Annotated in this window: 54 protein-coding genes, 3 tRNA genes and 1 pseudogene (1 of these 58 cut by a window edge); 21 read left to right on the top strand and 37 right to left on the bottom strand. The window is 55.7% G+C overall.

Features of this window, described 5'->3' with window-relative positions; genetic code table 11:
- Positions 1-223 precede the first annotated feature (223 nt).
- From ACNQ0W_RS12055 to ACNQ0W_RS12070, 4 genes are all read left to right on the top strand, one after another.
- Positions 224-1,075 (top strand): winged helix-turn-helix domain-containing protein, encoded by an 852-nt coding sequence (locus ACNQ0W_RS12055; protein ID WP_062932473.1) that lies wholly within the window; start codon positions 224-226, stop codon positions 1,073-1,075.
- Positions 1,068-1,556, top strand: a complete 489-nt coding sequence (locus ACNQ0W_RS12060; RefSeq protein WP_062939334.1) for a hypothetical protein — start codon at positions 1,068-1,070, stop codon at positions 1,554-1,556. Before ACNQ0W_RS12055 ends, ACNQ0W_RS12060 begins: the two co-directional genes overlap by 8 nt.
- A 314-nt stretch (positions 1,557-1,870) precedes the next feature.
- Positions 1,871-2,695 carry an AraC family transcriptional regulator gene (locus ACNQ0W_RS12065; RefSeq protein WP_017694662.1) on the top strand — a complete coding sequence of 275 codons (825 nt, stop codon included), beginning with the start codon at positions 1,871-1,873 and terminating at the stop codon, positions 2,693-2,695.
- Positions 2,696-2,770: 75 nt separating this feature from the next.
- Complete coding sequence (locus ACNQ0W_RS12070) at positions 2,771-3,736, top strand: DMT family transporter (RefSeq protein WP_017383939.1); 966 nt, start codon at positions 2,771-2,773, stop codon at positions 3,734-3,736.
- A gap of 87 nt (positions 3,737-3,823) precedes the next feature.
- Here ACNQ0W_RS12070 and ACNQ0W_RS12075 read toward each other — a convergent pair whose 3' ends face one another.
- Complete coding sequence (locus ACNQ0W_RS12075; protein WP_062932475.1) at positions 3,824-5,473, bottom strand: methyl-accepting chemotaxis protein; 1,650 nt, start codon at positions 5,471-5,473, stop codon at positions 3,824-3,826.
- Between the two features lie 245 nt (positions 5,474-5,718).
- Between ACNQ0W_RS12075 and ytfE the strand changes: the two genes are divergently transcribed.
- A complete protein-coding gene (gene ytfE / locus ACNQ0W_RS12080) occupies positions 5,719-6,381 on the top strand; it encodes an iron-sulfur cluster repair protein YtfE (RefSeq protein WP_017383941.1) in 663 nt (220 codons plus the stop codon).
- Positions 6,382-6,467: 86 nt separating this feature from the next.
- On the opposite strand, the gene cycA is transcribed toward ytfE, so the two are convergent.
- Both cycA and fklB read right to left on the bottom strand, forming a co-directional pair.
- On the bottom strand, positions 6,468-7,877 hold the full coding sequence (cycA, locus tag ACNQ0W_RS12085) for a D-serine/D-alanine/glycine transporter (protein ID WP_062932476.1): 1,410 nt from the start codon (positions 7,875-7,877) through the stop codon (positions 6,468-6,470).
- A gap of 314 nt (positions 7,878-8,191) precedes the next feature.
- Positions 8,192-8,812, bottom strand: coding sequence for an FKBP-type peptidyl-prolyl cis-trans isomerase (gene fklB / locus ACNQ0W_RS12090; RefSeq protein WP_008502892.1), 621 nt, complete (start codon positions 8,810-8,812; stop codon positions 8,192-8,194).
- A 231-nt stretch (positions 8,813-9,043) separates the two neighbouring features.
- On the opposite strand from fklB, the gene ACNQ0W_RS12095 reads away from it, so the two are divergent.
- Positions 9,044-9,682, top strand: a complete 639-nt coding sequence (locus ACNQ0W_RS12095) for an OapA family protein (RefSeq protein ID WP_015572481.1) — start codon at positions 9,044-9,046, stop codon at positions 9,680-9,682.
- Between the two features lie 46 nt (positions 9,683-9,728).
- Here the strand turns inward: ACNQ0W_RS12095 and ACNQ0W_RS12100 are convergent, their stop codons facing one another.
- From ACNQ0W_RS12100 to rpsF, 5 genes are all read right to left on the bottom strand, one after another.
- A complete protein-coding gene (locus ACNQ0W_RS12100) occupies positions 9,729-10,658 on the bottom strand; it encodes a DMT family transporter (RefSeq protein ID WP_047052612.1) in 930 nt (309 codons plus the stop codon).
- 152 nt (positions 10,659-10,810) lie between these two features.
- Positions 10,811-11,260: a 50S ribosomal protein L9 gene (gene rplI, locus ACNQ0W_RS12105; RefSeq protein WP_003856039.1), complete on the bottom strand. Its 450-nt coding sequence runs from the start codon at positions 11,258-11,260 to the stop codon at positions 10,811-10,813.
- Positions 11,261-11,301: 41 nt separating this feature from the next.
- Positions 11,302-11,529: a 30S ribosomal protein S18 gene (rpsR, locus tag ACNQ0W_RS12110; protein ID WP_000135199.1), complete on the bottom strand. Its 228-nt coding sequence runs from the start codon at positions 11,527-11,529 to the stop codon at positions 11,302-11,304.
- A gap of 4 nt (positions 11,530-11,533) precedes the next feature.
- Entirely contained in the window at positions 11,534-11,848 is a 315-nt protein-coding gene (priB, locus tag ACNQ0W_RS12115) for a primosomal replication protein N (RefSeq protein WP_003856035.1), read from the bottom strand.
- Between the two features lie 6 nt (positions 11,849-11,854).
- Positions 11,855-12,250, bottom strand: coding sequence for a 30S ribosomal protein S6 (gene rpsF, locus ACNQ0W_RS12120; RefSeq protein ID WP_003856034.1), 396 nt, complete (start codon positions 12,248-12,250; stop codon positions 11,855-11,857).
- Positions 12,251-12,590: 340 nt separating this feature from the next.
- Between rpsF and yjfY the strand changes: the two genes are divergently transcribed.
- Positions 12,591-12,866, top strand: coding sequence for a DUF1471 family protein YjfY (gene yjfY / locus ACNQ0W_RS12125; RefSeq protein ID WP_062932477.1), 276 nt, complete (start codon positions 12,591-12,593; stop codon positions 12,864-12,866).
- Between the two features lie 135 nt (positions 12,867-13,001).
- On the opposite strand, the gene ACNQ0W_RS12130 is transcribed toward yjfY, so the two are convergent.
- The 6 genes from ACNQ0W_RS12130 to ulaA are packed head-to-tail and all read right to left on the bottom strand — an operon-like array spanning position 13,002 to position 17,409.
- Positions 13,002-13,688, bottom strand: coding sequence for an L-ribulose-5-phosphate 4-epimerase (locus tag ACNQ0W_RS12130; protein ID WP_047052614.1), 687 nt, complete (start codon positions 13,686-13,688; stop codon positions 13,002-13,004).
- Positions 13,681-14,541 carry an L-ribulose-5-phosphate 3-epimerase gene (locus ACNQ0W_RS12135; RefSeq protein ID WP_047052615.1) on the bottom strand — a complete coding sequence of 287 codons (861 nt, stop codon included), beginning with the start codon at positions 14,539-14,541 and terminating at the stop codon, positions 13,681-13,683. The genes ACNQ0W_RS12130 and ACNQ0W_RS12135 overlap by 8 nt, the downstream gene beginning before the upstream one ends.
- Before the next feature lie 9 nt (positions 14,542-14,550).
- Positions 14,551-15,201 carry a 3-keto-L-gulonate-6-phosphate decarboxylase UlaD gene (ulaD, locus tag ACNQ0W_RS12140; protein WP_003856025.1) on the bottom strand — a complete coding sequence of 217 codons (651 nt, stop codon included), beginning with the start codon at positions 15,199-15,201 and terminating at the stop codon, positions 14,551-14,553.
- Between the two features lie 12 nt (positions 15,202-15,213).
- Positions 15,214-15,681, bottom strand: a complete 468-nt coding sequence (gene ulaC / locus ACNQ0W_RS12145; RefSeq protein ID WP_003856024.1) for a PTS ascorbate transporter subunit IIA — start codon at positions 15,679-15,681, stop codon at positions 15,214-15,216.
- A gap of 9 nt (positions 15,682-15,690) precedes the next feature.
- Positions 15,691-15,996, bottom strand: coding sequence for a PTS ascorbate transporter subunit IIB (ulaB, locus tag ACNQ0W_RS12150; RefSeq protein WP_003856022.1), 306 nt, complete (start codon positions 15,994-15,996; stop codon positions 15,691-15,693).
- A 12-nt stretch (positions 15,997-16,008) separates the two neighbouring features.
- Positions 16,009-17,409 (bottom strand): PTS ascorbate transporter subunit IIC, encoded by a 1,401-nt coding sequence (gene ulaA, locus ACNQ0W_RS12155; RefSeq protein ID WP_417933200.1) that lies wholly within the window; start codon positions 17,407-17,409, stop codon positions 16,009-16,011.
- A 359-nt stretch (positions 17,410-17,768) separates the two neighbouring features.
- Between ulaA and ulaG the strand changes: the two genes are divergently transcribed.
- Positions 17,769-18,833, top strand: coding sequence for an L-ascorbate 6-phosphate lactonase (ulaG, locus tag ACNQ0W_RS12160; RefSeq protein ID WP_006810379.1), 1,065 nt, complete (start codon positions 17,769-17,771; stop codon positions 18,831-18,833).
- Positions 18,834-18,943: 110 nt separating this feature from the next.
- Positions 18,944-19,699 carry an HTH-type transcriptional regulator UlaR gene (ulaR, locus tag ACNQ0W_RS12165; RefSeq protein ID WP_003856014.1) on the top strand — a complete coding sequence of 252 codons (756 nt, stop codon included), beginning with the start codon at positions 18,944-18,946 and terminating at the stop codon, positions 19,697-19,699.
- Here the strand turns inward: ulaR and yjfP are convergent.
- Positions 19,696-20,418, bottom strand: a complete 723-nt coding sequence (gene yjfP, locus ACNQ0W_RS12170; protein WP_062932479.1) for an esterase — start codon at positions 20,416-20,418, stop codon at positions 19,696-19,698. The two genes, ulaR and yjfP, sit on opposite strands and share 4 nt — an antisense overlap.
- A gap of 137 nt (positions 20,419-20,555) precedes the next feature.
- Here yjfP and bsmA point away from each other — a divergent pair, with 137 nt between their 5' ends.
- The 3 genes and pseudogenes from bsmA to ACNQ0W_RS12185 all read left to right on the top strand — a co-directional run.
- A complete protein-coding gene (gene bsmA / locus ACNQ0W_RS12175) occupies positions 20,556-20,885 on the top strand; it encodes a biofilm peroxide resistance protein BsmA (protein WP_003856011.1) in 330 nt (109 codons plus the stop codon).
- Between the two features lie 148 nt (positions 20,886-21,033).
- Positions 21,034-21,309, top strand: coding sequence for a DUF1471 family protease activator YjfN (yjfN, locus tag ACNQ0W_RS12180; protein ID WP_003856009.1), 276 nt, complete (start codon positions 21,034-21,036; stop codon positions 21,307-21,309).
- Positions 21,310-21,479: 170 nt separating this feature from the next.
- Positions 21,480-23,126: pseudogene (locus ACNQ0W_RS12185) on the top strand (methyl-accepting chemotaxis protein); the annotation flags it as partial.
- A gap of 53 nt (positions 23,127-23,179) precedes the next feature.
- Here the strand turns inward: ACNQ0W_RS12185 and ACNQ0W_RS12190 are convergent.
- On the bottom strand, positions 23,180-25,030 hold the full coding sequence (locus ACNQ0W_RS12190) for an isovaleryl-CoA dehydrogenase (protein WP_417933201.1): 1,851 nt from the start codon (positions 25,028-25,030) through the stop codon (positions 23,180-23,182).
- A gap of 195 nt (positions 25,031-25,225) precedes the next feature.
- On the opposite strand from ACNQ0W_RS12190, the gene ACNQ0W_RS12195 reads away from it, so the two are divergent.
- The gene (locus tag ACNQ0W_RS12195) at positions 25,226-26,500 is read left to right on the top strand and encodes an MFS transporter (protein ID WP_116329938.1); all 1,275 of its coding nucleotides are present in this window, start codon (positions 25,226-25,228) and stop codon (positions 26,498-26,500) included.
- Between the two features lie 91 nt (positions 26,501-26,591).
- Here ACNQ0W_RS12195 and rlmB read toward each other — a convergent pair whose 3' ends face one another.
- The 14 genes from rlmB to nnr form a co-directional block, all read right to left on the bottom strand.
- Positions 26,592-27,323, bottom strand: a complete 732-nt coding sequence (gene rlmB / locus ACNQ0W_RS12200) for a 23S rRNA (guanosine(2251)-2'-O)-methyltransferase RlmB (RefSeq protein ID WP_015572470.1) — start codon at positions 27,321-27,323, stop codon at positions 26,592-26,594.
- Between the two features lie 64 nt (positions 27,324-27,387).
- Positions 27,388-29,829: a ribonuclease R gene (gene rnr / locus ACNQ0W_RS12205; protein ID WP_032104769.1), complete on the bottom strand. Its 2,442-nt coding sequence runs from the start codon at positions 29,827-29,829 to the stop codon at positions 27,388-27,390.
- 38 nt (positions 29,830-29,867) lie between these two features.
- Positions 29,868-30,293 carry a nitric oxide-sensing transcriptional repressor NsrR gene (gene nsrR / locus ACNQ0W_RS12210; protein WP_003855998.1) on the bottom strand — a complete coding sequence of 142 codons (426 nt, stop codon included), beginning with the start codon at positions 30,291-30,293 and terminating at the stop codon, positions 29,868-29,870.
- A gap of 192 nt (positions 30,294-30,485) precedes the next feature.
- A complete protein-coding gene (locus ACNQ0W_RS12215) occupies positions 30,486-31,784 on the bottom strand; it encodes an adenylosuccinate synthase (protein WP_003855997.1) in 1,299 nt (432 codons plus the stop codon).
- Between the two features lie 103 nt (positions 31,785-31,887).
- A complete protein-coding gene (locus ACNQ0W_RS12220; protein ID WP_003855996.1) occupies positions 31,888-32,085 on the bottom strand; it encodes a DUF2065 domain-containing protein in 198 nt (65 codons plus the stop codon).
- A 71-nt stretch (positions 32,086-32,156) separates the two neighbouring features.
- On the bottom strand, positions 32,157-33,161 hold the full coding sequence (gene hflC, locus ACNQ0W_RS12225; RefSeq protein ID WP_003855994.1) for a protease modulator HflC: 1,005 nt from the start codon (positions 33,159-33,161) through the stop codon (positions 32,157-32,159).
- Positions 33,162-33,163: 2 nt separating this feature from the next.
- On the bottom strand, positions 33,164-34,423 hold the full coding sequence (gene hflK / locus ACNQ0W_RS12230; protein WP_047052628.1) for an FtsH protease activity modulator HflK: 1,260 nt from the start codon (positions 34,421-34,423) through the stop codon (positions 33,164-33,166).
- A 56-nt stretch (positions 34,424-34,479) separates the two neighbouring features.
- Entirely contained in the window at positions 34,480-35,760 is a 1,281-nt protein-coding gene (gene hflX, locus ACNQ0W_RS12235) for a ribosome rescue GTPase HflX (protein WP_003855991.1), read from the bottom strand.
- Between the two features lie 74 nt (positions 35,761-35,834).
- Positions 35,835-36,146, bottom strand: coding sequence for an RNA chaperone Hfq (hfq, locus tag ACNQ0W_RS12240; RefSeq protein ID WP_003855990.1), 312 nt, complete (start codon positions 36,144-36,146; stop codon positions 35,835-35,837).
- An 85-nt stretch (positions 36,147-36,231) separates the two neighbouring features.
- Positions 36,232-37,182 carry a tRNA (adenosine(37)-N6)-dimethylallyltransferase MiaA gene (gene miaA / locus ACNQ0W_RS12245; protein ID WP_048247919.1) on the bottom strand — a complete coding sequence of 317 codons (951 nt, stop codon included), beginning with the start codon at positions 37,180-37,182 and terminating at the stop codon, positions 36,232-36,234.
- On the bottom strand, positions 37,175-39,019 hold the full coding sequence (gene mutL / locus ACNQ0W_RS12250; RefSeq protein WP_047052629.1) for a DNA mismatch repair endonuclease MutL: 1,845 nt from the start codon (positions 39,017-39,019) through the stop codon (positions 37,175-37,177). Before mutL ends, miaA begins: the two co-directional genes overlap by 8 nt.
- A gap of 9 nt (positions 39,020-39,028) precedes the next feature.
- The gene (gene amiB / locus ACNQ0W_RS12255; protein WP_062932483.1) at positions 39,029-40,369 is read right to left on the bottom strand and encodes an N-acetylmuramoyl-L-alanine amidase AmiB; all 1,341 of its coding nucleotides are present in this window, start codon (positions 40,367-40,369) and stop codon (positions 39,029-39,031) included.
- A 16-nt stretch (positions 40,370-40,385) separates the two neighbouring features.
- A complete protein-coding gene (gene tsaE, locus ACNQ0W_RS12260; protein WP_003855970.1) occupies positions 40,386-40,847 on the bottom strand; it encodes a tRNA (adenosine(37)-N6)-threonylcarbamoyltransferase complex ATPase subunit type 1 TsaE in 462 nt (153 codons plus the stop codon).
- Positions 40,840-42,363, bottom strand: a complete 1,524-nt coding sequence (gene nnr, locus ACNQ0W_RS12265) for a bifunctional ADP-dependent NAD(P)H-hydrate dehydratase/NAD(P)H-hydrate epimerase (RefSeq protein WP_062932484.1) — start codon at positions 42,361-42,363, stop codon at positions 40,840-40,842. Before nnr ends, tsaE begins: the two co-directional genes overlap by 8 nt.
- Here nnr and queG point away from each other — a divergent pair.
- Entirely contained in the window at positions 42,362-43,501 is a 1,140-nt protein-coding gene (gene queG, locus ACNQ0W_RS12270; RefSeq protein WP_116329939.1) for a tRNA epoxyqueuosine(34) reductase QueG, read from the top strand. The genes nnr and queG overlap by 2 nt on opposite strands.
- Positions 43,502-43,771: 270 nt before the next feature.
- Here the strand turns inward: queG and ACNQ0W_RS12275 are convergent.
- The 4 genes from ACNQ0W_RS12275 to orn all read right to left on the bottom strand — a co-directional run bounded on the left by ACNQ0W_RS12275 (position 43,772) and on the right by orn (position 44,831).
- Positions 43,772-43,847 (bottom strand) — tRNA-Gly (locus ACNQ0W_RS12275).
- Between the two features lie 45 nt (positions 43,848-43,892).
- Positions 43,893-43,968 (bottom strand) — tRNA-Gly (locus tag ACNQ0W_RS12280).
- A gap of 45 nt (positions 43,969-44,013) precedes the next feature.
- Positions 44,014-44,089, bottom strand: a tRNA-Gly gene (locus tag ACNQ0W_RS12285).
- Between the two features lie 196 nt (positions 44,090-44,285).
- Entirely contained in the window at positions 44,286-44,831 is a 546-nt protein-coding gene (gene orn, locus ACNQ0W_RS12290) for an oligoribonuclease (protein ID WP_015572462.1), read from the bottom strand.
- Between the two features lie 107 nt (positions 44,832-44,938).
- Here orn and rsgA point away from each other — a divergent pair, with 107 nt between their 5' ends.
- From rsgA to mscM, 3 genes are all read left to right on the top strand, one after another.
- Positions 44,939-45,991 carry a small ribosomal subunit biogenesis GTPase RsgA gene (gene rsgA, locus ACNQ0W_RS12295; RefSeq protein WP_003855964.1) on the top strand — a complete coding sequence of 351 codons (1,053 nt, stop codon included), beginning with the start codon at positions 44,939-44,941 and terminating at the stop codon, positions 45,989-45,991.
- Positions 45,992-46,088: 97 nt separating this feature from the next.
- Positions 46,089-47,057 carry an archaetidylserine decarboxylase gene (asd, locus tag ACNQ0W_RS12300; RefSeq protein ID WP_026080660.1) on the top strand — a complete coding sequence of 323 codons (969 nt, stop codon included), beginning with the start codon at positions 46,089-46,091 and terminating at the stop codon, positions 47,055-47,057.
- Between the two features lie 19 nt (positions 47,058-47,076).
- On the top strand, positions 47,077-50,400 hold the full coding sequence (mscM, locus tag ACNQ0W_RS12305; protein ID WP_017383961.1) for a miniconductance mechanosensitive channel MscM: 3,324 nt from the start codon (positions 47,077-47,079) through the stop codon (positions 50,398-50,400).
- Between the two features lie 36 nt (positions 50,401-50,436).
- Here mscM and yjeM read toward each other — a convergent pair whose 3' ends face one another.
- On the bottom strand, positions 50,437-51,936 hold the full coding sequence (gene yjeM, locus ACNQ0W_RS12310) for a glutamate/gamma-aminobutyrate family transporter YjeM (RefSeq protein WP_015572460.1): 1,500 nt from the start codon (positions 51,934-51,936) through the stop codon (positions 50,437-50,439).
- 177 nt (positions 51,937-52,113) lie between these two features.
- Positions 52,114-53,091: an elongation factor P--(R)-beta-lysine ligase gene (gene epmA / locus ACNQ0W_RS12315; protein WP_045328873.1), complete on the bottom strand. Its 978-nt coding sequence runs from the start codon at positions 53,089-53,091 to the stop codon at positions 52,114-52,116.
- A 310-nt stretch (positions 53,092-53,401) separates the two neighbouring features.
- On the opposite strand from epmA, the gene frdA reads away from it, so the two are divergent.
- Genes frdA through frdD form a run of 4 tightly spaced genes read left to right on the top strand, consistent with a single transcriptional unit; the run spans position 53,402 to position 56,695 of the window.
- Entirely contained in the window at positions 53,402-55,192 is a 1,791-nt protein-coding gene (gene frdA / locus ACNQ0W_RS12320; protein WP_045348183.1) for a fumarate reductase (quinol) flavoprotein subunit, read from the top strand.
- A complete protein-coding gene (gene frdB, locus ACNQ0W_RS12325; protein ID WP_006810403.1) occupies positions 55,185-55,919 on the top strand; it encodes a fumarate reductase iron-sulfur protein in 735 nt (244 codons plus the stop codon). Before frdA ends, frdB begins: the two co-directional genes overlap by 8 nt.
- Before the next feature lie 10 nt (positions 55,920-55,929).
- Positions 55,930-56,325 carry a fumarate reductase subunit FrdC gene (gene frdC, locus ACNQ0W_RS12330; RefSeq protein WP_032646967.1) on the top strand — a complete coding sequence of 132 codons (396 nt, stop codon included), beginning with the start codon at positions 55,930-55,932 and terminating at the stop codon, positions 56,323-56,325.
- A 10-nt stretch (positions 56,326-56,335) separates the two neighbouring features.
- Positions 56,336-56,695, top strand: coding sequence for a fumarate reductase subunit FrdD (frdD, locus tag ACNQ0W_RS12335; protein WP_000609653.1), 360 nt, complete (start codon positions 56,336-56,338; stop codon positions 56,693-56,695).
- Positions 56,696-56,724: 29 nt separating this feature from the next.
- Here the strand turns inward: frdD and ampR are convergent, their stop codons facing one another.
- Positions 56,725-56,977, bottom strand: the 3' end of a protein-coding gene (gene ampR / locus ACNQ0W_RS12340; protein WP_062932486.1) for a LysR family transcriptional regulator AmpR. The gene runs 623 nt beyond the window's last position; the window shows 253 of its 876 coding nt (coding positions 624-876); its start codon lies off the right edge, out of view; its stop codon occupies positions 56,725-56,727.

The raw sequence follows: 56,977 nt of genomic DNA on the forward strand, positions 1-56,977 counted from the left end.
GCTTCATCCTTTAGATAGTATTACAAACCGTCAGGATGTATGTAAATCGGGCATAACAGAACGTTCAATCTATATTTGAATATGCAAATTATTATAAATACCATCCCAACCTTATATTCACGTGACAGATATGTTCAATATGATAAACTCTGCGCCAAAAACAACTTCACGCTTTCATAAGGTAAAAGTGCCACAGGTAAGACCTGAGGGTTAAGGACGGGGTATGCTCTATATTTTTAATGAGAATATTGTTTATGATGACGTTCAGTGTTCTTTAACTAACTGTATGAGTTATGACTCCATTCTTCTCCCTGCAACAGCTTCCCGGTTGCTGTCGCTGTTTATCAGATATCAGGGATCAACATTAACCCGTGATGAAATTCTTAATTGCGTTTGGGATGAATACGGGTATAAAGCGTCAAACAATACTCTTACACAATATGTATCTCTGATCAGAAAGAATTTTCAGTTGCTTGGTGAAACAGCAGATATCATCATTACTATTCCACGGATCGGATTTGTGATGAGCAACGATGTTGAAGTGAAAATGACAGAGGCGGGTTATGAAAAGCAAAACCTGTTGCCTGGGGATATAAATTCTTTTAGTGAAAATTTACTTCCTGAGAAGGTAGAACAGCTAATAGCTCTTTCTGAAACCATTGCCGAAACTGAAGAGATCAGTACAAATGGTGTTACAAGCAATAGTAAAAGGCCAATAGGACTTCATGTGATTAATGCACTGTCATTAGTCATTTTGTGTCTTATTTGTTATTTTATTCAGCTAAACACCAATAAGATGAAAGTTGCAAGGGACTACCAGGTCGGAACGATTGATAGCTGCCCTGTATATATGTTTTACAAAAGCTCAGAAGAACTGCTTCCCGTGCGGCTGACCTTAACTGAAAAGATGGCCAGGGAAACACTCCCTTGTCTTACCGGGAGTTTCTATATTACCCAGCAGGAAGATAGTCTGATTTTTGGTGAGGCAGGACGATTATTCATCAGCAGGTGTAGTTACCAGGCTGACAGCAAGCTAAAGATATCCAGTTGCAAGAGCGTATTTAATCATGAATAAAAAATATAAAGCATTTACCATTGCTTTGTTTGGCCTGTTAACCATCTTCCTTGTCACAATTATGAGCATGACTAAAAGTGGCAATGTCAACTGTACTGGCACCCTGCAAATGAATTCACCGGGCGATCATGAGTATCTCTTCAATGGAACCATCAGTGTGGTAATACGGGCGGGTAGTGAAAGTATTATCAGTATCTTTGGTACCTCAGTATCAGCAAGACAACCCACGCCTATCAATACACATCTGGTTAATCGGGAAATAACATTCAGGCTCCTGAGTAGAAACAAAAGCGATTTTTACCTGGGTGATTTGAAAACTATTGCTCATCCGGGGGATAGCATGACTGAGACAGAGGCCTCCGGGCTGCTTTTCGATATGTTTGATCTGGAAAACAACAGGCTCACCGTCCGAAGATATCTCAATACCTTTGTTTTTGGTGATGTTCCTCTTCCTTTATTTATATGTGTGAAAAAACGCTAAAGATTATAAACCTGCACCCGGTACACTCGGGGCAGTATTCCGGTGTCGCTCCGGTAAGACAGGCTGAGGATTCATTTCCCGCTGTTTTCTCCATATAGATCAAGCGGCGAGAACTGACCTGCTTACCCTGAATAGCGTCCCTTGCAATCTTCACCTGATGAATGCTCCTACTGTCCGCTTTCACCTCCACGCCGTACACACCGCTGGCGGAAAGCGTCAAAGCCATCCTGTAGTTGTTAAAAATTGGTTATTTTTTGTGGCATCCCCTCGGGTCATCTCTGATAATGAAGCGATGACCCACAAGGAGGCTCACCGTGCAAGGCGTACCGGAACAGTTCACTGATGAGAGAGACAGCGCGCGCTTTCGCCATCTGGCGCAGCTGCCGGGCCTGGAGCTTTATCACGCCCATATCTCTGACTACGCCTTTGAGCCTCACACTCATGAAGCCTTCGGTATCGGCACCATCGAAACCGGTGCCGAACGCTTCCGCTATCGCGGTACCCAGCATCTTGCCGCGGAAAAATCCGTCGTGACCATGAACCCGGACGAGATCCACACCGGGGAATCCGCCACCGAAGGCGGCTGGCGCTACCGGATGGTCTACATCGAACCCGACCTGCTGGAAGAGGTCACCGGCCTGCGTCACTGGTGGTTTAATGACGTCACGCGCCACGACCCTTTGCGCTCGCAGCAGATTGGCCGGTTAATTTATGGCCTGTGGCACACCAACGATCCGCTGGCGCAGAAGGGGCTGCTACTGGATTTGATTCAGACTTTTCAGCCGCTGGCCCACCATGCGCCGGTGGTGCAGGAGGCCGCGCACCGCTTCGAACGCGTTCGCGACTATCTGCACGACAACTATATGCGCTCGCTGACCCTGGACGAGCTGGCTAACGTTGTCTCGCTCAGCCCGTACCATTTTCAGCGCCAGTTCAAAGCCCATTTCCACGTTACGCCCCACCAGATGCTGATGGCCATCCGGCTGTGGCGCGCAAAAGCCTTCCTCACCCACGGCATGCCTGCCGCCGAGGTGGCCGCCGCGACCGGGCTGACCGATCAGTCGCACCTGACCCGCGCCTTCACCCGTCGCTACGGCATCACGCCCGTGCGCTACCAGAAGCAGGTTATGCCGCGCTAATGCGCAACCTCATACAATACGCGCGCGTTTTGCCCTTCTACACTGAGCGCAAAGTGAATCAAGATGGATGGAAAAATGATTAGCGGCGTGTTGTATGCCCTGCTTGCGGGTTTGATGTGGGGGCTGATTTTTGTCGGCCCGCTGATTGTGCCGGAGTACCCGGCAATATTGCAGTCGACCGGACGTTACCTGGCGCTGGGTCTGATTGCCGTGCCGCTGGCGTGGCTGGGGCGTGCGCGTCTGCGTCAGCTGGGCCGCCAGGACTGGCTCACCGCGCTGGCGCTGACCATGATGGGTAATCTGATCTACTACGTCTGTCTGGCGAGCGCCATTCAGCGCACTGGTGCGCCGGTGTCGACCATGATTATCGGCACGCTGCCGGTGGTCATCCCGGTTTTCGCGAACCTGCTTTACAGCCAGCGTGACGGCAAACTGGCGTGGTCAAAAATGGCGCCGGCGCTGGTCTGCATTGCCGTGGGGCTGGTGTGCGTGAATATTGCCGAGCTTCGCCACGGCCTCGAAAACTTCAGCTTATGGCGTTACGGTTCCGGGATCTTTCTGGCGTTTATTTCGGTTGTCTGTTGGGCCTGGTATGCCCTGCGCAACGCACGCTGGCTGCGGGAAAACCCGGATAAACATCCGATGATGTGGGCGACGGCGCAGGCGCTGGTCACCCTCCCTGTCTCGTTGCTGGGCTATGTGGGCGCGTGTGTCTGGCTGGGTAGCCAGCAACCGGCATTTACCCTGCCCTTCGGACCGCGCCCGTGGGTATTCGTCGGGCTAATGGTCGCCATTGCCGTGCTCTGTTCGTGGGTGGGCGCGCTGTGCTGGAACATTGCCAGCCAGAAGCTGCCGACGGTGATACTGGGGCCGCTGATTGTCTTTGAGACGCTGGCAGGGCTGCTCTATACCTTCCTGATGCGTCAGAGCGTGCCGCCGCTGCTAACGGCCTGCGGGATCGCGCTGCTGGTCGTTGGCGTGGTGATTGCGGTGAGAGCGAAGCCGGAAAAACCGATGGTCGTTCCGGCGTCGGAGGGGTGATTTCTGCCGGGTGGCGCTGACGCTTACCCGGCCTACAAAATAACGCCTCGTAGGCCCGGTAAGGCGTAGCCGCCACCGGGCAAGCCTTTAGAACGTTTCCCAGTTCGCTTCAGACGCCGTTGCTACGGGCTGCGCTTTAGGTGCATAGGTCTTTACCGGCGCGGCTTTCACCGCCTGGTTGCGGGTGATCTTAAACACCGCCACCGCGTCGTTCAGGCGTGCTGCCTGATCTTCCAGCGCCGCTGCCGCTGCCGCAGACTCTTCCACCAGCGAGGCGTTCTGCTGGGTGACGCGATCCATCTCCGCCACCGCCTGACCCACCTGGTCGATACCGCGGCTCTGTTCGTCGGAGGCCGACGCAATCTCACCCATGATGTCCGTCACGCGCGTAACCGCATTGACGATCTCCGCCATCGTCGCCCCCGCCTCATTCACCAGCTGAGAGCCCGCGTTAACGCGTTCGCCGGAATCATCGATCAGCGCTTTGATCTCTTTCGCCGCCTGCGCGCTGCGCTGGGCAAGGGTACGCACCTCGCCCGCGACAACCGCGAAGCCACGTCCCTGCTCGCCCGCACGCGCCGCTTCTACCGCCGCGTTCAGCGCCAGAATATTGGTCTGGAAAGCAATGCCGTCGATCACGTTAGTAATTTGCGCGATTTTGCTGGAACTGGTGGCGATTTCATCCATGGTGCGCACAACGCCCTCGACCACGTTACCGCCCTTCTTCGCGGTGGAAGAGGCGTCCAGCGCCAGACGCGACGCCTGACGCGCGTTATCGGCGTTTTGCTTCACGGTGGCGGTTAACTGTTCCATGCTGGCTGCCGTCTCTTCCAGAGAAGCGGCCTGTTGCTCGGTACGAGAGGAGAGATCGTTGCTGCCTGCCGAGATTTCACCCGCGCCGGTGTAGATGGTATCTGCGCCTTCACGCACCACGCCCACCGTGTTGGCCAGCGCAGTCTGCATCTCCTGAACGTTGCGCGCCAGGATCGCCATTTCATTTTTACCCTCAGCCTGAATCGGCTGGGTTAAATCCCCTGCGGCAATGGCGCGGATATGGTTGATCACCTCTTCCAGCGGCAGCAGCAGCACGCGGCGCATCGCAATCCAGCTGGAAATAATCACCGCGATAACCAGCAGCATCACCGCAGAAAGGATCCACAGAATGCGTTTGTAGTCGCTTTCATTGTCCTGGATACCTTTGGCGGTCAGCGCGGCCTGCGCCTCACGCCACTCGCGATAAACCTTTTGCATCGCGGTCTGCTTCTGTTCGGCATTTTGTTTGAACATATCTTCCAGATTGCCCTGCCCCAGCAGAACGTTCATTTGCGTCAGCGTGGCGGAGTAGACGCGGTACTGCTCTTCCAGACGATCGGCCAGGTGCTCGTCCATACCCGGCGTTTCCGGCAGCGCATAGTATTTATCGTAATGGGTCTGGGCATCGGCCAGCAGGTTTTTCGCGGTATTGACCAGCTCGTTCAGCTGCCCGCCGTTAATTTGCGACGCCATGCTGCTTTGCAGGCGCAGCATGCCGCGGTTGAGGGTGACGCGCGCCTGGTTCAGGCTGATCCAGGCGTCGGTAAATTCCGCGACGTTCTGGCTGGAAAGCTGAGAAACGGTGAAGTTCTCTTTATCGTTATTGAGTGCATTGATGAAAATGCCGGCGGAGATCAGTTGCATGATGCCGAGCACAAGCAGCACCGAAATCAAAAGAGTAATGACTTTTATACGTTTAAACATGCGTTGCCTTTTTTATATACAGGTATTGTCTGACCTGTATCTATCGGCACGTGCGGCAGGTTGTTTACTGTTTCTCCACCTTTAAAAACTTTCGAAAGCCCTTTTCTGCATTCAATCAGCAAGTTAAAAGCACGCTTTTTTTGTGATCCCCTTCTCATTTTCACCCTTGCCTCTAAAGGGTTATAGTATCCATTTAAAGATGCATTTAAAATGCATCTTATATTCCTGATGATGAGGTAACTGCTATGGCCTTCCGCGACCAACCCTTAGGCGAGCTGGCGCTCTCCATCCCTCGCGCTTCTGCGCTGTTCCGTAAATACGATATGGATTACTGCTGCGGTGGTAAGCAAACGCTGGCGCGCGCAGCGTCGCGTAAAGAGCTGGATGTGGAGGCTATCGAAGCGGAGCTGGCTCAGCTGGCTGAACAGCCCGTCGACAAAGACTGGCGCACCGCGCCGCTGGCTGAAATCATCGACCACATCATTGTGCGTTACCACGATCGTCACCGCGAGCAGCTGCCGGAGCTGATTTTACAGGCGACCAAAGTTGAACGCGTTCATGCCGATAAACCTTCCGTACCGCGCGGCCTGGCGAAATACCTGACCATGCTGCACGAAGAGCTTTCCAGCCACATGATGAAAGAGGAGCAGATCCTCTTCCCGATGATCAAACAGGGCATGGGCAGCCAGGCCATGGGGCCCATCAGCGTGATGGAAAGCGAACATGATGACGCCGGCGAACTGCTGGAAGTGATCAAACACACCACCGACAACGTCACACCGCCGCCAGAAGCGTGCACCACCTGGAAAGCCATGTACAACGGCATTAACGAGATGATCGACGATCTGATGGAACACATCAGTCTTGAGAATAACGTTCTGTTCCCGCGGGCATTATCGGGTAAATAAAAAAGCCCGGTAGCGCTAGCGCTTACCGGGCCTACAACATTCACGAACGTAGGCCGGGTAAGCGTCAGCGCCACCCAGCAACATGCTTAGCGCATGCCCGCCATACGTTTCTTACCGATAAACAGCCAGCCCAGCCCCAGCGCGATAAACCACAGCGGCGTGACGATCAGCGCCTGACGGGTATCGTCTTCCAGCGTCAGCAGCACCAGCACGAAGACGAAGAACGCCATGCACACCCAGCACATCAGCTTGCCCAGCGGCATCTTGTAGATCGACTTCTCATGCAGGTGTGGACGCTGTTTACGGTACACCAGGTATGAGCAGAGGATGATGGTCCAGACGAACATGAACAGGATCGCCGACACCGTGGTGATCATGGTGAACGCGCCGATTACGCTCGGGTTGACGTAGAGCATCACCACACCGCCCAGCAGACAGATGCAGGAGAAGGTCAGCCCTTTCGCCGGTACCGCGCGTTTAGACAGTTTGGCAAACGCGCTCGGGGCAACGCCCTCCTGCGCCAGACCGAACAGCATACGGCTGGTGGAGAAGACGCCGCTGTTCGCGGAAGAGGCCGCAGAGGTCAGCACCACGAAGTTAATCAGGCTCGCGGCAGCAGGCAGCCCCACCAGCACGAACAGCTCGACGAACGGGCTCTTGGTTGGCACCACCGAGCTCCATGGCGTCACGGACATAATGACGATCAGCGCGAACACGTAGAACATGATGATACGCAGCGGAATGGAGTTGATCGCGCGCGGCAGGGATTTCTCCGGATCTTTGGTTTCCGCCGCCGTGGTGCCGACCAGCTCAATCCCGACAAACGCGAACACTGCAATCTGGAAGCCGGCAAAGAAGCCGCTGATCCCTTTCGGGAACCAGCCGCCGTCATTCCACAGATGGGCAAACGACGCCTGTACGCCGGTTGGCGACTGGAAGTGCGTCAGCACCATCACCAGCCCGACGACAATCAGCGCGATGATGGCGACGATTTTGATCATCGCGAACCAGAACTCCATCTCACCGAACATTTTAACGGTGGCGAGGTTCAGGCTCAGCAGCAGAACAATCACCGCCAGCGAAGCCACCCAGTCCGACAGGCCGGGGAACCAGAATTGGGCGTAGGCCGTAATAGCGACAACATCCGCCATGCCGGTAACCACCCAGCAGAACCAGTAGGTCCAGCCGGTAAAATAGCCCGCCCACGGGCCGAGCAGGTCTGACGCGAAGTCGCTGAAGGATTTGTATTCGAGATTCGAGAGCAGCAATTCACCCATTGCACGCATCACGAAAAAGAGCATAAAACCGATGATCATATAAACGAAGATGATCGACGGGCCGGCAAGACTGATGGTTTTGCCCGAGCCCATAAACAGCCCGGTGCCGATGGCTCCGCCAATGGCAATAAGCTGAATGTGACGGTTCGTGAGATTTCGCCGTAGCGACTGTTCAGACGTCGCCTCTTCTGCGGCGGCGACTTTGACCTGATCTACCATGTGATATTTTCCTGTTTATGCCTGTCTGTGTTGTTAAGGCTCTTCTGGCCTTTATTTACGCCAAATAAATGACGGCCCCTGTGTAAGGACTAATCGATAGTAGGTAAGAATCGGCGGGATGAATACTATGATTTGAATATTATGTTAATAATATGTTGAAAGTGAGTGTCATATCACTCATACAGCGCGAAACAGCTCACAAAAATACACGTAACAGTTTCGTTTGCAATACAAAATGTTGATTCCGTCGTAACTCCGGGTTTTATCGCTATTTTCCTCTCCCCGATCGGAGAGAGGAAAATAAGAAAAACCGATTACAGGATTTCCAGCAGCTCGACTTCAAACACCAGGGTGCTGAATGGCGGAATGGACGCGCCAGCGCCACGCTCGCCGTAAGCCAGGTTGTGCGGGATAGTCAGTTCCCATTTGGAACCTACTGGCATCAGGGTCAGGGCTTCGATCCAGCCTGCGATAACGCCGTTAACCGGGAATTCAGCCGGTTCGCCACGCGCGACGGAGCTGTCGAACACGGTACCGTCGATCAGCTTACCGGTGTAGTGTACGCGAACGTGGTCGGTACGCGCCGGGATTGCGCCATCACCCTGATTGATTACGCGGAACTGCAAGCCGGACTCGGTGCTGTTCACGCCTTCACGCTCACGGTTCTCTTCCAGATATTTCACGCCTTCTGCCGCCATCTCTTCGAAACGCGCGCGACGTACGGCGTCAGCACGTTCGTGGATTTCACGCAGCGCACGGTGCACAACGTCAACCGGCACAGCGGGCTGCTTGCCTTCCAGCGCGTCAGCGATACCCGCCACCAGCGCTTCCGGTAACAGACCTTCCAGGCCGGATTCGCTCAGCTGCTGTCCTACCTGCAAGCCGATGCCGTAGCTTGCCTGCGCTTCGATAGTGTCAAAAGTCGGGGTGGTCATGGGTTTTCCTTCCATCACATTTAAAGTAGCGGGCAGCATATCAGCCATGCCCTTATGGGTAAAACTTTGTCTTAAGTAAAGGTGACAAACTGCGACGAAACGGAAACAATAGTAGCCGTCAGGATTTTCCCTAATATATGTCACGAAAGCTGGCTTTGTTACGCCCATCAGGCAGTTAGCAAACTACACTTCTCAGGACAGGATAAAAAGACGCGGAGCAGGAGGAGAGCCATGCCCGGGCGATTTGAACTGAAACCTACCCTGGCGAAAATCTGGCATGCGCCGGATAACTTTCGCATCATGGACCCGCTGCCGCCTTTGCACCGCAGAGGCATTATCATCGGCGCGTTGCTGATCGTCATCGGCTTCCTGCTTCCTTCCGGCAGTGACAACGTTGATACCGCGCCGGTCAGCCGGAATGCTGAGCTCGATATCCAGTCGCAAAGCCAGCCGCAGCCGGATTCACAGCCGATGCAGACGCAGCTGGTCACACCGTCTAACGATCCGGGCCAGGTTGCGCCGGTTGAACCTGAACCGGTTCAGGAAGATCAGGAGCAGGCCGCCGCCCCTTCAGAGCCACAGGCGCAACAGCCCACCGGCATTGAGCAGCAGTGGCGTTCGTATCGCGTAGAGCCAGGGAAAACCCTTGCCCAGCTGTTCCGCGACCACAATCTGCCAGCAACGGATGTGTATGCCATGGCGCAAGTCGAGGGGGCAGGCAAGCCGCTCAGCAACCTGCAAAATGGTCAGATGGTGCAGATCCGCCAGAATGCCAGCGGCGTGGTGACCGGGTTAACGATCGATACCGGAAACGGGCAGCAGGTACTGTTTACCCGCCAGCCGGACGGCAGTTTTATCAGAGCACGTTAATGGCCCAGGCCGGGTGAGGCGAAGCCGCCGCCCGGCATTTTTGTTCTCAGGCACGCCGTTTATTCACCCACCCGATCCCCGAGCAGACCAGCACCAGCGCAATCGCGTATTTGATGTCCAGAATGTTTTCGCCAAGGAAGATGGCGGAGAGCACCGTTCCTGCTACAGGAATGACGAAGTTGAACGGGGCAATCATACTCACGCGGTTCACTTTCAGCAGCGCGCTCCACAGGGCGAACGCCACGGATGAGAGCAGCGTCAGATACCCCAGCACGGCGACGGCTTTCATGCTGTGCACCTCCAGCGTCCCGCCCGTGGCATAGCCTCCCGCAACCAGTGCCGCCCCGCCTATCCCCAGCTGCCAGCCAGTCATCACCGTCGGGTCAACGGTCTGGGAAATGCGTTTCCCGTAAAGCGTGGCCGCAGAGAGAATAAAGGCCGCCAGCACCACAAATCCGTCACCTTTCCAGACAAACTGGAAATCGCTTAACCCGCTGTGGAAGTTCACCAGCATCACCCCGGCAAACCCAAGAACACAGCCCAGCGTTTTGTTATAGCTGAGTTTGTCGTTGTGGTAGATAAAGTGCGCCAGCAGCACGCTGAAGAAGGTCCCGGTGGCATTCATGATGGAGCCGTTCACCCCGGTCGTGTAGGCCAGGCCGATATAAAAGAAGGTGTACTGGAGGGAGGTCTGGGTCAGTCCGAGGAGCGTGAGCTGGCCAAACTGCGTGGGCGTGAGCCTGCCAATCGGCTTTCGCTGGGCCAGGGCAAAAAGCAGCAGCAACGCACCGGCAAAAAGAAAACGGTATCCGGCAAAGACGACTTTGGAGGGGATATCGTCGGTCGCGATCTGAAAGAGTTCGTAGCCACTTTTAATGGCCGGGTACGAGCTTCCCCAAAGCAGACAGCAGAGCGTGGCGCAGGCATAGGCCACATGTCGACGGGCAAAGACGGGCGTGGGCAGGGCAGTATCCATGACAAATCTCATAAATAAAATTGCGTTTCAATTTATTATCAGAGAATGCGTCAGGAATAGCGACCTTACAAGAGCAAAAGATGACGCAGGGTCATGCTAAAAAGCAAAACGCCGGCACAAGGCCGGCGCTTCGACGTGAGCAGAGTAAAAAATTACTCAGCTACTACGTTAACAACCAGTTTAGCGAACACTTCGCTGTGAACCTGGAAGTCAACTTCGTGCTCACCAGTGGTACGCAGAACGCCGTTCGGCAGACGAACTTCGCTCTTAGCCACTTTAACGCCTGCCGCAGTAACTGCATCAGCGATATCGCGGGTACCGATGGAACCGAACAGTTTACCTTCGTCGCCAGCTTTAGACGCGATAGTAACGGTGCCCAGTGCGTTGATTGCTTCAGCGCGAGCGTTAGCAGCCGCCAGAACGTCAGCCAGTTTGGCTTCCAGTTCAGCACGACGTGCTTCGAAAAACTCTACGTTTTTCTTAGTAGCTGGAACAGCTTTACCCTGTGGAACCAGGAAGTTACGAGCGTAACCCGCTTTAACGTTTACCTGATCACCCAGGCTGCCCAGGTTTGCTACTTTATCAAGCAGAATAACTTGCATTACCTTATCCTCTTAAAGTCGTATTAATGGACCGTGCCCGATTACTGATGACGATCAGTGTACGGCAGCAGAGACAGGTAGCGAGCGCGTTTGATAGCGCGAGCCAGCTGACGCTGATATTTTGCACGAGTACCGGTGATACGGCTTGGGACAATCTTACCGCTTTCGGTGATGTAGTTTTTCAGCGTTGCGATATCTTTATAGTCGATCTCTTGAACGCCTTCCGCGGTGAAACGGCAGAACTTGCGACGACGGAAATAACGTGCCATATGGCTAGTCTCCAGAATCTATCAAATCAATCTGCTCGGCATGCAGAACCATTTTGCTCAGACCGTTCTTTGCCTTGTGGCAAGAAATGAACCCCTGAACGATTACTGCGCTACCGACCGTTAAACTGTGAGTAATGGCCTGGTTTTCGTGTCCGCTAATAATCACGGGCATTTGGCACCACGCCTGCCGGTGAAACCCGGCTTCCTCTTGCACAGAACGATGCTCAAGCACGAACTGGCAATGCGGAATTCCTGATGGGCTGACCTTTCGAAGGGGGGTCCTGCACACGGTGCCGGACAACACCAGACGGTTGGTCATCAGAAATTACTCTTCAGAATCCCCAGCATCAGAATCATCTGCGGTTTCGTTTGCGAAATCATCGCGACGCTCACGGCGCTCGTCTTTCGCTTTAACCATCGGAGATGCTTCGGTCACTGCGTGTTTGGTACGCATAACCATGCTGCGGATAACGGCATCGTTGAAGCGGAAGGTAGTTTCCAGCTCATCGATCACTTCCTGCGGAGCTTCAACGTTCATCAGAACGTAGTGTGCTTTGTGCAGTTTGTTGATCGGGTAAGCCAGCTGACGGCGGCCCCAGTCTTCCAGACGGTGGATCGTGCCTTCTGCACCAGTGATGGCAGCAGAGTAACGCTCGATCATGCCCGGAACCTGTTCGCTCTGGTCAGGGTGGACCATAAAAACGATTTCGTAATGACGCATCGAATTGCTCCTTACGGATTATTCAGCCTCCTGTCTGGGTCAGCCGAGGCCCGGGGAGGCAAGGAACGTGTTAAAGGTCGGCTGAAAAATTGACGCGTCATAATACTTGCGCCCCCCAGGAAACTCAAGCTGATTGCACAAATAATTCGCACAAAGGGTAAAGCTGTTCTAAGTGGGTGATTTAAAATCGCACTCATCAGAAGCGCTGTTTTTTTGAACAACACCATCAGAAATGGTCACCCATCGCTACCCGAGTAGCGATTACACTTTAATCAGAAACCCTGAACAGAGAAGGAGAGCATTACCCCGTATCACAGCACGTAGTCGTGGAGCGCATATCATGAAAAGAATCGCAATCGCCATTTTGGCTGCGCTTTTGCTCAGTGCAAACGCGATGGCAGCCATCAGAATAGACAGCCAACAGGCCAGAAACATGGATGATGTGCAGAGCTTAGGCGTTATTTACATCAATCATAACTTCGCCACTGAAAGTGAAGCAGATCAGGCGCTTAATAAAGAAACTGATGCGCAGGGCGCAAAATACTATCACGTCATGCTGACACGTGAGCCCGGCAGCAACGGTAATATGCACGCCAGTGCAGATATTTACCAGTAACGCTTTATCGCCAGCACCAGGAAAGCCAACGAAAATCAAAGCCATATATGATTTGCCCCCTGCCAGGGGGCTTTTTTTATGAATGGCTCCGGAATACCACCGGTTACAACTGTTTCGGTATTCCAGAGCACTTATTCACTTCTGTCCGTAATAAGCATTCGGGCCGTGCTTACGCATGAAATGCTTGTTCATCAGGTAATCATCAATGCCCTGAAGCTGTGGGTTAATGCCGCGCGCAATCCACGCCATTCTGGCCACCTCTTCCATCACCACCGCGTTATGCACGGCGTCATGCGCATCTTTACCCCAGGAGAACGGACCATGCTGGTACACCACAATACCCGGCGTATGCAGTGGTTCCGTCTCACCCAGCGTTTCGATAATGACCCTGCCGGTGTTAAGTTCGTACTCGCCTTCGACCTCAGCCTGCGTTAACGCTCGCGTGCAGGGAATATCGCCGAAGAAGTAATCTGCGTGCGTCGTACCCAAAGCAGGGATCGCCAGCCCGGCCTGTGCCCAGGCGGTGGCGTGCGTGGAATGGGTATGCACAACGCCCCCCAGGGACGGGTAACGCTGGTACAGCGCCAGATGGGTTGCCGTATCAGAAGAAGGTCGCCATTTGCCTTCAACGACGCGTCCCTCCAGGTCAACCACTACCATATCGTCCACTTTCATGGCGTCATAGGCCACGCCGCTCGGCTTAATGACCACCAGCCCCTGCTCGCGATCGATGGCGCTTACGTTGCCCCAGGTAAACGTCACCAGTCCATAGCGCGGCAGATCCATATTGGCTTCAAAGACCTGCTGTTTCAGCTTAAGCATGTTCCGCCTCCATCAGCCCTGCCCGCGCCATGCGCTCGCGCACCCAGTCCCGGGCTTTCGCCACTTCTGCCGCCGGGTCGTCCGCGGTTTCGCTCCACATCTCAATCAGGTAAGGCCCGCAATAACCTGTCTGTTTGAGCGTCTGGAAGCACCGTTCGAAGTCCACCACCCCGGTACCGAACGGTACGTTTTTGAACACGCCAGGACGGGTATCTTTTACGTGTACCGCCACGATATGCCCGATGCCCGCCTGAAGCTCCATCTGTACGTCGTTATCCCATGCCGACAGGTTGCCGATATCCGGATAAAGCTGGAACCACGGGTTATTCAGATAGTGCGCGTAGCCCAGCGCCTTGCTGATGGAGTTCATCAACGGATAATCCATGATCTCCATCGCCAGCGTCACCTGCGCACGGCTTGCCATCTCAACGCTCTCTTTCAGGCCGTCACGGAAACGACGGCGCGTTTCATCGTTGGCTTCCTGATAGTAAACATCGTAACCCGCCAGTTGGATCACGCGGATGCCGACATCCTGTGCAAAGCGAATGGCTTTACGCATGATCTCCAGCCCTTCGGCGCGTACGGCATCATCTTCGCTGCCAAGCGGAAAACGACGATGAGCGCTCAGGCACATGGATGGCACGCGCACGCCGGTTTCGGCAATGGCGCTCACCAGCGCCAGACGCTGGTCGCGGCTCCAGTCCAGGCGAGCAAGACGCTCGTCCGTCTCATCCACCGACATTTCGACAAAATCGAAACCCAGCTGCTTCGCCAGCTGTAACCGCTCCAGCCAGCACTCCCCCGCAGGGAGTGCCTTTTCATAGATGCCAAGCGGGACCTGTTTTGACAACATACCCGCTCCTTAACCCCAAAGCTGAGCGATTGAGCGTTTAAACTGACGCGCAGCTTCCACCGGAGATTCCGCATCGCGAATGCTACGACCGGCAATAAAGACGTGAATTGGAATCCCCTTGAACAGAGGCAGATCTTCCAGCGCCAGGCCACCGGTGACGGTCACTTTGAAGCCCATATCGGCCAGACGTTTGATCGCGCTGATATCGGCTTCGCCCCACGCCACGCCTGCGGCCTGCGCATCACGGCTGCGGTGATAAACCACCTGCTGGATACCCGCTTCGCGCCACTCCTGCGCCTGCTCCCAGGTCCAGAAACCGGTCAGTTCAATCTGCACGTCGCCGTTGAACTCTTTCGCCACGTCCAGCGCGCCTTTCGCGGTGTTGATATCCGCACAGCAGATCACGGTGACCCAGTCGGCGTTGGCTTCAAAGCACATGCGAGAGAGGATTTTGCCCGCGTCGGCGATTTTGGCATCCGCCAGCACGATTTTATGCGGATAGAGCGCCTTCAGGTCACGAACCGCACGAACGCCTTCGCCCACGCACAGAATGGTGCCGACTTCGATGATGTCCACCTCTTCCGCAATCAGACGGGTGGTTTCGTAAGCGTGAGACAGAGTCTGGTTATCCAGCGCGACCTGCAACATTGGTAATGACATTTTCAATTCCTCTTAAACGGCCGCCGCAGTGGCGTTATCAATTAAATCCAGCACGTCCTGCGCGGTACGGCAGGCGCGTAAACGGTCAAAATTAGCTTCATCATCAAACAGGTTGACGATCTGCATGATGCCCACCTCCTGGTGGGTGTTGGCATCGACAGCCGCCATAGTGATCAGAATGTCGACCGGGTCGTTATCTTCATGGTTGAACACCAGCGGGGTTTTCAGCGTCACCAGCGCAAAACCGGTTTTCTTGACACCCTCTTCCGGGCGGCCGTGCGGCATTGCCAGCCCCGGGGCAATCACAAAATAGGGACCGTGCTGCGCCACGCCATCCAGGATGGCCTGGTAATAACGCGGCTCGACAACGTCCGCCTTAACCAGCAGATCCACGCTCAGCTTCACCGCTTCCTGCCAGGTGCTGGCTTCGGCCTGTAAAAGGATGGAGTTATTCTCTGCCAGCGAATCACGTAGTTTCATGTGGCGTCCTCACTTCACGTCTTGTGGGAAGTGTTCTTTGATCACTTCCAGCAGTTTTGGCCCAAAATCCGCAGGCGACAGCATGTTGCGTACGCCTACCACATATTTGTTCCCCGAGACGCTAATCTCACCGGCAATGTGCGTTGAGGCGATGATGATGTCCGCGCCGTTCAGTTCACTTTTGTATTCACCCACTGCGCAGCTGTTCACCGTGTGGTCAATGTTTGACTGGGTTAAAAACTGATCCACTTTCATTTTCATGATCATGGAGCTTCCTTGCCCATTGCCACACACAGCCAGGATACGTACGGTCATAATCGAAACTCCTTAGTGAGCAGAAACTTCTGCTGTTTGTTTTTCCACATCTTCTTCAGCTCGCAGCGAACGGCCAGCGAAGAACATATAAGTCAGTGCAATCAGGATGATGACGGCCATAAAGACCAGCCCGACGGAGGCAAAGCCCTGCATCATCGGCGGCGCCAGAATTGACCAGTCCGCCATACCCATCCAGGCGCTCATGCCGGTGAGCTTGACCGCCCACACGCACCCGAAGATTTCAACCATGCCCATCACCAGACAGATTTTGAGCGCTGCGCGCCATCCGCCGAAGTGGTTAGCGAACACGCCGATGGTGGCGTTGGAGAAGAACATCGGGATAAAGCCAGGAATAATCAGGATTGAGGAGCCGCAGCCCACCAGGATGCCAACCGCAATCAGCTGGCCGATGGTGCCCCACATAAAGCCCCAGACCACGGCGTTTGGCGCAAAGCTATAGATAGCCGCACAGTCAATCGCCAGCACCGCGCCAGGGATCAGGCGCTGGGAGATGCCGTTAAACGCTTCCGACAGTTCGGCGACGAACATACGCACGCCCTGGGTGATGATGAAAATGGCCACGGCGAAGGAGAAACCGGTTTGCAGGATATAGACCGTCCAGTGGGTTTTACCCGCCATTGCCTGCACCACGTCAATGCCAAAGGAGAGCAGGATGGCACCGAAGAAGATGGTCATCACAATTGCCGTGGAGACGATGTTGTCGTGGAAGATATTCAGCCAGCCAGGCAATTTGAGGTCTTCAACACTCTCCTCTTTTTTGCCCAGGTACGGCGCAACTTTGTAAGCAATCCAGGAGGCGAACTGCTGCTGGTGACCGATGGAGAAGCCGCAGCCGTCCGTAACGTCCTGCGTTGGCTTATACATCATGTTGGAGGTGATGCCCCAGTAAAGCGAGACCAGTATTGCCGTGCAGATGACGGTGGTCCACATTGGATAGCCGAAGATATAGAGAGAAACCGCAATCAGCCCCGCCTGCTGGAACATGATGTGCCCGGTGAGCATGATGGTGCGAATACCGGTGATGCGGCGCAGGAGCACGTAAATGATGTTCAGCGCCAGCGCGAGCAGTACCGCATACCCAACCCAGCTGTACGCATCTCCCATGCGATCGATGGTGGCCATCATGGACGCGTAAGTGTCAGAGATGGCGCCGTTAATGCCGTATACCTCTGACATTTTGGCAACAACCGGCTTAAACGTGCTGGTCAGAATGCCAGACCCCGCCTGCAACAGCATAAAACCAATGATGGTTTTGATGGTGCCTTTGATAATCACGCTGACGCTTTTGCGCAGCAGGATGTACCCCAGGCACGTCACGATACCCAGCAACAGCGGGGCGTTGGTCATTACCTGATTAAAGAAAACGGTAAAGACGTTGTAGAGGATCTCCATAACTCTCTCCAGAAAATGAGAACACGAGGGGCAATCCCTGTGTGGTTGGTGTCATCACTCTATTAATCACAAATAATCACCACAAGATTGCATTTGATTATTTGTGACGGATCACGCAATTTATTTCCATGGTGTTAGTAATGATTTTCACTACCGATATAACCAAATAAATAAATTCTTAAATTTCAATATATTAATCATTTATAGCGGTTATCTTAACAACGTCATGATGTTTTTTCTGTGATGTGGCGAGGGGAATTTTCCGCAAAACAGCCATTGCAAATCGATTCAAACAGTGCCAGCATTAATCACAACAAGTCACAGTATGATTACTTTTGATTAAAACCAGGAGTCAAACGATGAGTAAAGTGAAAACCATCACCCGTGAATCATGGATTCTGAGTACCTTTCCGGAGTGGGGTAGCTGGCTGAACGAAGAGATCGAGCAGGAACAGGTTGCTCCTGGCACATTTGCGATGTGGTGGCTGGGCTGCACCGGGATCTGGCTGAAATCAGAAGGCGGCGCCAACATTTGTGTCGATTTCTGGTGCGGCACCGGCAAACAGAGCCACGGTAATCCACTGATGAAAAAAGGCCACCAGATGCAGCGTATGGCCGGCGTTGAAAAGCTCCAGCCGAACCTGCGCACCACGCCTTTTGTGCTTGATCCTTTTGCCATTCGCCAGATCGATGCCGTTCTCTCTACCCACGATCACAACGATCATATCGACGTGAACGTGGCGGCAGCGGTAATGCAAAACTGCGCGGACGACGTACCGTTTATCGGGCCGCAGACCTGCGTGGATTTGTGGATTGGCTGGGGCGTGCCAAAAGAGCGCTGCATCGTGATGAAGCCGGGCGACGTGGTGAAAATCAAAGACATTGAGATTCACGCGCTGGATGCCTTTGACCGCACCGCGCTGATCACCCTGCCTGCCGATCAGAAAGCCGCAGGCGTACTGCCAGACGGGATGGATGAGCGCGCGGTGAACTACCTGTTCAAAACGCCTGGCGGTTCCCTGTATCACAGCGGTGACTCCCACTACTCCAACTACTACGCGAAGCACGGTAACGAGCACCAGATTGACGTGGCGCTTGGCTCTTACGGTGAAAACCCGCGCGGGATCACCGACAAAATGACCAGCGCGGACATGCTGCGTATGGCCGAAGCGCTGAACACCAAAGTGGTGATCCCGTTCCACCATGATATCTGGTCAAACTTCCAGGCCGATCCGCAAGAGATCCGCGTCCTGTGGGAGATGAAAAAAGACCGCCTCAAGTATGGCTTCAAGCCGTTCATCTGGCAGGTTGGCGGCAAGTTCACCTGGCCGCTGGATAAAGACAATCTTGAGTACCACTACCCGCGTGGTTTCGATGATTGCTTTACGATTGAACCAGACCTGCCGTTCAAGTCCTTCCTCTGATACCGAGGCCCAATCGCCAGACCCTGCGTCTGGCGATGTCATTTTTATTTTAGTAATTTCACGCTATTTCAAATATCATCTTTTCAAATCAATTCTTATCGGAATAGCTCATGACGGAAGCGCAACGGCATCAAATTTTACTGGAACTCCTGGCGCAAACAGGGTTTATCACCGTCGAGAAAGTGATCGAACGTTTAGGGATCTCCCCCGCTACCGCGCGGCGGGACATCAACAAGCTGGATGAGAGCGGCAAGCTGAAAAAAGTCCGCAACGGCGCAGAGGCCATCAGCCAGCAGCGTCCACGCTGGACGCCGATGAACATCCACCAGGCGCAGAATCACGATGAAAAGGTGCGGATTGCCAGAGCGGCGTCACAGCTGGTGAATCCTGGGGAGAGCGTGGTAATCAACTGCGGTTCGACGGCGTTTCTGCTGGGCCGTGAGATGTGCGGCAAGCCGGTGCAAATCATTACCAACTATCTGCCGCTGGCCAACTATCTCATTGACCAGGAACATGAAAGCGTGGTGATCATGGGCGGCCAGTATAACAAGAGCCAGTCCATCACCCTGAGCCCGCAGGACAGTGAAAACAGCCTCTACGCCGGGCACTGGATGTTTACCAGCGGCAAAGGCCTGACGGCGGATGGCCTGTATAAAACCGATATGCTCACCGCAATGGCAGAGCAGAACATGCTTAACGTGGTGGGCAAGCTGGTGGTGCTGGTCGACAGCAGCAAGGTCGGTGAACGCGCTGGCATGCTTTTCAGCCGCGCCGAGCAAATCAGCATGGTGATCACCGGCAAAAACGCCAACCCCGAGATCCTCAGCAAGCTCGAGGATCAGGGTGTCACAGTGCTGCGCGTTTAAAGGTGCTGACGGAAGAATTCCACGGTTGACTCCAGCGCGGCCGGGGTAATACGGTGCCGGACACCTGCTCCCCACAGGCAGGTCAGATTGCTGTCCAGCCCTTCACGCTGTAGCGCCTGTTGCAGGCGAAACGTTTCACCGGGCGGTACGACGTCGTCGGCATCCCCATGCCACAGCAGCAGCGGACGATCGGCCAGCTGCGAAAGCGCATGGCTGACGTCCCATTCAGACAACAGGGTCTCAATCTCCTGAGGTGCCTGCGGCGGGAACAGCGTCTTTGCCAGTGATGTAAAGTAGCCCGATCCCATCAGGCAAGCCACGGACGTCACCTCCGGATGCCTGGTCATGATCCCCAGCGCCGTCATTCCGCCCATTGATGCGCCTGCGACCGCCAGCCGTTTCCCCTCCACCAGCCCGGCCTGCAAGAGCGCGTCACGCAGCCCGGCGAACTCGGTCAGATTGCCGTGCAGCGTTTGCCAGAACAGCCCCAGCCGCGCCTGCGCATCGCCCGTAAAGCGTGCCCCATGATTCGGCGCATCAGGCATGACCACCCGGAAACCGGCCTGCGCCAGCGCGACGGCAAAATAGCTGTAGACCAGCTTCGAGGAGAGAAAGCCATGATAGAAAACTACCGTCGGCAGCGGCAGTTCACCTTTACCAGCCGGAAAAGCATGGATGATTTCATGCTCACTCAGCTGGCGAGTTTCAATTTCAATCATTGTCGATCCTGTGCTGATGAATGATTCATAATGTTGAGAGCTGGATTACGGTTTCACGATATTTTCATTCGAAATCTACGTCCCAGATAACACTTCGGGAACATTCCCCCAAAACTAAATTCGCAGACAACTACACTATGGCTATCAGGAAAAGAGACAGGTTTATGCGCAGGCTTACCGCTTTATTGCTGGTCTCGCTGCTCAGCGGATGTTCCGTATTGCAGGGTACGCCAGAACCGGCGCCGCCGGTTACCGATCATCCTCAGGAAATTCGTCGTAATCAGACGGAAGGATTACAACGCCTGGGTACCGTATCCGCGATGGTTCGTGGTTCCCCGGATGATGCAGAAGACGCAATTGAAGCTCAGGCCGTTGCCGCAAAAGCAGATTATTACGTCATCACGATGATTGATGAAACCATTATTACGGGACAGTGGTACGCCCAGGGCATTTTGTACCGTAAGTAAGCATCATCATTTGAACGACTTTTACACTGCTTTGCGTCCGTAGACATTTTCCTGTCCACAATAAACTCCATGCCAGCAACAATGGAAATGAGTTTATTTGCGAAGGATTGCCCGGCGGATACCGGAGACACGTGAAAAGGAGCTGACGATGAAACGAACCCTTGCTTTAACGACGCTATTGCTTTCAGCGGGCCTGCTGAGCACCACGGCGCAGTCGGCCGAATTTGCCAGCGCGGATTGCGTCACGGGCCTGAACGAGATTGGTCAGATCTCCGTCAATAATATCACGGGGAGTCCGCAAGACGTTGAACGTGTCGTCGCCCTGAAGGCCGATGAACAGGGCGCTTCCTGGTATCGCATCGTCCAGATGCAGGAAGATCACCATGTTAATCACTGGCGCGTGCAGGCCATTCTTTATGCATAATCCCTTCCGATAAAAGCCACTTAATTTTAGTGGCTTTTCACTTTTGCAAATTTTTTATCTCTCCCGAAACCTAACAAAAACAAACATGTAACATTCAGTTACATTAAACAGGTAAACGTTATCTCTGCTCTGCCGTTGAACAGCCATCACTTTTCAATAATGAGCAATTTATGATCACCTTTTTCCGCCGGGCAGGTCTGGGCACGAAGCTATCGCTGCTAACAGGTGCAAGTGTCGCCACGCTTTTTTTGCTGTTCACTTTTCTGTTGAGCCACAACGCCAGCCAGCAGCTTGAAGATCTTGCGGTTGAAGACCTGCACAACCAGTCCACCGGCATGGTGGATATGGTTGAGATGTTCAACACCAGCCTGAGCGAAGAGGTTGAAAGCTATACCCGTCTGTTCACGACCTTTTTGCCACAGCCGCTGAACAGCGACAGCAGCCAGAGCCGGACCATAAACGGGCTTACCGTTCCTCTGCTGAAAGGCGGCGAAACGGAGTTGCATGAAAACAATACGCTTTCTGATGACTTCCTGAGCCGAACGGGAGCCATCTCGACGCTATTTGTCCGCAGCGGTAACGATTTTATCCGCGTGGCCACGTCGCTGCGTAAAGAGAATGGCGACCGCGCCATTGGAACCGTTCTTGATACCACCAGCCCGGCATTTGCGGCTGTCACCAAAGGGGAGGTCTATCGCGGCCTCGCGCTGCTGTTCGGCAAGCGCTATATCACGCAGTACCAGCCTGTTAAAAATGCGGAAGGCCAGGTTATCGGGATTATCTTTGTCGGCGTGGACATCACCCATTCGTGGAACGTCATGCGCGAGAAAATCCTTAACCGTCGTCTGGGCGAGAGCGGTCACTTCTTTGTACTGGATCGCAGCAGCGGCAAAACGCGCGGACAGTATCTGTTCCATGCCAGCGAAGAGGGCAAACTGCCCAACTGGGACACGGCGACACAGCAACAGCTTCTGAGCGATAAAGCCGGCACGCTGGAACGCGTGAGCGCGGATGGCCGTACGCTCAAAGTCGCCTACACGCCGCTGCCGGGCTGGAACTGGACCATCGTGGGTGAAGTGGATAAAGCCGTACTGCTTTCAAGCGTCACCACGCTGCGCGATCGCTTCCTGATGGCGGGCGTGGTGCTATCCGCACTCTTCGCGGGCCTGTTCGTTATCCTCATTCGCCGGATGCTAACCCGCCCACTGCGCGCAGTGATCGCGCTTGCCCGGCAGTATGCCGCAGGCGATCTGCGCGCCAGCCTGCCGGTAACCCGCCAGGATGAGGTCGGCCAGCTGATTGATGCCATCAACGGGATCGGGGGCGGCCTGCAAAAAATTGTGTTGCAGGTCCGCGAGGCCGCAAGCGAAATCCATCTGGGGACTAACGCGCTGGCTTCAGATACCGGCGAGATCTCTGAACAGATCAACAAGCAGGCCAGCAGCGTTGAGGAGACCTCCGCCAGCATGGAGCAATTAGCCGCCACCGTGCAGCAAAATGCCGCCAACATGGAGCAAACGCAGCAGCTGGTGGGTGAAACCTCGCGCGCGGTGCATCAGGGTGGAGAGACGGTGACCCACGCAGTTTCCACCATGGATGATATTCGTGATGCATCGAAACGCATTGAAGACATCACCCGCGTGATTGAGTCCATCGCTTTCCAGACCAATATCCTGGCGCTTAATGCGGCGGTTGAAGCGGCGCGGGCGGGCGAGCACGGGAAAGGTTTCGCAGTGGTGGCGCAAGAGGTACGCGCCCTGGCCGCACGCAGCGCCAACGCGGTGAAAGAGATTGAGCAGTTGATTGGCGGCACGCTGATGAGCGAACAGGTGCAAACCGACCTGCTGCTGCGCGCCACGGGCCGGGTCGGTTAAGCCTTCAGCTGGAACAGGCTCACCAGCCGGGTGAGATGGGAACCCTTCTCGCGCAGCGTCTGTGCCGTCTGCTCGCTGCGTGAGATGCGATCGGCATTGATATGTGATGCCTCACCGATGTGCGTCATCGCCAGATTCACCTGACCAATCCCCGCAGATTGCTCGCGGGAGGCGTGGTTGATCTCGGTGACAAGCTGGCTGATGTTATCGATATGAACAATGATGGCATCCATCGCCAGACGCGTTTGCTCAGAAAGCGCATGGCCTTCACTCACCTTGTTCAGCGTGCCGCCCCGGGTATCCAGCATCATGCGGCACCACGCCTGCGCCACGGGCGGCGATGCGTGCCGCAGCATCTGACTTCCGGCCCCGAGTAAAAAGAGGTGCCGCGCGATCTCCCTGCCCTGCGCTTCCTGCGGTTTACGCAGCTTCTGCTGTAGCTGCCGCCAGCTGCGATCGAAATGCCTGTCCTGGCCTTTGACCTGCGCGAAATCATCGGCGAGCAGGTCGAGAATACCCGACTGCTTCGCCAGTACGCGCAGTACATCCAGGCACATAATATTGCCAGAGCCTTCCCAGATGCTGTTGACAGGCATTTCACGGTACAACCGTGGAAGCTCACTCTCTTCGCAATAGCCTGCGCCGCCCAGCACCTCCATTGCCTCTGCCACAAACGGTATGCCCGCTTTGCAGACGCTGTATTTTGCCGCCGGAGTGAATAGCCGCGCCCATGCGGCCTCCTGCGGGTCGGTGCGGTTATCCCACGCCCGGGCGAGGCGGAACAGCAGTGCCGTGTGTCCCTCCAGCACCAGCGCCATACGGCTTAGCACGTCGCGCATTAACGGCTGGTCGATCAGATTTTTGCCGAAGGTCTGCCGCTGATGGGCATGATAAAGCGCCACCGAGAGCGCACGGCGCATCAGTCCGTGACTGCCAAGCGCGCAGTCAAAGCGCGTCAGCCCGCCCATCTTCAGAATTTGCCGGACGCCTTCCCCCTCTTCGCCCAGCAGCCAGCCGGAAGCATCAAGGAACTCAGCCTCACTGCTGGCATTTGATCGGTTGCCGAGCTTGTCCTTCAGACGCTCAAGGCGCACGGCATTGCGTTGCCCGTCGGGTAAGAAACGCGGGACAAAAAAGCAGGACAAGCCGCCCTTCGCCTGCGCCAGCACCAGATGCGCATCGCTCTGCGGCACGGAGAAAAACCATTTGTGCCCCACCAGCCGGTAACTGCCATCGCTGCATTTCTCTGCTCTGGTGGTATTACTGAGTACGTCCGAACCGCCCTGCTTTTCCGTCATTCCCATGCCGATCAGCAGGCCGCGCTTTTGCGCGCCCGGCGCGAGATGGGGATCGTAGCGATCGCTCATCAGCGGCGTTAACCAGTCGTGAAACGGTTTGGGCAGCGACTGTAGCAACAGCGGCGTGGCCGCAAAGGTCATGGTCACCGGGCATAGCGTTCCCGCCTCCACCTGAGCATGAAGCACAAAACGCGCGGCCCGGGCGACGAACGATCCTTTCCGCGCCTCCTCCTCCCACGCCAGGTTGTGCACCCGGTTGGCGCAAAGCCCCTGCATCAGAAGATGCCATGCCGGATGAAAGCGGACGTCGTCCAGCCGCTCTCCCGTGGCGTCATAACGCAGCAGCTCCGGCGGATTAACGTTCGCCAGCCTGCCCAGCTCCAGCGACTCCGCCGTACCCAACTGCTGTCCGATGCTGGCAAGAAGATCCACATCCCACTCAGCCCCTTCGCGCGCTACCGCATCGCGCAGGGCGCAATCAGAGAGAAAAAGATTGCTGTTCGATAGCGGTGCAGGTTGATTAAAAACGGTATGTGTCTGCCAGTGCATGCTGTCTCCCTCCTTTCATTGGCAATAAAGGTAAGTATGGACAGAGGGCATGCACGCTGCATGGGAGGGGGCTCACACGATGACGATCGTGTTGATATCATTCGTGAAATAGCTCACAGAACATAAGAATAAACTATTTCATTACTTCACTAATGCTGAATAATTTATTCTTACCCCGTTTATGTGAGGATCGTTATGCAACAGGATGCGCACAAGCGTGCATTAATTGCAGGCTCCATCGGTAATTTCATCGAGTGGTATGAATTTGTGGTCTACGGTTTTCTGGCAACGGTGATTGCCAGAAACTTCTTCCAGCTTGAGGGGGAAGCGGAGCTCACCAGCCTGATCCTCACCTGGGCCTCGTTCGCCATCGCTTTCTTCTTCCGTCCGCTGGGTGCGGTGGTCTTTGGCCGCATTGGCGACAGGATTGGCCGCAAACCGACGCTGATTATTGTGCTGGTATTGATGACGCTCGCCACCGCTGCCATCGGTATGGTGCCGGACTACGCCAGTATCGGGATTGCCGCGCCGCTGATCGTTACGCTCCTGCGTATTCTGCAAGGACTGTTCGCGGGCGGTGAGTATGGCGGTGCGGTCTCGTTGATGACGGAGTTCGCCCCGCGCGGCAAGCGCGGTCTTTACGGGGCATGGCAGTCCTTCACCGTGGCGCTCGGGCTGTTAGCGGGCGCAGGCATTGTCGCGTTGCTCTCTGCCCTTCTCTCCCCTGAAGCCTTGCACGACTGGGGCTGGCGCATTCCGTTCTTCCTGGCGTTGCCGATGGGTGCGGTCGCGCTATGGCTGCGGGTGAGCATGGAAGAGACGCCGAGCTTTGTGCAGCAACGGGAAAAACCGGTTGTGACTCAGGCCAGCCCCGCCGCCACGTTCAAAACCATCCTGATGGGCATTGGCCGCGTGATGGTCTGGTCTGCGGCGGGTTATACCTATCTGGTGATTATGCCGACCTATCTGCAATCTGCGCTGCACACCGGTTTTAACCAGGCGCTGCTGATTGCGGTGATTTCTAACATTGGGTTTGCGCTCACGATCATTCCGTCGGGCATGCTGAGCGACAGGATCGGGCGGCGGACGGTGATGATTATCGCCACCGTGCTCCTGCTGATCCTCGCCCTGCCGCTGCTGAAAATTTTGCAGGCGGATTCCAGCACGCTGGCGGTTAAAGCGATTGTGGTGCTGATTGCGGGAGGTCTGGTGGGGATGCTGGCAGGGCCGGGGCCGGCAATGCTGTCTGAGATGTTCCCGACGCGCGTGCGTTATACCGGGCTGGGGCTGGCCTATTCTCTGTCGAATGCGATCTTCTCAGGCTGTGCAGGGCTGATCATTACCGGACTGATTAAAGAGACGGGCAATCTGGATATTCCGGCGTACTATGTGATGGCAACGGCGGTGGTGAGTATTTTCGCGCTGATGACGCTGAGGAAGGATGACCATTTACGGTCGTTAGAGGAGTGAGATTGTTGCCCGGTGGCGCTGCGCTTAGCGGGCCTACGTTACCATGCTTTTGTAGGCCGGGTAAGGCGAAGCCGCCACCCGGCACAACAGGCTACCCGCGCTGACGCACCGCTTCAAACAGGCAGATACCCGTCGCAACAGAAACGTTCAGGGACGATACGCTGCCCGCCATCGGGATGCTGATCAGCTCATCGCAGTGCTCGCGCGTCAGACGACGCATACCTTCGCCTTCCGCTCCCATCACCAGCGCCATACGGCCGGTCATTTTGCTCTGGTACAGGGTGTGATCCGCTTCACCAGCGGTTCCCACGATCCAGATATTTTCTTCCTGCAACAGACGCATGGTGCGCGCCAGGTTAGTCACGCGGATCAACGGGACGTTTTCCGCCGCGCCGCAGGCGACTTTTTTAGCGGTAGCGTTAAGCTGCGCGGAGCGATCTTTTGGCACAATCACCGCATGCACGCCTGCTGCATCGGCGCTACGCAGGCACGCGCCCAGGTTATGTGGGTCGGTTACGCCATCGAGGATCAGGAAGAACGGGTTCTCCAGCCCGGCGATCAGATCCGGCAAATCGTTCTCCTGATACTGACGGCCTGGCTTCACGCGCGCGATAATGCCCTGGTGTACAGCACCTTCGCTTTTTTCATCCAGATACTGGCGGTTCGCCAGCTGGATCACTACGCCCTGCGCTTCCAGCGCGTGGATCAGCGGCATCAGACGTTTGTCTTCACGCCCTTTCAGAATAAAAACTTCCTGAAAACGCTCCGGCGCGCGCTCCAGCAGGGCCTGCACCGCGTGGATGCCGTAAATCATTTCACTCATTGATGGTTCTCGTAATAAATATTTTCCCTCTCCCTGTCAGGGAGAGGGTCAGGGTGAGGGGAAATTACTCCGCCTGCTGTTTCTTCGCCGCGCGCTTCGCTTTGGTCGCGGCCGCTATTTTTTGGGTCTTGGTCGACGGTTTTTTCGCTTTACGCGCGTCTTTTTTCGCCGCCTTGGGCTTCTGTTTCTTCTCACCACGGAAAGCGCTGTCTGGCTCAAAGTTTACTCTTTTACCTGCCTGACGTCGCTTGCCGCCCGCTTTACCGTTGCCGCCTTTTTTCGCTTTCTCACGCTCGGTTTTCCCGACGTTACGCGGAGCACGTTCGCTGGAGATGAGGCTGAAGTCGATTTTACGGTCGTCCATATTCACGGCTTCAACCTTCACTTCCACCCGATCGCCCAGACGGTAGGTCTGGCCGCCGGATTCGCCGATCAGACGTTGTCCGACCTGGTCGAAGCGGTAGTAATCGTTATCGAGGCTGGAAACGTGCACCAGACCGTCGATAAACAGCTCATCCAGACGCACGAAGAAGCCAAAGCCGGTGACGCTGGCAATCACGCCTTTAAAGACGTTACCCACCTGATCCAGCATAAAGTCACACTTCAGCCAGTCCGCCACGTCGCGCGTCGCTTCATCCGCACGACGCTCTGTCATGGAACAGTGCTGGCCCAGTTGCAGCATCTCTTCCATGGAGTAGTGATACCCTCCGGTTTCGGTCGTGTTACCTTTATGACCCTGCTCGTGCGCCAGCAAATACTTGATCGCACGGTGCAGGGACAGATCCGGATAACGGCGGATCGGCGAGGTGAAGTGCGCGTACGACTGTAAGGCCAGACCAAAGTGGCCCCGATTTTCCGGATCGTAAATCGCCTGCTTCATGGAGCGCAGCAGCATGGTTTGCAGCATTTCCGCGTCAGGACGATCGCTGATGGATTCCAGCAGCTCGGCGTAATCGCGCGGCTCAGGCTTATTACCGCCAGGCAGCTCCAGGCCGAGTTCAGCCAGCACAGAGCGGAACGAGGTCACGGCTTCCGTAGTTGGCTTGTCGTGAATACGGAACAGCGCAGGCTCTTTGGCTTTCTCAACGAAACGTGCCGCCGAGATGTTCGCCAGGATCATACACTCTTCAATCAACTTGTGCGCATCGTTACGCTGGGTCTGCTCGATACGCTCGATACGACGCTCAGCGTTAAAGATGAACTTCGCCTCTTCACTCTCAAACGAGATCCCACCGCGCTCTTCGCGCGCCTGATCCAGCGTTTTGTAGAGGTTGTGCAGCTCTTCGATGTGTTTGACCAGCGGCGCGTACTGTTCGCGCAGATCCTGATCGCCCTGCAACATATGCCAGACCTTGGTATAGGTCAGGCGCGCATGAGAACTCATCACCGCTTCGTAGAACTTATAGCCCGTCAGACGCCCCTTGCTGGAGATAGTCATTTCGCAGACCATACACAGGCGGTCCACCTGCGGGTTGAGGGAACACAGGCCGTTAGAGAGCACTTCTGGCAGCATCGGTACAACCTGCGACGGGAAGTAGACCGACGTACCGCGGCTGCGCGCTTCGTTATCCAGCGGCGTGTGTGGACGTACGTAATAACTCACATCCGCAATGGCCACCCACAGACGCCAGCCGCCACCGCGTTTTTTCTCACAATATACGGCATCATCGAAGTCACGGGCGTCTTCACCATCAATGGTGACCAGCGGCAGATCGCGCAGATCCACGCGGCCTGCTTTGGACTCTTCCGGCACTTCTTCACGCAGGTTTTCAATCTGATCTTCAACCGCTTTCGGCCAGACATACGGAATTTCATGGGTACGCAGCGCCATATCGACGGCCATGCCGGTGCCCATGTTATCGCCCAGCACTTCAACGATTTTACCCACCGCTTTGGTGCGACGGGTTGGGCGCTGGGTGAGTTCCACCACCACCACAAAACCCATGCGTGCGCCCATCACCTCTTCAGGCGGAATGAGAATGTCGAAGCTCAGACGGCTGTCGTCCGGCACCACAAAGCCTACGCCCGCATCGGTAAAGTAACGGCCCACAATCTGGCTGGTTTTCGGCACCAGCACGCGAACCACGCGCGCTTCGCGGCGCCCTTTACGATCTGCACCCAGCGGCTGCGCCAGGATCTGGTCGCCGTGAATACACATCTTCATCTGTTCGGATGAGAGGTACAGGTCGTCTTTACGGCCTTCCACGCGCAGGAAACCAAAACCATCACGATGACCAATAACGGTGCCTTTCAGCAGGTCGAGGCGCTCTGGCAGCGCGTAGCACTGGCGACGAGTAAAGACCAGTTGCCCGTCACGCTCCATGGCGCGCAGGCGGCGGCGAAGGGCTTCAATTTGCTCTTCACCTTCAATGTTTAATTCAACGGCAAGTTCTTCACGATTGGCGGGTTTTTCGCGTTTTGTTAAGTGTTCAATGATGAACTCGCGGCTGGGGATAGGATTCGCGTATTTTTCGGCTTCGCGTTCCTGGAAAGGATCTTGTGACATGTCGGTTCCTCCGTTGTCAGCTCCGGTGGAAATTTTCTTCATTCCACCAGCAATAATTTATAAAGCGGTTGATTCTCTTCAACCAAATCGGCCAGCGTGTAGTTATCCAGTTCCTTGAGAAAACTTTGCACGGCCTTTGAAAGCGCCTGTTTCAGGCGGCAAGCGGGCGTAATGTGGCAGAACGCGCTGCTACAGTTCACCAGAGAGAGCGGCTCCAGTTCACGTACCACATCGCCAATACGGATACTCTGCGCCGGTTTACCGAGACGGATCCCTCCATTCTTCCCGCGGACGGCAGCAACGTATCCGGCACGACTAAGTTGATTGATTATTTTGACCATATGATTACGGGACACACCGTACACCTCTGTGACTTCAGAGATGCTGGTCATCTTCCCATCGGGTAACGACGCCATGTAAATCAGCGCGCGTAAGCCGTAATCGGTGAAACTTGTTAACTGCACATCAACCTCAGGAAAAAGGGAAAACGCGGTCAAACCGCAGAGATATTCATTAATGATGATAAACCAGCCAGATAGTTAGCGGCTAATTTATTTGACAGACGGGGCGAAAAAGCGGAGATCCAGGAGCGGTCGCCGGATGGCGCTGCGCTTATCCGGCCTACGGGTTTCCCCGCAGGCCAGCAGTCACGAAGATTATGCGTCGAACGGGTCGCGCAGGATCATCGTTTCAGTACGATCCGGGCCGGTAGAAATAATATCGATCGGCACTTCGGTCAGTTCTTCAATGCGCTTGATGTAGTCCAGCGCGGCTTTTGGCAGGCCACTACGCTCTTTCACACCGAAGGTGGTCTCAGACCAGCCCGGCATGGTTTCGTAGATTGGCTCAATGCCTTCCCAGTCGTCAGCAGCCAGCGGAGTGGTGGTCACTTCGCGGCCATCTGGCATGCGGTAGCCTACGCAGATTTTCACTTCTTTCAGGCCGTCCAGTACGTCCAGCTTGGTCAGGCAGAAGCCAGACAGGGAGTTGATCTGCACAGCGCGACGTACGGCAACGGCGTCCAGCCAGCCGGTACGACGACGACGACCGGTGGTCGCGCCAAACTCGTTACCCTGCTTGCAGAGGAACTCGCCGGTCTCATCAAACAGTTCGGTCGGGAATGGACCCGCACCCACGCGAGTGGAGTACGCTTTGATGATGCCCAGAACGTAATCGACATAACGCGGGCCCAGGCCGGAGCCAGTCGCCACGCCACCCGCAGTGGTGTTAGAGGACGTTACGTACGGATAGGTACCGTGGTCGATGTCCAGCAGCGTACCCTGCGCACCTTCAAACATGACGAAATCGCCACGCTTGCGCGCCTGGTCCAGCAGATCGGACACATCAACAACCATACCGGTCAGAATATCAGCAATCGCCATGACGTCATCCAGTACTTTCTGGTAGTCAACGGCTTCGGCTTTGTAGAAGTTCACCAGCTGGAAGTTGTGATATTCCATCACTTCTTTCAGTTTTTCAGCGAAGGTCGCTTTGTCGAAGAGGTCGCCCACGCGCAGACCACGACGAGCCACTTTATCTTCGTAAGCCGGGCCGATACCACGACCGGTGGTGCCGATCGCTTTCGCGCCACGCGCTTTTTCACGCGCCACGTCCAGCGCCACGTGATAATCCAGGATCAACGGGCAGGCTTCGGAGAGCAGCAGACGCTCACGAACAGGGATACCACGGTCTTCCAGACCTTTCATCTCTTTCATCAGCGCAGCTGGAGACAGCACAACGCCGTTACCGATGATGCTGGTGACGTTTTCGCGAAGAATGCCTGATGGAATAAGATGGAGGACGGTTTTTTCACCGTTGATTACGAGAGTATGGCCTGCGTTGTGACCGCCCTGGTAGCGTACAACATATTTAGCCCGTTCAGTCAGAAGATCAACAATCTTCCCTTTACCTTCGTCACCCCATTGGGTGCCCAGTACGACGACGTTGTTACCCATTTTTTCAAAATCACCGTTTGCTTAAAAATGGATTCTACCATCGCTTTTTCAGATATACAGCACTTTTTGACCCTAAAATATGCCAATTGCGGTTAGTTTTTGATCAGCCAATCGTTTTCCTCAACATGTAGTAGATAACGATACCGGCAACCACAAGACCACCGCCAAAACGACGCAAAATATTATCCGGGAGTTGGCTCATTGTCGCGATCATCCGGCGCCATGCGCGCGGATAGAGCATCGGGCCGAGGCCTTCCAGCACCAAAACCAGGGCCAGTGCGAGCCAGATCGTGGAGTTCATTTTTCATCCTTATAAAAGAAAACCACCGCTCCGTGAAGAGCGGTGGTTTGAATACTCAAACAAGCCTGAGTTTATCGCGTTGCGTTGGTCGGCGTCTTCATATAACGGAAGAAATCGCTGTCCGGACTGAGCACCATTACATCCTGGTTGCTCTTGAAGCTATTCTCGTAAGCGCGAAGGCTACGGATGAAGGCATAGAAGTCTGGATCCTGGCTGAATGCATCAGCAAACAGTTTCGCCGCTTCGGCATCACCTTCACCGCGCAGGATACGACCCTGGCGCTCAGATTCCGCCAGCGTCTTGGTGACTTCATAGTCCGCTGCCGCGCGCAGTTTTTCCGCTTCTTCCTGACCCTGTGAACGGTGACGACGGGCTACCGCTTCACGCTCGGCGCGCATACGGTTGTAGATCGCCTCGGACACTTCCGCTGGCAGGTTGATCTGCTTGATGCGCACATCAACCACTTCGATGCCCAGAGCAGCCATACTGTTCGGGTTGATCACCGGCACTTTACCGTTGGTTTCAGCCTGAACACGTTCAGCCGCTTTGGCAATGGCATCGTCTGCCGCCGGGGTTTCAACTTCATCCTCGGTGCCCGCAGAGCCGGAGTTCAGCGCATCACGCACTTCCAGCGTCAGACGACCACGGGAGTCGGTCACGATGTCTTTCACATCCAGACGACCAATTTCAGAACGCAGACGGTCAGAGAACTTACGTTTCAGCAGCACTTCTGCCTGAGAAACGTCGCCACCCCCGGTTGCCAGGAAGTAGCGGCTGAAATCGCTGATGCGCCATTTGATATAGGAATCAACGATCAGGTCTTTCTTCTCTTTGGTCACGAAACGATCGGCCTGGTTATCCATGGTCTGGATACGCGCATCGAGCGTTTTCACTGACTGAATGAACGGGATCTTGAAGTGCAGACCCGGCTCATAAATCACCGGACGCTTGTCGCCGTCACGCACGACGCTGCTGAACTGGAACTTGATCCCACGTTCGCCCTCTTTCACCACAAAGATGGAGGTGTAGAGCACGACCAGTACGATGATGATGATCGCAATAACTGACTTACGCATCCTTATTCCCCCTGACGCTGGTAGTCGTTACGCTGCGCGTTAGCACGGCGTTGGTCCATAATGTCACCATCGTTCGAAGAAGGCGTTGTGTTCGCGCTGGCGCTGCCAGACGAGGCCGGTGGCAGACGCAGCAGGTTGTTCGCACCGCTGTTGTCTTTTGCTGCCGGTGCAGAGCTGCCTTTCAGCATCTGATCCAGCGGCAGGACCATCAGGTTTCCGCCTTTGTTGTCGTTAACCAGCACTTTACGCGTATGGCTCAGCACTTTTTCCATGGTCTCGATATAGAGACGCTCACGGGTAATTTCCGGCGCGGCTTTATATTCCGGCAGGATCTTCGCGAAGCGAGCCACTTCACCCTGTGCTTCCAGGATGGTCTGGGTCTTATACGCACGCGCTTCTTCCAGAATACGCTGCGCCTGACCGTTTGCACGCGGCTGAACTTCGTTGGTGTACGCTTCCGCTTCACGGATGTACTGCTGTTCGTTTTCACGCGCGGCAATCGCATCGTCAAACGCGGCTTTCACCTCTTCCGGCGGACGTGCAGCCTGGAAGTTGACGTCCAGCAGGGTGATACCCATGTTGTACGGACGGATGGTCTCTTCCAGCTCACGCTGGGTATCGCTACGAATAACGGTACGACCTTCGGTCAGGATACGGTCCATGGTGTATTTACCGATCACGCCACGCAGGGCGCTGTCGGTCGCCTGACGCAGGCTGTCATCGGCGCTGGTCACGCTAAACAGATAACGTTCAGGATCGGTCACGCGGTACTGCACGTTCATCTCAACGCGCACCACGTTCTCGTCAGAGGTCAGCATCACGCCAGAGGCCGCCAGTTCACGGACGGACTCTACGTTGACCGCGGTCACGTCATCGATGAAGGTCGGCTTCCAGTTCAGGCCCGGCTCAACCAGATGGCTGAACTTACCGAAACGGGTGACCACGCCGCGTTCTGCTTCTTTAATGGTGTAGAACCCGCTGGCTGCCCAGATGATTACCACCGCAGCGGCGACAATGCCCACCACGCGGCCACCCATTGGCGGGCGCGGACTCTGAGTGGAATTGCCACCCGAGCCAGAACCTTTTCCTCCGCCAAGGCCACCAAGCTTTTTGCTCAGTTTGCGGAAGATATCATCCAGATCCGGCGGCCCCTGCTCGCGACCACCTTTGTTGCCATTTCCCCCAGAGTTGCCGCCTTGATTATTGCTGCTTCCCCACGGGTCGCGGTCTTGTCCGTTATTACCGGGCTGATTCCACGCCATGTATATGCTCCATATTTGTTATGCAAGGGCGAATTTTTCAGGCTTCCCCTTTCTGATCAGACGATATAGTCCGCCAGCGCAGGTTCTTGTTTACAGAGGCGACGCCAGTCAACGATCGGCATACGCACCTGCATCCCCACGCTGCCGTCATCCTCCATCCACTCTTTTTCTATCGCCTGAAGCTGATAAAACCGGCTGCGCAGCCTGCCTTCCTGTGGCGGCAGTCGCAGCGTGTGCTGAGCTACCTCACCGGAAAGACGTTCTGTCAAAGCCTGGAAAAGCAGTGGCACACCAATCCCGGCCTGAGCAGACAGCCAGACCCGAATCGGTTTGTTCTCTTCGTCTCGGTCAATACGCGGTTCGAAATCGTCCAGCATATCGATCTTGTTCATCACCAACAGGGTGGGAATTTCATGGGCGTCGATCTCTTCGAGCACCACGTTCACCGCGTCGATGTTTTCCTGCACGCGTACGTCCGCCGCATCAATGACGTGCAGCAGCAGGGTCGCCTGACGCGTCTCCTGCAACGTCGCTTTAAACGCCGCGACCAGATCGTGCGGCAGATGGCGGATAAACCCTACGGTATCCGCCAGCACCGTTTCACCGACGTCTGCGACGTCAATACGGCGCAGGGTTGGGTCCAGGGTCGCAAACAGCTGGTCTGCGGCATACACCTGGGCCTCGGTTATCTGGTTAAACAGGGTGGATTTACCGGCGTTGGTATAGCCCACCAGCGACACCGTTGGGATATCGGCTTTCGTTCGCGCCCGACGCCCCTGTTCGCGCTGTTTCTCTACACGTTCCAGACGTGAAAGGATCTGGGTTATACGCCCACGCAGCAAACGGCGGTCGGTTTCGAGCTGGGTTTCACCCGGGCCGCGCAAACCAATCCCGCCTTTTTGTCTTTCAAGGTGTGTCCAGCCACGCACCAGACGCGTCGCCAGATGGCGCAACTGCGCCAGCTCAACCTGCAACTTACCCTCGTGGGTACGCGCACGCTGAGCAAAAATATCTAAGATCAACCCCGTGCGATCGATTACACGGCATTCGCAGAGAGCTTCCAGGTTACGTTCCTGAGCCGGAGACAGCGCATGATCAAACAGCACAACGGATGCGCCGGTTGCTTTTACGGCATCCGCAATTTCAACTGCTTTACCTTCACCAACAAAGTACTTCGGGTGCGGCGCTTTACGGCTACCGGTAATCACCTGCATTGCTTCGACACCGGCGGAAGAGACCAGAGATTCAAACTCCTGGAGGTCTTCCATATCTTTGTCTTGCGAAAAATAGATGTGTACCAGCACCGCCTGCTCACCGGCGTCATAACGGTCAAACAAGCGTAAACCTCTCTAAAAAGATCAGCGGGGAACGCAGGATCCCTGGCTCCCCGTGTGGATAACAGCCCAAAACCTTATTCGGTTTCTTCGCTGTCCTGCGCTGGTGTTGAAGAACCCTGCGCGTTGCTGCCGTGATGGTAGTTACTGCCAGTGCCGCCGCCAGCGTTATTGCTGTGATGAGATACCGGACGGGACGGAACAACAGTAGAAATCGCGTGCTTATAGACCATCTGGCTGACCGTGTTTTTCAACAGGATCACGAACTGATCGAAAGACTCAATCTGACCTTGCAGCTTAATACCATTCACCAAATAAATAGAAACTGGAACACGCTCCCGACGCAATGCGTTCAGGAACGGATCTTGTAAAGATTGCCCCTTAGCCATTCTATCTTTTCCTTATATGCTTGTTTTGTACTTAGAACCTTGCGATTCTGAAAAATTGCGCACGATACGGCTTAATTGTACACATTCAGTCAGCGATATCACCAATAACCTCAATCACTTCGTTTAACGCCTGTTGTGGTTTTTCACTGTCTAACCAGTGAACCCCCTCCCAACCGCGTAACCAGGTGATCTGGCGCTTCGCTAACTGTCTCGTGGCGCAAACACCTCGATAAACCATTTCATCGTATGAAATCTCACCTTCAAGATACGACCACATCTGGCGGTATCCCACACAACGAATGGAAGGCATGTCCGTATGCAAATCTCCACGGGCAAAAAGCGCCCGCACTTCTGCTTCAAAATCTGAAGCCAACATCTGATGAAAACGCTGCTCAATTCGTTGATGGAGCAGTTCACGGCTCGCCGGGGCGATGGCGAACTGATGCACCTGATACGGCAGAGCGTCTCCTGACGTTTGCGTCAGTTCCGTTAAAGTTTTACCCGAAATGAAAAAAACTTCCAGTGCCCGGGAAAGCCTTTGCGGATCGTTTGGGTGGATCCGCGCTGCGGCAACCGGGTCAATCTCTTCCAGTTGCCTGTGCAAAACGTCCCACCCCTGCTCTGCCGCCTGCCGCTCAATCTTCGCTCTCACTTCCGGATCGGCCGATGGCAGAGGCGATAACCCCTCCAGCAGCGCCTTAAAGTAGAGCATCGTGCCGCCAACTAACAGCGGTATGCGTCCCGCGGCGGTAATCTCGGCCATCTCGGCTAAGGCGTCGCGGCGAAAATCTGCCGCGGAGTAAGCCTGTGCCGGGTCGAGAATATCCAGTAAACGGTGCGGTGCCGCACGCAGTTCGTCTGCGTTGGGCTTCGCCGTGCCGATGTCCATCCCTCGGTAGATGAGGGCTGAATCAACGCTAATCAACTCTACTGGCAAAACTTTACGTAACTCAATGGCTAACGCCGTTTTACCGGAGGCCGTTGGCCCCATTAAAAAAATCGCCTTTGGCAGGCTCGCCTTACTTACTTCAGTCATGTTTCAGGGCGGTCATCGCCGTTTGTAAATCAACAGGTTGTAACAAGCCACCTGGAGGCGCTTTCACCAGCTGTGGACAGAGGCGCTCCACCTCCGCCAGAACGGTAATCGCCTGCGCCATACTCCACGGTGCATGCTCGCTGGCCAGATGGCGGGCGATCCACTGCGCGGTATCGGCGGCATCAAACGTCGTTTGCTGCGCCAGGTAGCCTATCAGTTCAGGAATCAAGTTTTGTAAATTTTGTTGGCGTAAGGGTAAAGGCACTGCGCGAATTGTCACATGCTGCGCGTCCAGTACGATTTCAATCCCCATTTCGGCCAGTTGCGTCTGCACGCGCCGCAAAACCCCTGTTTCTTCAGGGGTTATTTTCAGGCGAACGGGGATCAACAGCGGCTGCGCGCAGGCGGCATTCACCCCCGGGGTTAACTGCGCCTGTTTGAGCCAGCGCTCCGCCACGGAAAGCGCCAGCAACAGCAGTTTACCTTCGCGTTCAAGCAACGCCATGTCGGGAGCAATAATGGTCAATACCCGACCAAAACTCTGGCTATGCCCATCCAGAGAGGGGGTTGAAACCGTGATGTGCTCTTTATGCTCCACCGCCGGCGTATCCAGCAGTTTGCGGTACAGCGCCCCCTGCTGTTTGTGGTAGCCCGGCTGAGCGTTGGGATAGTTGGCACCGGTTGGTCGCGGCGCGTTGCCCGCCGGGGATAAACGTGGAGCAGCCGGCTCGCGCGCGACCGCCGGTTCGGCAAAATGGTTACGCCCGGCCGCCACGCGGTTTTCCGGCAGTGGGCGCGGCGCGGGCTCTTCTTTTGCCAGCGGCAACTCTGGCTCTGCCTGCTGCTGCAATACAGCGGCAACGCCCTGGTAGATGAAATCATGCACCAGGCGCGACTGGTGGAAACGCACCTCGTGCTTCGCGGGGTGCACGTTAACGTCAACCTGATGCGGGTCGATCTCCAGATAAAGCACAAAGGCGGGCTGTTGATCGGCGCCGAGCTTATCTTCGCAGGCCTGTCGAATAGCGTGGTTAATCAGGCGGTCGCGCATCATGCGGCCGTTGACGTAGCAATACTGAATTTCTGCGAACGCGGCGCTGCTGGCGTTCGGATCGGCTACCCAGCCGCGCAGGGCCAGATCGCCATGCTGCCACTCAATGGCCAGCGCCTTTTCCAGAAACGGTGTGCCGCAGATGGCGCCCAACCGACGCTCCTTTTGTCCACCCTCCGCCACCGCGCGGTACTGGCGCATCACCTTACCGTTATGGCTGAGGTTGAGGGTGACATCAAAGCGCGCCAGCGCAATGCGGCGGATGATCTCATCGATATGTCCGAATTCGGTCTTCTCGGTTCGCATAAACTTGCGCCGGGCGGGGGTGTTATAGAAGAGATCCAGCACTTCAAGCGTGGTGCCTACCGGGTGCGCCGCAGGTTTAACCGTGACGTCCATATCGCGCCCTTCGGCGTAGGCCTGCCAGGCTTCCTGCTGGTCGGCCGTGCGGGAGGTCAACGTTAAGCGGGAAACGGAGCTGATACTGGCCAGCGCTTCGCCGCGAAAACCCAGGCTGATAATCGCTTCCAGATCGTCAAGTGAGGCAATTTTACTGGTGGCATGACGCGCCAGCGCCAGCGCCAGCTCGTCCTTTTTGATGCCACAGCCGTTATCACGAATGCGGATAAGCTTTGCACCCCCGCGTTCGATATCGATATCAATGCGGGTCGCCCCTGCATCGAGGCTGTTTTCCACCAGTTCCTTCACCACCGACGCAGGGCGTTCCACCACCTCACCGGCGGCGATTTGGTTCGCGAGCTGCGGCGGTAGAACCTGAATCGGCATGAACTCTCCTTAATTAGTCGCGGTCATCTCACCCGGCAGCGCGGCGCTTGCCGTCTGGGCGGCCCCGCCCTGCGGCGCAGACTGAAGCGGATGCGCGTCAAAGTATTTACGCAGACCGTTATAAATCGCTTCGGCAATTTGCTGCTGATAGCTGTCGCTTCCCAGTAAACGCTCTTCACCGTGGTTACTGATAAAGCCCGTCTCTACCAGAATCGACGGGATATCCGGTGAACGCAGGACACCGAGGCTTGCATGCTCAGGGCGACGCTTATGCAGCGATCCAATGCTTTGCAGCTGACTCAGTACGTTAGTGGCGACATCATACCCGACGCGCTGAGAATGACCGAACTGTAAATCCAGCACCGCCTGGCTGAGATACGGATCGGCCTGGCTGTTTGCCAGCACATCGCCTGCCCCGCCTAACAGTTCAGACTGCTTCTCGTGCTCTTCAAGCCAGTTCGCCATTTCACTGTTGGCGCGACGGTTCGACAGCACCCATACCGACGCGCCGGTGGCGTTACGGTTCGGCGCAGCATCCGCGTGAATCGACACCAGGAAGTTGGCGTTTTGCTTACGCGCCACATCCGAGCGTCCCATCACTGAAATAAAGTAATCTCCGTCGCGGGTCATGACCCCTTTAAACATCGGATCGTCATTCAGAAGCGCACGCAGCTTACGGGCAATGGCGATAGTGACGTTTTTCTCCCGCGTGCCGCCCGGACCAATCGCGCCAGGATCTTGCCCGCCGTGTCCGGCGTCAATGGCGATAATCACTTTGTCGCCACTGACCGGCGTACGCCGCGCGCTGACCGCCGGACGCGTCACCGTGTTGCTGCTGGTCACGGCGGTAAGTCGGTCATTTTGTGATTTAAACGGATTACGGGCTGGCTCAGACGGCCCTGGAGTATAAACCGGCGCTTCCACGCGTTTTGCTACAACAGGTGCAGGCGGTGGCGGCGGCGGAACATCAGCATTAATGGTAAAGACCACCGTATAATTGGCGCCGTTTTGCTGCTTAACCGCCTTCGTTTTGCCCTTTTCGGTGAGATCGACCACCAGACGCAGAGACTGCGCATCCTTCGGCGTTCCCGAACGGATGCTTTTCACCAGATTGTTGCCGCTGAACTGGAGCGGCAGCCCCTGGATCACCCCGGTCTGTTTAATATCGAGCGCCACGCTGCGGCTGTCGATTTGTGAGAAAGCATATTCAGGATCGCCCATAAAGCTGAACGTAATACGGGCCTGGCTATCGCCATTCGACACCTGAATATCCGAGAGGCTGGCCGCCCCGGCCTGCGCGCACAGCAGGACCGTGGCAGCCAGCACCCAACCTTTAACGCGATTAATCATCCCGTTATCCCTACGCTCAACCGGCTAAACGCGCCAGTAAGGAACAGCCTGATGAGGAAACCGCACTGATGCGCGCCTCACGCCCTTGTGCCTGGTAATCTAAGTGAATTTCGACATCCGGGTCAGGCAGCACACCCGCACCTTGTTGCGGCCACTCCACCAGGCAGATGGCGTCGTTGGCAAAGTAATCGCGGATCCCCATAAATTCCAGCTCCTCAGGATCCGCAAGACGATATAAATCAAAGTGGTACACCATGATATTTTCAAGCGTGTACGGTTCTACCAGCGTATAGGTCGGGCTTTTTACGTTCCCGTTATGGCCTAACGCCTGCAAAAAGCCACGGCTGAAGGTTGTTTTACCCGCGCCTAAATCACCATACAGATAAATGACGGTCGCCCCCTGACAGGCCTGCGCCACGCGCTTGCCGAGATCTAAAGTGGCTTGTTCATCAGGTAAAGGAATCGCTCGATTAGTCATTTTCTACGTCAATCACATCCGGGTTAACAACACGCCGCAGCGTGCAAAAAAGATCGGTGGCCAGCATTCCGCGCGTTCCGTAACGAGCAGCCAGCCTGTCAGCCGCCGCACCGTGGGCCACGCAGCCCGCACAGGCTGCATCATAAAGGGGAAGTTTCTGTCCGAGCAATGCGCCAATGATGCCAGAGAGCACATCGCCCATGCCGCCGCTCGCCATGCCTGCATTACCGGCATCAACGATGCCCATCGCATCATCGCTGGCGATAACGGTCCCCGCCCCTTTCAAAACGGCAACACCTCCGTAACGTTTTACCAGACGTTGGGCTGAAAGTAAGCGATCGCTTTCAATTTCTGCCACGCTACAGTTAAGCAGCCGTGCGGCTTCGCCGGGGTGCGGCGTCAGAATGCGATTGTGACGCTTATCCGGGTTTATTGCCAGAAGGTTAAGCGCGTCGGCATCCCAGAGCATCGGTTTACGAAAATTCTCGGCCTTTTGCAGGGCCTGTTTGCCCCACTCCTGCTGACCCAGGCCCGGACCAATGACCACCACGTCCGCCCACTCAAGACCCTCTTCAATCGCCTGCGGGGTAAGCTCGTGGACCATCAGCTCCGGCCGCGCGGTAATAATGGGCGGAATGTTTTCGCTGCGGGTCAGCACGCGTATTAATCCGGCGCCGCTGCGCAACGCGGCCTCTCCGGTCATACGAATCGCACCTGCCGTACCGCGATCGCCGCCGATAATCAGCAGTCGGCCATGGTCGCCCTTATGGGAGGTGGGACGGCGCGGCGGCAGCCACTGTGCAAGCAGGGAGTCATCAAAGCGGGTGATGTGGGTATCCTGTCCGGCCAGCCAGTTTTCCAGCCCCAGGGCGTTGTGGTGTAACGTGCCCACGACATCCCGCGCTTTACCGGTAAGCAAACCCGGCTTCAGGGCGATAAAGGTCACGGTGTGCGCCGCCTCAATCGACACGCCCGGCGTCGCGCCGGTTTGCGCCATCAGGCCGGAGGGAATATCCAGCGCTACCACCGGGGCGGGGTGCGCATTAGCGCGCGTAATCAGCGCGGCGACGTCATCGCGAGGCGCGCGCATCAGTCCCGTCCCCAGCAGCCCATCAACAATCACGTCGACATCCTCGGGCCAGACAATATCAGGCGCATGAATAATGCCCCCCGCATTCAGCCAGGCCTCTCTCGCCATGCCCGCTTCTTCCGGTAACGGCTTGTCGCTCTCCAGCGCCAGCAGGGTGACGCGCAGCCCCGCCGCAACCGCAAGACGAGCCACCACATAGCCATCGCCACCGTTATTGCCGTGTCCGCACAGGATCAGATAGTGCGAGGCATCCGGATAAGCCGTGCGCGCCACGTTAAACGCCGCCTCGCCCGCGCGCTGCATCAGTTCGTAAAGGGTAATGCCCAGGCTATCTGCGGCCTCTTTCTCGGCCCGACGGAGGTCATCCGCATGCCAGATGGAATGTGGTATACTTGCGGGGTTTTTCTTCACAGTATGGTCCATCATGTCACAGCCCCTCGATCTCAATGAATTAGCGCAAAAAATAAAACAGTGGGGTGCTGAACTGGGCTTCCAGAAGGTCGGTATTACTGATACCGACCTCTCTGCCAGCGAGCCTAAGCTCCAGGCATGGCTGGATAAACAATACCACGGCGAGATGGAGTGGATGGCGCGTCACGGTATGATGCGTGCCCGCCCCCACGAGCTGTTGCCGGGTACGCTGCGCGTTATTAGCGTACGCATGAACTATCTGCCTGCTAACGCGGCCTTTGCGCGCACGCTAAAAAATCCTTCGCTGGGTTACGTCAGCCGATACGCGCTGGGGCGTGATTACCATAAACTTCTGCGCAACCGTCTAAAAAAGCTCGGGGAAACCATTCAGCAGCACTGTGTTTCGCTGAATTTTAGACCCTTTGTCGATTCTGCGCCTATTCTTGAGCGCCCGATCGCCGAAAAAGCCGGGCTCGGCTGGACAGGTAAGCACTCACTTATCTTAAGCCGCGACGCGGGCTCATTCTTTTTCCTGGGTGAACTGCTGATTGATTTACCCCTGCCGGTAGACGGTCCGGTGGAAGAAGGCTGTGGTCGCTGTGTGGCCTGTATGACCATCTGCCCGACGGGCGCTATTGTCGAACCGTATACCGTTGATGCGCGCCGCTGTATCTCTTATCTCACTATCGAGCTGGAAGGCGCCATTCCAGAGGAGTTTCGTCCGCTTATCGGCAACCGCATCTACGGCTGTGATGACTGCCAGCTGATTTGTCCGTGGAACCGTTATTCACAGTTGACGGATGAAGAAGACTTCAGTTCGCGCAAGGCGTTACATGCCCCGCAGTTGATCGAACTGTTCGCCTGGAGCGAAGCCTGGTTCCTGAAGGTGACGGAAGGTTCCGCCATACGTCGTATCGGCCACCTGCGCTGGCTGCGTAATGTGGCCGTTGCGCTGGGGAATGCCCCGTGGGATGAAGCAAATCTTCAGGCGCTCGAAAGCCGTCGAGGTGAGCACCCACTTCTTGATGAGCACATAGAATGGGCGATTGCGCAGCAAATTGAGAAGCGAAATGCCGGCGTGGTTGAAGTGCAGTTACCGAAGAAACAGCGCCTAGTCAGGGTGATTGAAAAAGGGCTGCCGCGGGATGTGTGATATATTCACAGGCTGTGAATAAAAATAAGAATTCAGGCGCCATCAGCTCTGGCAAACAGGTCAAGTGATCTCAATAACATTTTGAAATCAAATTTTCTTTATAAATTACAGTGAATTACGCAGATATTATTCACCCTGCTAACATTTCGTACAGACTGGTTTTATCACGGTTTCTGTGGATAACTCTGTTCACAAGAGTATTTCAGACATAATAGAAAACGTCCCCAACGAAGCACTTCGCTGTGGATAATCTGGAGATGAAGAAGAATTTGGAGCGGGAAACGAGACTCGAACTCGCGACCCCGACCTTGGCAAGGTCGTGCTCTACCAACTGAGCTATTCCCGCTTGGGTGTTCTGGTGCTATGCGTATCTTGCGATACTTTCAAATTTTGGAGCGGGAAACGAGACTCGAACTCGCGACCCCGACCTTGGCAAGGTCGTGCTCTACCAACTGAGCTATTCCCGCTTGGGTGTTCTGGTGCTGGCGTATCTTGCGATACTTTTCAAATTTTGGAGCGGGAAACGAGACTCGAACTCGCGACCCCGACCTTGGCAAGGTCGTGCTCTACCAACTGAGCTATTCCCGCAAATCTGTACTGCTTTTGTTGCTGTCGTAACGTGTAATTCTCTGTCGTTACGGGAGGCGCATTATACGAGAAATCCGTTTAGCTGCAACCCCCCTCAAAGCGATTTTTTTGAAATTCAGTTCAAGTGCTTATTTAATCGGCAAGCTGAACAATTTAGCGACAAAAACCCGGCCACGCAAGGCGCCGGATCGCAAAATCAGAGCTTAATAAAGTTTTCGCGATAGTACGCCAGCTCCGCAACAGACTCACGGATGTCGTCCATCGCCTGGTGCGTCCCCTGCTTTGTAAAGCCGTCGAGAATTTCCGGTTTCCAGCGGCGGGCCAGCTCTTTCAGGGTGCTCACATCCAGATAGCGGTAGTGGAAGTAGGACTCCAGCTCCGGCATGTACTTAAACAGGAAACGACGATCCTGACCAATGCTGTTGCCACAGATAGGCGATTTTCCTGCCGGCACCCACTGCTTCAGAAATTCAAGCGTCGCCAGCTCCGCTTCGCGGTCGCCCAGGGAGCTGGCCTTCACGCGTTCTACCAGCCCGCTGCCGGTATGAGTACGCACGTTCCACTCATCCATCAGCGCAAGCTGGTCATCGGACTGGTGCACGGCAATCGTTGGGCCTTCCGCCAGAATATTGAGATTGGCATCGGTGACCAGTGTGGCGATCTCAATAATGCGATCGCGCTCGGGATCCAGGCCGGTCATCTCCAGATCGATCCAAATCAGGTTGTTTTCGTCCGCGCTCATGTTATTTTCCACCCTTCTCGCATAACCGGCAGTAGCAGGTTAACTAGTATTAATTAGAGTGTATCATAGAGGTTTTGCCCGCTACGGGCGACCAGGAGCCAGCGCGATTGAGTAAAAATAAACTCTCCAAAGGGCAGCAGCGCCGCGTGAATGCAAATCACCAGCGCCGTCTTAAAACCACTACGGAGAAGCCCGATTACGATGACAACCTGTTTGGCGAAGCGACAGAAGGCGTTGTGATTAGCCGCTTCGGCATGCACGCCGATGTCGAATCCGCCGACGGGGATATCCACCGTTGCAATATCCGTCGCACCATCCGTTCCCTGGTGACCGGTGACCGCGTGGTCTGGCGTCCAGGCAAAGAGGCGGCGGAAGGGGTAACGGTTAAAGGTATCGTTGAAGCCGTGCATGAACGCACGTCGGTTCTGACCCGTCCGGATTTCTACGACGGCGTGAAGCCTATTGCCGCCAACATCAACCAGATAGTGATCGTTTCAGCGATTTTGCCTGAGCTTTCGCTCAATATTATTGACCGTTATCTGGTGGCCTGCGAAACGCTACAGGTTGAGCCGCTCATCGTGCTGAATAAAATCGATCTGCTGGATGACGAGGCCATGGCCTTTGTAAATGAGCAGATGGATATTTACCGCAACATTGGCTATCGCGTGTTGATGGTTTCCAGCCGCACCAAAGATGGCCTGAAGCCGTTAGAAGATGCGCTGACCGACCGCATCAGCATCTTTGCGGGGCAGTCCGGCGTAGGTAAATCGAGCCTGCTTAACAACCTGCTCGGCCTTCAGCAGGAGATCCTGACCAACGATGTGTCTGACGTCTCGGGCCTGGGCCAGCACACCACCACTGCCTCACGTCTCTATCACTTCCCGCACGGTGGCGATGTGATTGACTCCCCGGGCGTGCGTGAGTTTGGTCTCTGGCACCTCGAGCCGGAACAAATCTTTAACGGATTTGTCGAATTCCATGACTATTTAGGCGCTTGCAAATACCGCGACTGTAAACATGACAACGATCCGGGCTGCGCTATCCGCGAAGCGGTAGAGAACGGAGAAATTGCGGAAACCCGTTTCGAAAATTACCACCGTATTCTCGAAAGCATGGACCAGGTAAAAACGCGTAAAAACTTTTCTGATTCTGATAACTGACAACTAAGCTAAGCGTCGCTAAAATCGTCCCCTTTTTTCAGGTTCCGGCAGCGTAATGCCGGATCAGGAACGACAAAACAATGGCCTGGAGGCTACCTTGTTAAACTCATTTAAACTTTCGCTTCAATACATTCTGCCGAAACTGTGGCTCACTCGCCTGGCGGGCTGGGGCGCGAGCAAACGAGCGGGCTGGCTGACCAAACTGGTCATCGACCTGTTCGTGAAATACTACAAGGTCGACATGAAAGAAGCGCAGAAGCCGGATACGGCAAGCTACCGCACCTTCAACGAATTTTTTGTGCGTCCGCTGCGCGACGAAGTGCGCCCGCTGAATACCGACCCGAACGTGCTGGTGATGCCAGCGGACGGCGTGATCAGCCAGCTGGGTAAAATTGAAGACGACAAAATTTTGCAGGCGAAAGGCCATAACTACAGCCTGGAAGCGCTGCTGGCCGGTAACTACATAATGGCCGATCTGTTCCGCAACGGGACTTTCGCGACCACCTATCTCTCCCCGCGCGACTACCACCGCGTGCATATGCCGTGTAATGGTATTCTGCGCGAGATGATCTACGTGCCGGGGGATCTGTTCTCTGTAAACCACCTGACGGCGCAAAACGTTCCTAACCTGTTTGCCCGTAACGAGCGCGTCATCTGCCTGTTTGATACTGAGTTTGGCCCAATGGCGCAGATTCTGGTGGGTGCTACCATTGTAGGCAGCATCGAAACCGTCTGGGCGGGCACCATTACGCCGCCGCGCGAAGGCGTGATCAAGCGCTGGACCTGGCCTGCCGGCGAAGAAGAAGGTTCTGTGGCCCTGCTGAAAGGTCAGGAAATGGGCCGCTTCAAGCTGGGCTCAACGGTCATCAACCTGTTCGCACCGGGCAAAGTTAACCTGGTCGACGAGCTGGAAAGCCTGTCCGTGACCAAACTCGGCCAGCCTCTGGCAGTATCGACGGAGGTCTTTGTGACGCCAGAGGTTGCGCCTGCCCCGTTGCCGGAAGAAGAGATCAAAGCCGAGCACGACGCCAGCCCGCTGGTTGACGACAAAAAAGACGAAGGCTAACAACAGAAGGATCGCTGACGTGCGCCCGATTATCGTATTACTGATGGCCTGGTGCCTCAGCATGGGGGCGTACGCAGCGACGGCCCCCGACGCCAAACAGATAACCCAGGAGCTGGAGCAGGCAAAAGCGGCGAAACCCGCTCAGCCGGAGACCGTTGAGTCGCTCCAGTCTGCACTGAACGCGCTTGAGGAACGAAAGGGTTCCCTTGAGCGCGCGCAACAGTACCAGCAGGTTATCGACAACTTCCCCAAACTCTCTCAGACCCTGCGCTCGCAGCTAAACAACCTGCGCGATGAACCACGCCAGGTCCCCGCGGGGATGACGTCCGAGGCGCTGAATCAGGAGATCCTGCAAGTCAGCAGCCAACTGCTGGAAAAAAGCCGTCTGGCGCAGCAGGAGCAGGAACGGGCGCGTGAAATTGCCGATTCCCTCAGCCAGCTTCCACAGCAGCAAACCGATGCCCGCCGTCAGTTAAATGAGGTGGAACGTCGCATCGGGACGCAGACAGGCAGCACACCGCAGAATCAGGCACAAAATCTTGGGTTGCAGGCGGAATCCGCCAGACTAAAAGCGCTGGTTGATGAACTGGAGCTGGCGCAGCTTTCCGCTAACAACCGCCAGGAGCTGTCGCGGATGCGTTCCGAGCTGGCGCAGAAGCAGAGCCAGCAGCTGGATGCATATCTCCAGGCGCTGAGAAATCAACTCAACAGCCAGCGTCAGCGTGAAGCTGAACGTGCGCTGGAAAGCACCGAGTTACTGGCCGAAAACAGTGCTAACCTGCCCGACAGCATCGTCGCCCAGTTTAAGGTTAACCGCGAGCTTTCTGCCGCGCTGAATCAGCAGGCGCAGCGCATGGATTTGGTGGCCTCGCAGCAGCGTCAGGCCACCAATCAAACCCTCCAGGTTCGTCAGGCGCTCAACACTCTGCGTGAACAGTCCCAGTGGCTTGGCTCGTCTAACCTGTTGGGCGAAGCGTTACGCGCGCAGGTGGCTCGTCTGCCAGAGATGCCAAAACCGCAGCAGCTTGATACGGAGATGGCGCAGCTACGCGTTCAGCGTCTTCATTATGAAGATCTCCTCAACAAGCAGCCGCAAATCCGCCAGATCCGTCAGGCTGACGGACAGCCGCTCACCGGCGAGCAAAGTCGTATTCTGGAAGCGCAGCTGCGCACCCAACGCGAACTGCTCAATTCCCTGTTGCAGGGAGGCGATACGCTGATCCTTGAGCTGACCAAGCTGAAAGTCTCGAATAGCCAGCTGGAGGATGCGCTGAAAGAGGTCAACGAAGCCACGCACCGTTACCTTTTCTGGACGTCCGACGTACGGCCGATGACCTTCGCCTGGCCGATTGAGATTGTGCAGGATCTGCGCCGCCTCATTTCATTGGACACCTTCAGCCAGCTGGGCCTCGCCAGCGTAATGATGATAACCAGCAAGGAGACCATCTTCCCGCTGCTGGGGGCGCTGATTCTGGTGGGCTTCAGTATTTATTCCCGTCGTCACTTTACCCGTTTCCTTGAGCGCTCCAGCGCCCGAGTGGGAAAAGTAACCCAGGATCACTTCTGGCTGACGTTGCGTACGGTGTTCTGGTCAATTCTGGTCGCGTCTCCACTGCCGGTGCTGTGGATGACGCTCGGATACGGCCTGCGTGAAGCCTGGCCCTACCCGCTTGCCGTCGCGATTGGCGATGGCGTGACCGCCACCGTTCCGCTGCTGTGGGTGGTGATGATTTGCGCCACGTTTGCGCGGCCAAATGGTCTGTTCATCGCTCACTTTGGCTGGCCGCGTAATCGCGTTGCGCGGGCGATGCGTTACTACCTGATGAGTATCGGGCTGATTGTGCCGCTGATTATGGCGTTGATCATGTTCGATAATCTCAATGACCGGGAGTTCTCCGGCTCGCTGGGACGGCTGTGCTTTATGCTGATCTGCGGGGCGTTAGCGGTAGTGACGCTCAGCCTGAAACGCGCCGGGATCCCGCTCTATCTCGACAAGACCGGCAGTGGCGATAACATGTTTAACCGTCTGCTGTGGAACCTGCTGCTCAGCGCGCCGCTGGCGGCGATGCTGGCGGCAGCGGTCGGTTATCTCGCCACGTCGCAGGCGCTGCTCGCCCGACTGGAAACGTCGGTGGCTATCTGGTTCCTGCTGCTGGTGGTCTACCATGTTATTCGCCGCGGCATGCTGATCCAGCGTCGTCGTCTGGCGTTTGACCGTGCCAAACACCGTCGCGCAGAAATTCTGGCCCAGCGCGCGCGGGGTGAAGAAGAGCCGAACCACGTCAACAGCACCGAAGGGACCACAGACGCCGATGACGTCGAACTGGATCTGGATGCGATCAGTACCCAGTCCCTGCGGCTGGTACGCTCAATTCTGATGCTGGTTGCCCTGCTGTCGGTGATCTTCCTGTGGTCGGAAATCCACTCCGCGTTTGGCTTCCTGGAGAACATCTCTTTATGGGATGTGACGTCCACGGTGCAGGGGGTCGAAAGTCTGGAGCCCATCACCTTAGGGGCCGTGCTGATTGCGATTCTGGTGCTGATCATCACCACGCAGCTGATCCGTAACTTCCCTGCCCTGCTGGAGCTGGCGCTGTTGCAGCATCTGGATTTAACCCCCGGCACAGGCTATGCGATCACCACCATCACCAAGTATTTAATCATGCTGTTTGGTGGGCTGGTTGGCTTCTCGATGATTGGTATCGAATGGTCAAAACTGCAATGGCTGGTTGCCGCCCTGACCGTAGGCCTGGGTTTTGGTTTACAGGAGATTTTTGCCAACTTCGTCTCTGGTCTGATCATTCTGTTTGAAAAGCCGATTCGAATTGGCGATACGGTGACCATCCGCGATCTCACCGGCAGCGTCACCAGGATCAACACCCGCGCCACCACCATCAGCGACTGGGACCGTAAAGAGATCATCGTCCCGAACAAGGCGTTTATCACCGAGCAGTTTATCAACTGGTCGCTGTCCGACTCCGTCACGCGTGTGGTGCTGACCGTACCCGCTCCGTCGGATGCCAACAGCGAAGAGGTGACGCAGATCCTCTATACGGCTGCTGAACGCTGTTCGCTGGTAATCGACAACCCGCCGCCGGAAGTGTTCCTGGTTGATTTGCAGCAGGGGATCCAGATTTTCGAGCTGCGTATCTACGCCGCCGAGATGGGACACCGTATGCCGCTGCGCCATGAGATCCACCAGTTGATTCTGGCTGGCTTCCGCGAGCACGGAATTGATATGCCGTTCCCACCGTTCCAGATGCGTCTGGAAACGCTGGACGGACGTAAGACGGGAAGAACGTTGACGTCAGCGGCGCGTACGCGCCCGGCGGGAAGTTTGTAATCCTTTCCCCCTCCCCGTCGGGAGGGGGTCAATCCTTTACGCCACTTCTGCTACACAGGCCGTCGAGCGACGACGGTAATGCTCATAAATCCCCATTGCCAGCAGCGAGAAGAAGATCGGTCCGCCAACCATCCACAGCGTGCTGTTCCAGTCATTTGCCTCAACCACGGGCTGAATGACGGTAAAGATGTTGGCGAACGCGACGACCAGCACCACAACAGTGGTCGCCAGCAGCGTCGCCGCGCGGGTTTTGAAGATCACAAACGGCCGCTCCAGATCCCGCTTCGCCTTAAAGAACGGGAACGCCAGGGTCAGGAACAGATACGGAAGCGTCATCGATACGTTCGCCATCAGGGTCAGCTTGTTATAGAACGCCGACGCGGTATCACCGCCGAAGGACACCAGCAGAATGAACACGCACACCAGCAGGCACTGCATCCACATCGCGTTGGCAGGCATACCGGCAGCGTTCAGCTGCGTCATACGTGCGGGCCACAGCGCCTTTGGCGTCCCCTGAATAATCGCTTTCAGCGGCGAGTAGATCAGCGTGAAGAATGCGCCAGTATAGGCGAGGAACATCGACAAGCCAGTAATCCGCGCAAACCAGATCCCCAGGGTGGCCGACGTTTCCGGCGCGAGATCCATGGCGTTGCCCAGCGTCACCCCCAGGCTTTTCATCAGCACGTAGGTAATATTGCCGAGGTTGGTGGTGTTATTACTTAACATCTGCTGCCAGTTAGTGCTGACGCCCCAGAGGAAAATCGCCAGTGAGTAGCCAATGGAAATGACGATGGCGGCAAAGATAATACCTTTGGCGAAGTTCTTTTCCGGATTTTCGGTTTTGTCGACCAGCCCGCCCACGGCTTCAATTCCACCGTAAGCAAAGATGGCAAACACCACAAAGGAGAGCATGGCCAGCCCGGACTGGTAACCCGGATTAGGCGATGAAACGAAGTTGACTTCCTGTGCGAAATGCCCGCCGTTCAGGCACAGAATAGCGATGCTGACCAGCAGCAGCACCAGGTTCAGGCACATCACGGAAATACCGCCAACGGCAGTGATACGGGCAATTTTGTTGATGCCTTTCGAGGCCACCAGGGTGACCACCACCATCCAGCACACTGCCAGAATACCGACCACCTGCGTGGAGCTCAGCCCCGCCAGAGACCAGACCTGCGTTTTATCCGCACCGAAGAGAAACGTTGAGAACGGCACCCAAACCTTGGCCGCCGTGCTGACCATCCAGACGACGTAGGATGAAAACCACATGAACGTACCGATAAACGCGTAACGCGGACCGACGCTGTTGTTCATCCACGAATAGATGCCGCCCTCTTCTTTCCTGTACGCCGAGCCCATCTCCGCCATCATCAGCGCAAACGGGATAAAGAAGAACAGAGCGGAAACGATATAAAACGGCGTCGCGCTGTAGCCCATCAGATAAAACGCGGACGGGCTATTGGCAAAGCCAAAGACTGACGTAAAAATCATCAGAATGAGCCCGGTAAGGGTCATTTTTTTGAGTGAGTGAGACATATAACCATCCGAAACGGAATTAAACTGCGCGGATGGTAGCAGATGACCAGACAAACAATGTGGCTATCCGAGTCAAATTAAGAAAAAGACCCGTATAGAGAGAAATGAGCAGTTTTTAATGTGGCAGAGTTAAATGACCGAGTAGGCCGGGTAAGCGCAGCGCCACCCGGCATTTTTTCAGGCGCGATCGACCGTAAAGGCAATCACATCGCCCAGGTGCTCGGCACCCAGCGCCAGCATGACCAGGCGATCCACACCCAGCGCCACGCCGGAGCAGTCCGGCAGACCGGCTTTAAGCGCTTCCAGCAGATGAGTATCAATCGGCTGCTGCGGCAGACCGCGCGCGTTGCGCTTGCGGTTATCCTGCTCGAAACGCTGCTGCTGTTCGCGCGCGTCGGTCAGCTCGTGGAAACCGTTCGCCAGCTCGATGCCTTTGAAATACACCTCAAAACGCTCCGCCACGCGGTGATCTTCGGTGCTGATCTGCGCCAGTGAGGCCTGGCTGGCCGGGAAGTGATAGACAAACGTCGGACGATCTTTGCCAATCTGCGGTTCAACACCAAAGGTGAACAGCAGTTGCAGCAGCGTGTCGCGATCCTCTTCGGTATCCGCCACGTTGCTCAGATCCAGTTTTGCCGCCACTTCACGCAGCTGTGTTTTATCAGCCGACAGCGGATCGATTTCCAGATGGCGCTGGAAGGCCTGCTGATAGGAGAGCGTTTCAGCTTCCGCGCAATCCAGCACCTGTTGCAGCAGATCGTCAACTTCGTTCATCAGACGATACATGTCGTAGTGCGGGCGGTACCACTCCAGCATGGTGAATTCCGGATTATGGTGTCGGCCCATCTCTTCATTACGGAAGCTACGGCACAGCTGATAGACCGGACCACACCCGGCCGCCAGCAGACGCTTCATATGGTATTCCGGGCTGGTCATCAGATACAGATTCATGCCCTGAGAGTGGCCTGGGCCAACAAAACGGGTTTCAAACGGGACCAGATGAATATCCGTGACCGTCGCCTGACTCATGCACGGCGTTTCCACCTCCAGGACGCCGCGATCCGCAAAGAAGCGGCGGATCTCCGCCATAATTGCTGCGCGCTTTAGCAGGTTTGGAATGGATGCGCTCGGCTGCCAGGTGGCCGTTTCGCTCATGAGTTATTTCTCCGTTTTCAGACAAGGGCACGAAGTCTACTCGTAAGCCGGGGCAGAGACAAATTTTGCACAGTAAAAGTCCTTTTTCATTGCACAGAGAAATACTGTGACGCCATTCATTAATCACGATGATAAATCACCGCACAGAACAGCAAAAAAATCGAACACGTCAAATTTCCCTCACTTCTACGCGGTTATACTGTTTTACCCATAAAGGAGCAGTGGAATCGCTTCCGCAATCGCCCGTTCGGGCAGGTGAACGTCCTTTAGTTCATCCCGTTGCGGGAAAACAAAAATCTGGAGGAATGTCGTGCAAACTTTTCAAGCCGATCTTGCCGTAATAGGCGCTGGCGGGGCTGGATTACGCGCTGCAATTGCTGCGGCACAAGCCAATCCGAACGCTAAAATCGCATTGATTTCAAAAGTCTATCCGATGCGCAGCCACACGGTAGCCGCAGAAGGAGGATCCGCCGCCGTCGCGCAGGATCATGACAGCTTCGAATACCATTTCCACGACACGGTTGCAGGGGGCGACTGGCTTTGCGAACAGGATGTCGTTGATTACTTCGTGCACCATTGCCCAACGGAAATGACCCAGCTGGAACAGTGGGGATGCCCGTGGAGCCGCCGTCCGGACGGGAGCGTCAACGTCCGCCGCTTCGGTGGCATGAAGATCGAACGCACCTGGTTTGCCGCCGATAAGACCGGCTTCCACATGCTGCACACCCTGTTCCAGACCTCCCTCCAGTTCCCACAAATCCAGCGCTTTGACGAACATTTCGTTCTCGACATTCTGGTCGACGACGGTCATGCGCGCGGACTGGTGGCGATGAACATGATGGAAGGCACGCTTGTCCAGATCCGCGCGAATGCGGTGGTGATGGCAACGGGCGGTGCGGGTCGCGTATACCGCTACAACACCAACGGCGGCATCGTCACCGGTGACGGTATGGGCATGGCGCTCAGCCACGGCGTCCCGCTGCGTGATATGGAGTTCGTCCAGTATCACCCAACCGGCCTGCCAGGCTCCGGCATACTGATGACGGAAGGCTGCCGCGGTGAAGGCGGTATTCTGGTCAACAAAAACGGCTATCGCTATTTGCAGGATTACGGCATGGGTCCGGAAACCCCGCTTGGCGAGCCGAAAAACAAATACATGGAACTCGGCCCACGCGACAAAGTTTCTCAGGCTTTCTGGCACGAGTGGCGCAAAGGCAACACCATCTCAACGCCGCGCGGCGACGTGGTGCATCTCGACCTGCGTCATCTCGGCGAGAAGAAACTGCTGGAGCGTCTACCGTTTATCTGCGAGCTGGCGAAAGCCTATGTGGGCGTCGATCCGGTGAAAGAGCCGATCCCGGTGCGTCCAACCGCGCACTACACCATGGGCGGTATCGAAACCGACCAGCAGTGCGAAACCCGCATCAAAGGGCTGTTTGCGGTGGGCGAGTGTTCCTCCGTCGGTCTGCACGGCGCAAACCGACTGGGCTCGAACTCGCTGGCTGAGCTGGTGGTCTTTGGTCGCATGGCGGGCGAACGTGCGATGGAGCGTGCCGCAACGGCAGGTGAAGCTAACAGCGCGGCGCTGGATGCGCAGGTTGCAGACGTCGAAAAACGCCTGAAAGACCTGGTGAACCAGGAAGGTAACGAAAACTGGTCGAAGATCCGCGACGAAATGGGGCTGTCGATGGAAGAAGGCTGCGGGATCTACCGTACGCCAGAGCTGATGCAGAAAACCGTCGACAAGCTGGCGGAACTCCAGGAACGCTTCAAGCGCGTGCGTGTCACCGACACCTCCAGCGTCTTCAATACCGATCTGCTTTATACCATTGAACTGGGCCACGGCCTGAACGTCGCAGAGTGTATGGCCCATTCCGCCCTGGCGCGTAAAGAGTCCCGCGGCGCGCACCAGCGCCTGGATGAGGGCTGCACCGAACGTGACGACGTCAATTTCCTTAAACACACTCTCGCCTGGCGCGATGCGGATGGCACTACGCGACTGGACTACAGCGACGTGAAAATCACCACGCTGCCACCGGCGAAACGCGTGTACGGTGCAGAAGCAGAAGCCGCCGATAAGAAGGAGAAGGCGAATGGCTGAGATGCAAAAACTGAAAATTGAAGTGGTGCGCTACAATCCGGAAGTGGACGCCGCGCCGCACAGCGCTTTCTATGAAGTCCCTTACGACGAGCAAACGTCCCTGCTGGATGCGCTCGGCTATATCAAAGATAACCTGGCCCCAGACCTGAGCTACCGCTGGTCCTGCCGCATGGCAATTTGCGGCTCCTGCGGCATGATGGTCAACAAGGTGCCAAAGCTGGCGTGTAAAACCTTCCTGCGTGATTACACCAAAGGTATCAAGGTTGAAGCGCTGGGCAACTTCCCGATTGAGCGCGATCTGGTGGTCGACATGACCCACTTTATCGAAAGCCTCGAAGCGATTAAGCCGTACATCATCGGCAACCCGCGCACGCCGGATCAGGGGCCAAACACCCAGACGCCCGCGCAGATGGCGAAATACCATCAGTTCTCCGGCTGCATCAACTGCGGCCTGTGCTATGCCGCCTGTCCACAGTTTGGCCTGAACCCTGAGTTTATCGGCCCGGCCGCCATTACCCTGGCGCACCGCTATAACGAAGACAGCCGCGACCACGGCAAAAAAGAACGTATGGCCCAGCTGAACAGCCAGAACGGGGTCTGGACCTGCACGTTTGTCGGTTACTGCTCCGAAGTCTGTCCGAAGCATGTCGACCCGGCTGCCGCCATTCAGCAGGGTAAGGTGGAAAGCTCGAAAGACTTTCTTATCGCTACCCTGAAACCACGCTAAGGAGTGCATGATGACGACTAAACGCAAAGCCTACGTGCGACCAATGCCGTCCACCTGGTGGAAAAAACTGCCGTTTTATCGCTTCTATATGCTGCGTGAAGGCACGGCTGTTCCCGCGGTCTGGTTCAGCCTCGAACTGCTGTACGGGGTTTATGCCCTCAAGCACGGCCCGGAAGCCTGGTCCAGTTTTGTGGGCTTCCTGCAAAACCCAATCATCGTTGTGCTGAACCTGATTGTGCTCGCCGCCGCGCTGCTTCATACCAAAACCTGGTTTGAACTGGCGCCAAAAGCAGCGAACATCATTGTAAAAGGCGAAAAAATGGGGCCAGAGCCGGTCATTAAAGGGCTCTGGGCAGTGACGGCAGTTGTCTCTGTGGTCATTCTGTTTGTCGCACTGTTCTGGTAAGGAGACTACTGTGATCAATCCAAATCCAAAACGTTCAGACGAGCCGGTCTTCTGGGGGCTGTTTGGCGCAGGCGGCATGTGGAGCGCCATTATTGCCCCGGTCATTATCCTGCTGGTCGGGATCATGCTGCCGCTGGGGTTGTTCCCGGGCGATGCGCTGAGCTATGAGCGCGTACTAGCCTTTGCGAGCAGCTTTATTGGCCGCGTGTTCATCTTCCTGATGATCGTCCTGCCGCTGTGGTGTGGTCTGCATCGTATCCATCATGCGATGCACGATCTGAAAATCCATGTGCCAAGCGGTAAATGGGTCTTCTACGGTCTGGCGACCATTCTGACGGTCGTCACGTTGATTGCCGTGGTCACCATCTGACTGAACAGGCCCGCCATCCGGCGGGCTTTTTACTTTTTCATCTTCTCCACCAGCCACCGGGAAAATTCGCGCATGGCTGGCGTTTTTGCCCGGGACTGCAATCGGGTCAGCCAGTAGCTGCCGAGCTCAACCTGCGTCGCAAAGGGCTGCACAATGCGCTCGCTGGCTAACAGATGGGTAAACATATCGACAGGCGCAATAGCAATGCCCACTCCTGCCTGAGCGGCCTCCAGCATGGTCACGGACGAATCAAATACCATCACGCGGTGCGTTGGTGAAGGG

The organism is Enterobacter cloacae complex sp. 6730903, assembly GCF_048283985.1.
Taxonomy (GTDB): Bacteria; Pseudomonadota; Gammaproteobacteria; order Enterobacterales; family Enterobacteriaceae; genus Enterobacter; species Enterobacter hormaechei_C.

Excerpts from the sequence above, each read along its gene's own strand:
- ACNQ0W_RS12055 (WP_062932473.1), top strand. The coding sequence starts at position 224 with ATGCTCTATATTTTTAATGAGAATATTGTTTATGATGACGTTCAGTGT.
- ACNQ0W_RS12060 (WP_062939334.1), top strand. The coding sequence starts at position 1,068 with ATGAATAAAAAATATAAAGCATTTACCATTGCTTTGTTTGGCCTGTTA.
- ACNQ0W_RS12070 (WP_017383939.1), top strand. The coding sequence starts at position 2,771 with ATGATTAGCGGCGTGTTGTATGCCCTGCTTGCGGGTTTGATGTGGGGG.
- ACNQ0W_RS12075 (WP_062932475.1), bottom strand. The coding sequence starts at position 5,473 with ATGTTTAAACGTATAAAAGTCATTACTCTTTTGATTTCGGTGCTGCTT.
- ytfE (WP_017383941.1), top strand. The coding sequence starts at position 5,719 with ATGGCCTTCCGCGACCAACCCTTAGGCGAGCTGGCGCTCTCCATCCCT.
- cycA (WP_062932476.1), bottom strand. The coding sequence starts at position 7,877 with ATGGTAGATCAGGTCAAAGTCGCCGCCGCAGAAGAGGCGACGTCTGAA.
- fklB (WP_008502892.1), bottom strand. The coding sequence starts at position 8,812 with ATGACCACCCCGACTTTTGACACTATCGAAGCGCAGGCAAGCTACGGC.
- ACNQ0W_RS12095 (WP_015572481.1), top strand. The coding sequence starts at position 9,044 with ATGCCCGGGCGATTTGAACTGAAACCTACCCTGGCGAAAATCTGGCAT.
- ACNQ0W_RS12100 (WP_047052612.1), bottom strand. The coding sequence starts at position 10,658 with ATGGATACTGCCCTGCCCACGCCCGTCTTTGCCCGTCGACATGTGGCC.
- rplI (WP_003856039.1), bottom strand. The coding sequence starts at position 11,260 with ATGCAAGTTATTCTGCTTGATAAAGTAGCAAACCTGGGCAGCCTGGGT.
- rpsR (WP_000135199.1), bottom strand. The coding sequence starts at position 11,529 with ATGGCACGTTATTTCCGTCGTCGCAAGTTCTGCCGTTTCACCGCGGAA.
- priB (WP_003856035.1), bottom strand. The coding sequence starts at position 11,848 with ATGACCAACCGTCTGGTGTTGTCCGGCACCGTGTGCAGGACCCCCCTT.
- rpsF (WP_003856034.1), bottom strand. The coding sequence starts at position 12,250 with ATGCGTCATTACGAAATCGTTTTTATGGTCCACCCTGACCAGAGCGAA.
- yjfY (WP_062932477.1), top strand. The coding sequence starts at position 12,591 with ATGAAAAGAATCGCAATCGCCATTTTGGCTGCGCTTTTGCTCAGTGCA.
- ACNQ0W_RS12130 (WP_047052614.1), bottom strand. The coding sequence starts at position 13,688 with ATGCTTAAGCTGAAACAGCAGGTCTTTGAAGCCAATATGGATCTGCCG.
- ACNQ0W_RS12135 (WP_047052615.1), bottom strand. The coding sequence starts at position 14,541 with ATGTTGTCAAAACAGGTCCCGCTTGGCATCTATGAAAAGGCACTCCCT.
- ulaD (WP_003856025.1), bottom strand. The coding sequence starts at position 15,201 with ATGTCATTACCAATGTTGCAGGTCGCGCTGGATAACCAGACTCTGTCT.
- ulaC (WP_003856024.1), bottom strand. The coding sequence starts at position 15,681 with ATGAAACTACGTGATTCGCTGGCAGAGAATAACTCCATCCTTTTACAG.
- ulaB (WP_003856022.1), bottom strand. The coding sequence starts at position 15,996 with ATGACCGTACGTATCCTGGCTGTGTGTGGCAATGGGCAAGGAAGCTCC.
- ulaA (WP_417933200.1), bottom strand. The coding sequence starts at position 17,409 with ATGGAGATCCTCTACAACGTCTTTACCGTTTTCTTTAATCAGGTAATG.
- ulaG (WP_006810379.1), top strand. The coding sequence starts at position 17,769 with ATGAGTAAAGTGAAAACCATCACCCGTGAATCATGGATTCTGAGTACC.
- ulaR (WP_003856014.1), top strand. The coding sequence starts at position 18,944 with ATGACGGAAGCGCAACGGCATCAAATTTTACTGGAACTCCTGGCGCAA.
- yjfP (WP_062932479.1), bottom strand. The coding sequence starts at position 20,418 with ATGATTGAAATTGAAACTCGCCAGCTGAGTGAGCATGAAATCATCCAT.
- bsmA (WP_003856011.1), top strand. The coding sequence starts at position 20,556 with ATGGCTATCAGGAAAAGAGACAGGTTTATGCGCAGGCTTACCGCTTTA.
- yjfN (WP_003856009.1), top strand. The coding sequence starts at position 21,034 with ATGAAACGAACCCTTGCTTTAACGACGCTATTGCTTTCAGCGGGCCTG.
- ACNQ0W_RS12190 (WP_417933201.1), bottom strand. The coding sequence starts at position 25,030 with ATGCACTGGCAGACACATACCGTTTTTAATCAACCTGCACCGCTATCG.
- ACNQ0W_RS12195 (WP_116329938.1), top strand. The coding sequence starts at position 25,226 with ATGCAACAGGATGCGCACAAGCGTGCATTAATTGCAGGCTCCATCGGT.
- rlmB (WP_015572470.1), bottom strand. The coding sequence starts at position 27,323 with ATGAGTGAAATGATTTACGGCATCCACGCGGTGCAGGCCCTGCTGGAG.
- rnr (WP_032104769.1), bottom strand. The coding sequence starts at position 29,829 with ATGTCACAAGATCCTTTCCAGGAACGCGAAGCCGAAAAATACGCGAAT.
- ACNQ0W_RS12215 (WP_003855997.1), bottom strand. The coding sequence starts at position 31,784 with ATGGGTAACAACGTCGTCGTACTGGGCACCCAATGGGGTGACGAAGGT.
- ACNQ0W_RS12220 (WP_003855996.1), bottom strand. The coding sequence starts at position 32,085 with ATGAACTCCACGATCTGGCTCGCACTGGCCCTGGTTTTGGTGCTGGAA.
- hflC (WP_003855994.1), bottom strand. The coding sequence starts at position 33,161 with ATGCGTAAGTCAGTTATTGCGATCATCATCATCGTACTGGTCGTGCTC.
- hflK (WP_047052628.1), bottom strand. The coding sequence starts at position 34,423 with ATGGCGTGGAATCAGCCCGGTAATAACGGACAAGACCGCGACCCGTGG.
- hfq (WP_003855990.1), bottom strand. The coding sequence starts at position 36,146 with ATGGCTAAGGGGCAATCTTTACAAGATCCGTTCCTGAACGCATTGCGT.
- miaA (WP_048247919.1), bottom strand. The coding sequence starts at position 37,182 with ATGACTGAAGTAAGTAAGGCGAGCCTGCCAAAGGCGATTTTTTTAATG.
- mutL (WP_047052629.1), bottom strand. The coding sequence starts at position 39,019 with ATGCCGATTCAGGTTCTACCGCCGCAGCTCGCGAACCAAATCGCCGCC.
- amiB (WP_062932483.1), bottom strand. The coding sequence starts at position 40,369 with ATGATTAATCGCGTTAAAGGTTGGGTGCTGGCTGCCACGGTCCTGCTG.
- tsaE (WP_003855970.1), bottom strand. The coding sequence starts at position 40,847 with ATGACTAATCGAGCGATTCCTTTACCTGATGAACAAGCCACTTTAGAT.
- queG (WP_116329939.1), top strand. The coding sequence starts at position 42,362 with ATGTCACAGCCCCTCGATCTCAATGAATTAGCGCAAAAAATAAAACAG.
- nnr (WP_062932484.1), bottom strand. The coding sequence starts at position 42,363 with ATGATGGACCATACTGTGAAGAAAAACCCCGCAAGTATACCACATTCC.
- orn (WP_015572462.1), bottom strand. The coding sequence starts at position 44,831 with ATGAGCGCGGACGAAAACAACCTGATTTGGATCGATCTGGAGATGACC.
- yjeM (WP_015572460.1), bottom strand. The coding sequence starts at position 51,936 with ATGTCTCACTCACTCAAAAAAATGACCCTTACCGGGCTCATTCTGATG.
- epmA (WP_045328873.1), bottom strand. The coding sequence starts at position 53,091 with ATGAGCGAAACGGCCACCTGGCAGCCGAGCGCATCCATTCCAAACCTG.
- frdB (WP_006810403.1), top strand. The coding sequence starts at position 55,185 with ATGGCTGAGATGCAAAAACTGAAAATTGAAGTGGTGCGCTACAATCCG.
- frdC (WP_032646967.1), top strand. The coding sequence starts at position 55,930 with ATGACGACTAAACGCAAAGCCTACGTGCGACCAATGCCGTCCACCTGG.